This is a genomic window from Phenylobacterium sp. RIFCSPHIGHO2_01_FULL_69_31 (assembly GCF_001824475.1).
Taxonomy (GTDB): Bacteria; Pseudomonadota; Alphaproteobacteria; order Caulobacterales; family Caulobacteraceae; genus Phenylobacterium.
Map to the genome: position 1 here is coordinate 75,227 of NZ_MHXN01000031.1, position 55,263 is coordinate 130,489.

Annotated in this window: 58 protein-coding genes and 1 pseudogene (1 of these 59 running past the window's edge); 38 read left to right on the top strand and 21 right to left on the bottom strand. The window is 69.0% G+C overall.

Annotation, left to right across the window (positions count from 1 at the left end; translation table 11 throughout):
• From A2790_RS15755 to A2790_RS15765, 3 genes and pseudogenes are all read right to left on the bottom strand, one after another.
• Positions 1–247 (bottom strand): annotated as a pseudogene (locus tag A2790_RS15755) (indole-3-glycerol-phosphate synthase TrpC); the annotation flags it as partial.
• Complete coding sequence (trpD, locus tag A2790_RS15760; RefSeq protein ID WP_293393490.1) at positions 244–1,257, bottom strand: anthranilate phosphoribosyltransferase; 1,014 nt, start codon at positions 1,255–1,257, stop codon at positions 244–246. The gene trpD and the pseudogene A2790_RS15755, both read right to left, overlap by 4 nt.
• Positions 1,258–1,267: 10 nt before the next feature.
• Entirely contained in the window at positions 1,268–1,858 is a 591-nt protein-coding gene (locus A2790_RS15765) for an aminodeoxychorismate/anthranilate synthase component II (RefSeq protein WP_293393492.1), read from the bottom strand.
• A gap of 51 nt (positions 1,859–1,909) precedes the next feature.
• On the opposite strand from A2790_RS15765, the gene A2790_RS15770 reads away from it, so the two are divergent.
• Entirely contained in the window at positions 1,910–2,113 is a 204-nt protein-coding gene (locus A2790_RS15770; RefSeq protein ID WP_293393494.1) for a hypothetical protein, read from the top strand.
• A 90-nt stretch (positions 2,114–2,203) separates the two neighbouring features.
• On the opposite strand, the gene trpE is transcribed toward A2790_RS15770, so the two are convergent.
• Positions 2,204–3,736: an anthranilate synthase component I gene (gene trpE, locus A2790_RS15775; RefSeq protein WP_293393496.1), complete on the bottom strand. Its 1,533-nt coding sequence runs from the start codon at positions 3,734–3,736 to the stop codon at positions 2,204–2,206.
• A complete protein-coding gene (locus A2790_RS15780) occupies positions 3,733–5,646 on the bottom strand; it encodes a peptidylprolyl isomerase (protein ID WP_293393498.1) in 1,914 nt (637 codons plus the stop codon). The genes trpE and A2790_RS15780 overlap by 4 nt, the downstream gene beginning before the upstream one ends.
• Positions 5,647–5,770: 124 nt before the next feature.
• Here A2790_RS15780 and tpiA point away from each other — a divergent pair, with 124 nt between their 5' ends.
• The gene (gene tpiA, locus A2790_RS15785; RefSeq protein WP_293393500.1) at positions 5,771–6,514 is read left to right on the top strand and encodes a triose-phosphate isomerase; all 744 of its coding nucleotides are present in this window, start codon (positions 5,771–5,773) and stop codon (positions 6,512–6,514) included.
• Here tpiA and A2790_RS15790 read toward each other — a convergent pair.
• Together A2790_RS15790 and A2790_RS15795 are read right to left on the bottom strand one after the other, a co-directional pair.
• A complete protein-coding gene (locus tag A2790_RS15790) occupies positions 6,511–6,924 on the bottom strand; it encodes a VOC family protein (protein WP_293393502.1) in 414 nt (137 codons plus the stop codon). The genes tpiA and A2790_RS15790 overlap by 4 nt on opposite strands.
• A 24-nt stretch (positions 6,925–6,948) precedes the next feature.
• Positions 6,949–7,488 (bottom strand): GNAT family N-acetyltransferase, encoded by a 540-nt coding sequence (locus A2790_RS15795; protein WP_293393504.1) that lies wholly within the window; start codon positions 7,486–7,488, stop codon positions 6,949–6,951.
• Between the two features lie 128 nt (positions 7,489–7,616).
• Between A2790_RS15795 and secG the strand changes: the two genes are divergently transcribed.
• Both secG and A2790_RS15805 read left to right on the top strand, forming a co-directional pair.
• Complete coding sequence (gene secG / locus A2790_RS15800; RefSeq protein WP_293393506.1) at positions 7,617–8,063, top strand: preprotein translocase subunit SecG; 447 nt, start codon at positions 7,617–7,619, stop codon at positions 8,061–8,063.
• Between the two features lie 61 nt (positions 8,064–8,124).
• The gene (locus tag A2790_RS15805; protein ID WP_293393508.1) at positions 8,125–9,765 is read left to right on the top strand and encodes a CTP synthase; all 1,641 of its coding nucleotides are present in this window, start codon (positions 8,125–8,127) and stop codon (positions 9,763–9,765) included.
• Positions 9,766–9,771: 6 nt separating this feature from the next.
• Here A2790_RS15805 and A2790_RS15810 read toward each other — a convergent pair whose 3' ends face one another.
• The gene (locus A2790_RS15810) at positions 9,772–10,179 is read right to left on the bottom strand and encodes an MAPEG family protein (RefSeq protein ID WP_293393510.1); all 408 of its coding nucleotides are present in this window, start codon (positions 10,177–10,179) and stop codon (positions 9,772–9,774) included.
• 151 nt (positions 10,180–10,330) lie between these two features.
• Between A2790_RS15810 and rpmF the strand changes: the two genes are divergently transcribed.
• Together rpmF and A2790_RS15820 are read left to right on the top strand one after the other, a co-directional pair.
• Positions 10,331–10,513: a 50S ribosomal protein L32 gene (rpmF, locus tag A2790_RS15815; RefSeq protein WP_068875442.1), complete on the top strand. Its 183-nt coding sequence runs from the start codon at positions 10,331–10,333 to the stop codon at positions 10,511–10,513.
• Positions 10,514–10,647: 134 nt separating this feature from the next.
• On the top strand, positions 10,648–12,081 hold the full coding sequence (locus A2790_RS15820; RefSeq protein ID WP_293393512.1) for an alkaline phosphatase PhoX: 1,434 nt from the start codon (positions 10,648–10,650) through the stop codon (positions 12,079–12,081).
• 3 nt (positions 12,082–12,084) lie between these two features.
• Here A2790_RS15820 and A2790_RS15825 read toward each other — a convergent pair whose 3' ends face one another.
• Positions 12,085–12,858, bottom strand: a complete 774-nt coding sequence (locus A2790_RS15825) for an enoyl-CoA hydratase (protein ID WP_293393514.1) — start codon at positions 12,856–12,858, stop codon at positions 12,085–12,087.
• A gap of 119 nt (positions 12,859–12,977) precedes the next feature.
• Here A2790_RS15825 and eno point away from each other — a divergent pair, with 119 nt between their 5' ends.
• Entirely contained in the window at positions 12,978–14,258 is a 1,281-nt protein-coding gene (eno, locus tag A2790_RS15830) for a phosphopyruvate hydratase (protein WP_293393516.1), read from the top strand.
• Here eno and A2790_RS15835 read toward each other — a convergent pair.
• Positions 14,255–15,370: a helix-turn-helix transcriptional regulator gene (locus A2790_RS15835; protein WP_293393518.1), complete on the bottom strand. Its 1,116-nt coding sequence runs from the start codon at positions 15,368–15,370 to the stop codon at positions 14,255–14,257. The two genes, eno and A2790_RS15835, sit on opposite strands and share 4 nt — an antisense overlap.
• Before the next feature lie 116 nt (positions 15,371–15,486).
• Here A2790_RS15835 and A2790_RS15840 point away from each other — a divergent pair, with 116 nt between their 5' ends.
• The 8 genes from A2790_RS15840 (at position 15,487) to lpdA (ending at position 23,165) form a co-directional block, all read left to right on the top strand.
• Positions 15,487–16,671 carry a hypothetical protein gene (locus A2790_RS15840; RefSeq protein ID WP_293393520.1) on the top strand — a complete coding sequence of 395 codons (1,185 nt, stop codon included), beginning with the start codon at positions 15,487–15,489 and terminating at the stop codon, positions 16,669–16,671.
• Positions 16,672–16,778: 107 nt separating this feature from the next.
• Entirely contained in the window at positions 16,779–17,075 is a 297-nt protein-coding gene (locus tag A2790_RS15845; protein ID WP_068875448.1) for a septum formation initiator family protein, read from the top strand.
• A 49-nt stretch (positions 17,076–17,124) separates the two neighbouring features.
• Positions 17,125–18,189 carry a pyruvate dehydrogenase (acetyl-transferring) E1 component subunit alpha gene (gene pdhA / locus A2790_RS15850; protein WP_293393524.1) on the top strand — a complete coding sequence of 355 codons (1,065 nt, stop codon included), beginning with the start codon at positions 17,125–17,127 and terminating at the stop codon, positions 18,187–18,189.
• On the top strand, positions 18,186–19,589 hold the full coding sequence (locus tag A2790_RS15855) for a pyruvate dehydrogenase complex E1 component subunit beta (protein ID WP_293393526.1): 1,404 nt from the start codon (positions 18,186–18,188) through the stop codon (positions 19,587–19,589). Before pdhA ends, A2790_RS15855 begins: the two co-directional genes overlap by 4 nt.
• On the top strand, positions 19,586–19,990 hold the full coding sequence (locus A2790_RS15860; protein WP_293393528.1) for a GFA family protein: 405 nt from the start codon (positions 19,586–19,588) through the stop codon (positions 19,988–19,990). The genes A2790_RS15855 and A2790_RS15860 overlap by 4 nt, the downstream gene beginning before the upstream one ends.
• Positions 19,987–21,285 (top strand): pyruvate dehydrogenase complex dihydrolipoamide acetyltransferase, encoded by a 1,299-nt coding sequence (locus tag A2790_RS15865; protein WP_293393530.1) that lies wholly within the window; start codon positions 19,987–19,989, stop codon positions 21,283–21,285. The genes A2790_RS15860 and A2790_RS15865 overlap by 4 nt, the downstream gene beginning before the upstream one ends.
• A gap of 9 nt (positions 21,286–21,294) precedes the next feature.
• Positions 21,295–21,774 (top strand): glutathione peroxidase, encoded by a 480-nt coding sequence (locus A2790_RS15870; RefSeq protein ID WP_363081078.1) that lies wholly within the window; start codon positions 21,295–21,297, stop codon positions 21,772–21,774.
• Positions 21,774–23,165 (top strand): dihydrolipoyl dehydrogenase, encoded by a 1,392-nt coding sequence (gene lpdA, locus A2790_RS15875; protein WP_293393532.1) that lies wholly within the window; start codon positions 21,774–21,776, stop codon positions 23,163–23,165. Before A2790_RS15870 ends, lpdA begins: the two co-directional genes overlap by 1 nt.
• A 4-nt stretch (positions 23,166–23,169) precedes the next feature.
• Here the strand turns inward: lpdA and A2790_RS15880 are convergent, their stop codons facing one another.
• A complete protein-coding gene (locus A2790_RS15880; RefSeq protein WP_293393534.1) occupies positions 23,170–23,568 on the bottom strand; it encodes a DoxX family protein in 399 nt (132 codons plus the stop codon).
• 17 nt (positions 23,569–23,585) lie between these two features.
• A complete protein-coding gene (locus A2790_RS15885; RefSeq protein ID WP_293393536.1) occupies positions 23,586–25,139 on the bottom strand; it encodes an AMP-binding protein in 1,554 nt (517 codons plus the stop codon).
• A gap of 151 nt (positions 25,140–25,290) precedes the next feature.
• Here A2790_RS15885 and lipA point away from each other — a divergent pair, with 151 nt between their 5' ends.
• Both lipA and A2790_RS15895 read left to right on the top strand, forming a co-directional pair.
• Complete coding sequence (lipA, locus tag A2790_RS15890) at positions 25,291–26,253, top strand: lipoyl synthase (protein ID WP_293393538.1); 963 nt, start codon at positions 25,291–25,293, stop codon at positions 26,251–26,253.
• Position 26,254: 1 nt separating this feature from the next.
• The gene (locus A2790_RS15895) at positions 26,255–26,698 is read left to right on the top strand and encodes an SRPBCC family protein (protein WP_293393540.1); all 444 of its coding nucleotides are present in this window, start codon (positions 26,255–26,257) and stop codon (positions 26,696–26,698) included.
• Here the strand turns inward: A2790_RS15895 and A2790_RS15900 are convergent.
• Complete coding sequence (locus A2790_RS15900) at positions 26,655–27,959, bottom strand: APC family permease (protein WP_363081122.1); 1,305 nt, start codon at positions 27,957–27,959, stop codon at positions 26,655–26,657. The two genes, A2790_RS15895 and A2790_RS15900, sit on opposite strands and share 44 nt — an antisense overlap.
• Positions 27,956–28,447: a CinA family protein gene (locus A2790_RS15905; RefSeq protein ID WP_068875460.1), complete on the bottom strand. Its 492-nt coding sequence runs from the start codon at positions 28,445–28,447 to the stop codon at positions 27,956–27,958. The genes A2790_RS15900 and A2790_RS15905 overlap by 4 nt, the downstream gene beginning before the upstream one ends.
• 73 nt (positions 28,448–28,520) lie before the next feature.
• Between A2790_RS15905 and A2790_RS15910 the strand changes: the two genes are divergently transcribed.
• Complete coding sequence (locus A2790_RS15910) at positions 28,521–30,806, top strand: fused MFS/spermidine synthase (protein WP_293393542.1); 2,286 nt, start codon at positions 28,521–28,523, stop codon at positions 30,804–30,806.
• Between the two features lies 1 nt (position 30,807).
• Here the strand turns inward: A2790_RS15910 and A2790_RS15915 are convergent, their stop codons facing one another.
• A complete protein-coding gene (locus A2790_RS15915) occupies positions 30,808–31,953 on the bottom strand; it encodes a bifunctional 2-C-methyl-D-erythritol 4-phosphate cytidylyltransferase/2-C-methyl-D-erythritol 2,4-cyclodiphosphate synthase (RefSeq protein WP_293393543.1) in 1,146 nt (381 codons plus the stop codon).
• A 99-nt stretch (positions 31,954–32,052) separates the two neighbouring features.
• On the opposite strand from A2790_RS15915, the gene dusB reads away from it, so the two are divergent.
• The 10 genes from dusB (at position 32,053) to A2790_RS15965 (ending at position 43,789) form a co-directional block, all read left to right on the top strand.
• The gene (gene dusB / locus A2790_RS15920; RefSeq protein WP_293393544.1) at positions 32,053–33,060 is read left to right on the top strand and encodes a tRNA dihydrouridine synthase DusB; all 1,008 of its coding nucleotides are present in this window, start codon (positions 32,053–32,055) and stop codon (positions 33,058–33,060) included.
• A 35-nt stretch (positions 33,061–33,095) separates the two neighbouring features.
• The gene (locus tag A2790_RS15925) at positions 33,096–34,172 is read left to right on the top strand and encodes an ATP-binding protein (protein ID WP_293393775.1); all 1,077 of its coding nucleotides are present in this window, start codon (positions 33,096–33,098) and stop codon (positions 34,170–34,172) included.
• Positions 34,173–35,594, top strand: coding sequence for a nitrogen regulation protein NR(I) (ntrC, locus tag A2790_RS15930; protein ID WP_068875465.1), 1,422 nt, complete (start codon positions 34,173–34,175; stop codon positions 35,592–35,594).
• A gap of 127 nt (positions 35,595–35,721) precedes the next feature.
• Positions 35,722–37,935: a PAS domain-containing sensor histidine kinase gene (locus A2790_RS15935; RefSeq protein WP_293393545.1), complete on the top strand. Its 2,214-nt coding sequence runs from the start codon at positions 35,722–35,724 to the stop codon at positions 37,933–37,935.
• A 10-nt stretch (positions 37,936–37,945) separates the two neighbouring features.
• The gene (locus A2790_RS15940; protein WP_293393546.1) at positions 37,946–39,337 is read left to right on the top strand and encodes a sigma-54 dependent transcriptional regulator; all 1,392 of its coding nucleotides are present in this window, start codon (positions 37,946–37,948) and stop codon (positions 39,335–39,337) included.
• A 2-nt stretch (positions 39,338–39,339) separates the two neighbouring features.
• A complete protein-coding gene (locus A2790_RS15945; protein ID WP_293393547.1) occupies positions 39,340–40,203 on the top strand; it encodes a D-amino-acid transaminase in 864 nt (287 codons plus the stop codon).
• Between the two features lie 97 nt (positions 40,204–40,300).
• A complete protein-coding gene (gene hfq / locus A2790_RS15950) occupies positions 40,301–40,546 on the top strand; it encodes an RNA chaperone Hfq (RefSeq protein WP_068875468.1) in 246 nt (81 codons plus the stop codon).
• Positions 40,543–41,862 carry a GTPase HflX gene (gene hflX, locus A2790_RS15955; protein WP_293393548.1) on the top strand — a complete coding sequence of 440 codons (1,320 nt, stop codon included), beginning with the start codon at positions 40,543–40,545 and terminating at the stop codon, positions 41,860–41,862. Before hfq ends, hflX begins: the two co-directional genes overlap by 4 nt.
• Before the next feature lie 98 nt (positions 41,863–41,960).
• Complete coding sequence (locus A2790_RS15960; protein WP_293393549.1) at positions 41,961–43,046, top strand: histidine kinase; 1,086 nt, start codon at positions 41,961–41,963, stop codon at positions 43,044–43,046.
• Positions 43,046–43,789 (top strand): LytTR family DNA-binding domain-containing protein, encoded by a 744-nt coding sequence (locus A2790_RS15965; protein WP_293393550.1) that lies wholly within the window; start codon positions 43,046–43,048, stop codon positions 43,787–43,789. Before A2790_RS15960 ends, A2790_RS15965 begins: the two co-directional genes overlap by 1 nt.
• Positions 43,790–43,841: 52 nt before the next feature.
• On the opposite strand, the gene mazG is transcribed toward A2790_RS15965, so the two are convergent.
• Both mazG and A2790_RS15975 read right to left on the bottom strand, forming a co-directional pair.
• A complete protein-coding gene (gene mazG / locus A2790_RS15970; RefSeq protein WP_293393551.1) occupies positions 43,842–44,660 on the bottom strand; it encodes a nucleoside triphosphate pyrophosphohydrolase in 819 nt (272 codons plus the stop codon).
• A 78-nt stretch (positions 44,661–44,738) separates the two neighbouring features.
• Positions 44,739–45,227 (bottom strand): hypothetical protein, encoded by a 489-nt coding sequence (locus A2790_RS15975; RefSeq protein ID WP_293393552.1) that lies wholly within the window; start codon positions 45,225–45,227, stop codon positions 44,739–44,741.
• A 155-nt stretch (positions 45,228–45,382) separates the two neighbouring features.
• Here A2790_RS15975 and A2790_RS15980 point away from each other — a divergent pair, with 155 nt between their 5' ends.
• Positions 45,383–45,547, top strand: a complete 165-nt coding sequence (locus A2790_RS15980) for a hypothetical protein (protein ID WP_293393553.1) — start codon at positions 45,383–45,385, stop codon at positions 45,545–45,547.
• Positions 45,548–45,550: 3 nt separating this feature from the next.
• Here A2790_RS15980 and A2790_RS15985 read toward each other — a convergent pair whose 3' ends face one another.
• Positions 45,551–46,036, bottom strand: coding sequence for a hypothetical protein (locus A2790_RS15985; RefSeq protein WP_293393554.1), 486 nt, complete (start codon positions 46,034–46,036; stop codon positions 45,551–45,553).
• 178 nt (positions 46,037–46,214) lie between these two features.
• Between A2790_RS15985 and A2790_RS15990 the strand changes: the two genes are divergently transcribed.
• The 4 genes from A2790_RS15990 to A2790_RS16005 all read left to right on the top strand — a co-directional run bounded on the left by A2790_RS15990 (position 46,215) and on the right by A2790_RS16005 (position 48,789).
• Positions 46,215–46,919 carry a ParA family protein gene (locus A2790_RS15990; protein ID WP_293393555.1) on the top strand — a complete coding sequence of 235 codons (705 nt, stop codon included), beginning with the start codon at positions 46,215–46,217 and terminating at the stop codon, positions 46,917–46,919.
• Between the two features lie 454 nt (positions 46,920–47,373).
• The gene (locus A2790_RS15995; protein ID WP_293393556.1) at positions 47,374–48,039 is read left to right on the top strand and encodes a hypothetical protein; all 666 of its coding nucleotides are present in this window, start codon (positions 47,374–47,376) and stop codon (positions 48,037–48,039) included.
• Positions 48,036–48,614: a DUF4304 domain-containing protein gene (locus A2790_RS16000; RefSeq protein WP_293393557.1), complete on the top strand. Its 579-nt coding sequence runs from the start codon at positions 48,036–48,038 to the stop codon at positions 48,612–48,614. The genes A2790_RS15995 and A2790_RS16000 overlap by 4 nt, the downstream gene beginning before the upstream one ends.
• A gap of 10 nt (positions 48,615–48,624) precedes the next feature.
• Positions 48,625–48,789, top strand: coding sequence for a helix-turn-helix domain-containing protein (locus A2790_RS16005; protein WP_293393558.1), 165 nt, complete (start codon positions 48,625–48,627; stop codon positions 48,787–48,789).
• A 570-nt stretch (positions 48,790–49,359) separates the two neighbouring features.
• Here the strand turns inward: A2790_RS16005 and A2790_RS16010 are convergent.
• Positions 49,360–49,758 carry an MAPEG family protein gene (locus A2790_RS16010; RefSeq protein WP_293393559.1) on the bottom strand — a complete coding sequence of 133 codons (399 nt, stop codon included), beginning with the start codon at positions 49,756–49,758 and terminating at the stop codon, positions 49,360–49,362.
• 128 nt (positions 49,759–49,886) lie between these two features.
• Between A2790_RS16010 and A2790_RS16015 the strand changes: the two genes are divergently transcribed.
• Entirely contained in the window at positions 49,887–51,095 is a 1,209-nt protein-coding gene (locus A2790_RS16015; RefSeq protein ID WP_293393560.1) for an acetyl-CoA C-acyltransferase, read from the top strand.
• Positions 51,096–51,099: 4 nt separating this feature from the next.
• On the opposite strand, the gene A2790_RS16020 is transcribed toward A2790_RS16015, so the two are convergent.
• Positions 51,100–51,552: a limonene-1,2-epoxide hydrolase family protein gene (locus A2790_RS16020; protein ID WP_293393562.1), complete on the bottom strand. Its 453-nt coding sequence runs from the start codon at positions 51,550–51,552 to the stop codon at positions 51,100–51,102.
• Between the two features lie 139 nt (positions 51,553–51,691).
• Here A2790_RS16020 and A2790_RS16025 point away from each other — a divergent pair, with 139 nt between their 5' ends.
• From A2790_RS16025 to A2790_RS16035, 3 genes are read left to right on the top strand one after another with little or no spacing between them, the layout of a single operon-like run.
• Complete coding sequence (locus A2790_RS16025) at positions 51,692–53,170, top strand: carotenoid oxygenase family protein (RefSeq protein WP_293393564.1); 1,479 nt, start codon at positions 51,692–51,694, stop codon at positions 53,168–53,170.
• An 18-nt stretch (positions 53,171–53,188) separates the two neighbouring features.
• Positions 53,189–53,947 (top strand): SDR family oxidoreductase, encoded by a 759-nt coding sequence (locus tag A2790_RS16030; protein WP_293393566.1) that lies wholly within the window; start codon positions 53,189–53,191, stop codon positions 53,945–53,947.
• Positions 53,948–53,960: 13 nt separating this feature from the next.
• Positions 53,961–54,347 (top strand): nuclear transport factor 2 family protein, encoded by a 387-nt coding sequence (locus tag A2790_RS16035; protein WP_293393568.1) that lies wholly within the window; start codon positions 53,961–53,963, stop codon positions 54,345–54,347.
• Positions 54,348–54,354: 7 nt separating this feature from the next.
• Here the strand turns inward: A2790_RS16035 and A2790_RS16040 are convergent, their stop codons facing one another.
• The gene (locus tag A2790_RS16040) at positions 54,355–54,771 is read right to left on the bottom strand and encodes a nuclear transport factor 2 family protein (protein ID WP_293393570.1); all 417 of its coding nucleotides are present in this window, start codon (positions 54,769–54,771) and stop codon (positions 54,355–54,357) included.
• Positions 54,772–55,158: 387 nt separating this feature from the next.
• Here A2790_RS16040 and A2790_RS16045 point away from each other — a divergent pair, with 387 nt between their 5' ends.
• Positions 55,159–55,263 carry the start of a TonB-dependent receptor gene (locus tag A2790_RS16045; protein WP_293393572.1) on the top strand. Its footprint extends 2,166 nt past the window's final position, so 105 of the gene's 2,271 nt are visible here — the first part of the coding sequence; its start codon is at positions 55,159–55,161; its stop codon lies off the right edge, out of view.

Sequence of the window (55,263 nt, forward strand, 5' to 3'; positions counted from 1 at the left end):
CGCCGCTCTCGTAGGCGCGGGCCAGGGCCGGCGGGTCGAAGTCGGCCCGGATCAGGCCCTTGGACGGCGAGGCTTTCTTGATCTCCGCGATCAGCGCCAGCCGGCCGGGGCCGTGCGCCCGTTCGAGCGCGGCGCGGAAGCCCCGGGGCGGGGATGCGCCCGCAGGGTCCACGACGGGCCGGGCGGCCTTGCGGGCGGCCACGTCCTCGCGCTTGTAGGCGGCGATCTTCGCCAGGATGTCGCTCATGCGCCGGCGATCTCGACCAGCTTGTCCAACGCGGCCTGGGCGCGGCCATCGTCGATGACCCGACCCGCCAGTTCCACGCCCTCGCGCAGGGTCTCGACCTTCTCGCCCACCAGGAAGGCGGCGGCGGCGTTGAGCAGGACGATGTCGCGGTAAGCGCCCTGTTCGCTCTGCAGCAGGCGGCGCAGGGCCTCGGCGTTCTGGGCGGGCGTGCCGCCGGTGAGGTCGGCCAGGGCGGCGCGTTTCAGGCCCACGGCCTCGGGGGTGACGGTGAAGAGGCGCACCTGGCCCTCGCGGAACTCGGCCACGCTGGTCTCGCCCGTGGTCGACATCTCGTCCATGCCGCCGCCGTGGACCACCCAGGCCCGTTCCGAACCCAGGGCGCCCAGAACCTGGGCCAGCGGGGCCACCCAGCGTTCGGCGAAGACGCCGACGACCTGGCGCTTGGCCCCCGCCGGATTGGTCAGGGGGCCCAGGAGGTTGAAGATGGTGCGGAAACCCAGTTCCTGGCGGATCGGTGAGACGTGGCGCATCGCCCCGTGGTGGGCCGGCGCGTAGAGGAAGCAGATGCCCGCCTCGTCCAGGGCGCGCAGCTGGCGTTCCGGCCCCGCGTCGATCGCCACGCCCAGCTCCGACAGCACATCGGCGCCGCCCGACTTGGAGGAGAGCGCCCGGTTGCCGTGCTTGGCGACCTTCAGCCCGCCGCCGGCCGCCACGAAACCTACGGCGGTGGAAATGTTGAACGTGTGCAGCCCATCGCCGCCGGTGCCGCAGACGTCGATCGTCGGGTAGGGCGGGTCGAGATGGATCGCGGCCTTCCGCATGGCGCGGGCGCAGGCGGTGATCTCGCCCAGCGTCTCGCCGCGCATCCGCATGGCGGTCAGGGCCGCCCCGACCTGGGCGGGGGTCGGCTCACCCCGCAGGCAGGCAGCGAAGAACTCGCCCGCGTCGTCCTCGGAGAGCGTGCCGCCGTCGGCGAGGCGCGAGAGCAGCGGCTTGAAAGCGTCGGACATGCAGGGCGGCTCAGATCTCGGCCAGGCGCTTGACGCCCGCAAGGTCGAGGAAGTTGCCCAGCAGCTGGTGGCCGCATTCGGTCGCGATGGATTCCGGGTGGAACTGAACGCCGTGGATCGGCCGCGTCTTGTGCTGGACGCCCATGATCTCGCCGTCCTCGGTCCGAGCCGTGACCTCCAGAACCTGCGGCAGATGGTCCGTTTCGACGGAAAGGCTGTGGTAGCGGGTGGCCGTGAAAGGGTTTTTCAACCCCGCGAAGACACCCGTGTTCGTGTGATGGATGAGACTGGTTTTCCCATGCATGAGGGCGCGGGCGCGAATGACTTCGCCGCCAAACGCCTGGCCGATCGCCTGATGGCCGAGGCAGACGCCGAGGATTGGCAGGGATTCCGGCGCATGGCCGATGAGAGCGAGGCAGATGCCGGCTTCATTTGGCGTACACGGCCCGGGCGACAGCAGGACGGCCTCCGGCCTCAGGCCCAGCGCCTCATCGACGGTGATCGCATCATTGCGATGGACAACCGTCTCCGCCCCCAGCTCGTTGAGATAGTGGACGAGGTTGTAGGTGAAGCTGTCGTAGTTATCGATCACCAGGATCATGACGGTTCCATAGGCTTTGCCGCAACGCGCGCCAAGCGGGATGCTGGGGGTATGTCGCGGACCGATTCGGCTCTGGATGCTTCGCAAGTGGCCCGCGCGCGGGCGCTCCTCAAGACGCCCGAGCGCCACGACCCGATGTGGCCGGCGCTGGTGGCGGCGACGGCGCTGGCCGTGACCTCTGTGGTGTTCGCCACGGTGATGGTGCTGGCCCCGCCGCTGCAGACCCAGCACGTGGTCGAGAGCGCCCCGGGCTGATCCGGGGCGGTCTCGGTCCTGGCGAAGGCGGGGCGGGTGGTGGGCATTCTCTGACTCTGGCTTGGCGTCCTTGCGGGACGGGCGGAGGGGTCAGATGAATCGCCAGCTCTCCTCGGCGGCGCGGCGCAGGGCGCGGGCCTTGTGCAGGGTCTCGTCGTACTCGGCGTCGGGGTCGCTGTCGGCCACCACGCCGCCGCCGGCCTGGACGTACATGACGCCGTCCTTGAACAGCGCCGTGCGCAGCACGATGCAGGTGTCGACCGAGCCGTCCGAGCCGAAATAGCCGGCGGCGCCGGCATAGCCGATCCCGCGCTTCTCGATCTCCAGTTCGTCGATGATCTCCATGGCCCGCACCTTGGGCGCGCCCGAGAGCGTGCCGGCGGGCAGGGCGGCCATGACCACGTCCACGGGATCCAGACCCTCGGGGGCGTCGCCCTCGACGTTGGACACTAGGTGCATCACGTGGCTGTAGCGTTCGACGAAGAAGCTGTCGGTGACGCGGACGCGCGGGGTCCGCGACGGCTTGGCCGGTTCGTTGGCGCCTGCCTGCTTGAGCATGGCCACCCGACCCACGTCGTTGCGGCCCAGGTCAAGCAGCATCAGGTGCTCGGCCCGCTCCTTGGGATCGGCGATCAGCTCTTCCTCGAGGCGCCGGTCCTCTTCCGGCGTGGCGCCGCGCGGCCGGGTGCCCGCGATCGGACGGATGGTGATCTTGCCGTCCCGCAGCCGAACCAGGATCTCGGGGCTGGAGCCGGCCATGTGGAAGTCGCCGAAATCCAGGAAGAACAGGAACGGGGACGGGTTGGTCCGCCGCAGCGAGCGGTACAGCGAGAAGGGATCCTGCTCGAAAGGCGCCCGGAACCGGTGGCTGGGCACCACCTGGAAGATGTCGCCCGCGCGGATGTACGCCTTCGCCTTCTCGACGATGGCCCGGTAGTCCTCGCGGCTGACGGGCGTGGTGAACCGGTCCGGCTGCGGCTGTGCGGCATGGGTCAGGGGCGGCGCAGGCTTGCGCAGATCGTCGGCCACGGTCTGGAGCCGCGCCTGCGCCGCTGCATAGGCGTCCTGAGCCGATGCATCGCCTGGACGCACAGGGGTGACGAGCACGATCTCCTGCGCGATCGCGTCGAAGATCGCGACGATGGAGGGGCGCGCGAGCACGCCGTCCGGCAGGCCGAGGGGGTCCGGATTGACGTTGGGCAGGTCCTCGACGAGCCGGACGGTGTCGTAGCCCAGGGCGCCGAAGACGCCCGCGGCCATGGGCGGAAGGCCGGGCGGCAGTTCGATGCGGGATTTGGCCAACAGGTCGCGCAGGCTGTCCAACGCGCCGCCGGCCTGCGGCGTGAACCGCTCGGCCGCGATGTCGGCGCCGGTGGCGATCTCGGCCTGGTCGCCGCGGCAGCGCCAGACGAGGTCGGGGTTCAGGGTGATGATCGAATAGCGCGCGCGGAAGGCGCCGCCCTCCACGGACTCGAACAGGAAGGCGTACGGCTTCCCGTGGCCGATCTTCAGGAAGGCGGAGACCGGGGTTTCCAGGTCGTCGACCAAGCGCGTCCAGACGACCTGGGGGGCGCCGCCGTCGTAGGTCGATCGAAAGGCCTCGAACGGCGGCTCGGACGTCACTTCTTCTTCTCCGCTGCGCCCTTCTCGTCGGTCACCGGCTCGAAGCCGACGGCGTTGCGCGCGCGCGCCGCATCGACCTTGGTCTTCAGCTTGGTGCGGGCATAGGCCTGGGCGGCTTCGCCCATCTCGCGGAACAGCACCTGGGTGAGCGCGCCGCGGTTCTCCTCCGCCAGGCGCGCGGCGGTCGGACCGGAGTCGGTGCGGACCGTCTCGACGCGGCCGACGACGATGCCGTTCGGCGCCCGGGCGACCCAGACGTCGCCTTGCTTGGAGGCGAAGGTGCGGCCCAGGACCTCGCCGCCGAGCGCCTGCTGCTGGTTGGCGGTCTGACGGGTCAGGCCGGGCAGGCGCGACACCGTCATGCCCGAGGCGGCGTCCAGGGATTCCCCCTTGGCGACGCGGGCGCGGATCGCTTCGGCCTTGGCCTCCAGCGCCTTCACGATTTCGCGCTGCATGTAGGCGCGGGTCACCATCGGCCGGATTTCGGCCAGCGGCGGAACGTGGGCGGGGAGGATCCGCTCGACGCGGACGGCGAAATAGGCGCCGTCGCCCAGTTCGGTCACTTCGCTCTCGCCGCCCGAGGGCAGGGCGAAGGCTGTCTCCAGGATCTTGGGCGGGAACCCCTGCAGTTGGGCGCCCTGCTCGTTGACGCCCTGGGCCGTGATGGGGCCGACCGTCGTGGCGGCGACGCCCGCCTTCTGCGCCGCGTCGGCCAGGCTGGCGCCGCCCTGTTGGGCGTCGTCGTAGGCCTGGGTCTGGGCGTAGACCTTTTCGGTGACCAGGTCCTTGCGGATCTCGGCCTCGAGCATCGGGCGGGCTTCCTCGAGGGTGACCACGCGGCCCGGGACCACGCTGACGACCTTCACGACCGCCGTGCCGAGGTCGCCCTGCACGGTCGCGACCTCGCCCGCCTGCATCTTGAACGCCGCCTGGCCGACCTTGCGATCGGAAATGGCGCTGAGGGGCCGGTCTGCGAAGGTGACGGCGTCGACGCCGACCGACTTGGCCACCGCCTCGGGCGCCTGGCCGGCCCGGAGGGCGGCGGCGACCTTCTGCGCCGTGGCGGCGTCCTTGGCCGGGATCTGCACGACCGTACGCACCTCGGGCTTCGACAGCGTGTCCTTGCGGAACTCATAGCGCTTCTGCAGTTCGGCCGGATCGATCGGGGCGTTGCCCGCGCCGGCGCCCTGCGGCGTGAACGGGACGACCGTCAGGACCCGCATCTCCGGCAGGGTGAGTTGGGCCTTGTTCTCGTTGATGAAGGCCTGAAGCTGCGCATCGGTGGGCGCGGCCGGCTGCGGCACGGCGTTCACGCCGAGCGTCACATAGGCCAGGTCGCGGGACTCCAGCGCGAACACCGAGGCGAGGGCTCCGTAAGCGCGCGGCACGGTCAGGCCGTTCTGGACGGCCACGGCCCAGTGCTGGCTGGCCATCTCGTCGCGGAGCACGGCGTCGAACCGCTCCGGCGTCATGCCGTTTTCGCCCAGGCGCTGCTGGAACGTCTTCTTGTCGAAGCGGCCCGAGATGGGATCGAAGAAGGCCGGGATCTTCTGGATCTGCTCCAGGATCAGCTTGTCGCCGGGCTTGATCCCCACGCGCGAGAGCATCTCCGAGAACGCCTCGCGGGTGGCGACACCGTTCAGGACCACGGCGTCCAGATTGCCGGCCTGCGCCTGTTCGGTGGTGATCGGCTGGCCCTGCTGTTGCTCCAGGCGCTTCCTGTAGTTGTCGTACTCGCTGCGGAACTCGAGCGAGGTGATCGTCCGGGACCCGACCTTGATGACCTGGTCGCCGCCGACGAGGGACGTGCCGCCCTGGTTCACGCCCCAGCCGATGAAGCTGATCGCCAGGACGGCCATCAGGATCTTGGCGGGCCATGACTTGGCGAAGTTGCGTACCGCAGCGAGCATTCGGGTCCTTTCCCGGGAAGGGCGTGGGCGCCGGTATAGTGGAGGGGTGTTCCGTCCGGCAAGCGCGTGACAGTCCGGGCGGCATGGCTTAACCGCCGTGCCCTTCACTTCAACCGGAGGACCGATGACCGCCCCGCAGCCCCTGATCGCCGGAAACTGGAAGATGAATGGCCTGGGAGCGTCCGTCGAGGAGGCCAGGGCCGTCGCCGCGGGGATCGGCGAGAGCAGGGCCCGGGTGGCGATCTGTCCTCCGGCCATCCTGATCCACCGCCTGGCGCAGGCCCTGGCGGGCACGGCGGTGCTGGTGGGTGGTCAGGACCACCACTGGGACGACGCGGGCGCGTTCACTGGCGACGTCTCGGCCGAGATGCTGGCCGACGCCGGCGCCAGCCTGGCGATCCTCGGTCACTCGGAGCGGCGCGCCGGCTACCGCGAGACGGACGCCGACGTGAGCGCGAAAGTTGGCGCGGCCCTGCGAGCGGGGCTGGAGCCGATCGTGTGCGTAGGCGAGACCCTGGAGCAGCGCAAGGCGGGCGAAGCGCTGGCGGTCGTGACCGGACAGGTGCGTGGCTCGCTGCCGGCCGACCTCGCCGGAAAGGCGTTCTCGGTGGCCTACGAGCCCGTGTGGGCCATCGGCACCGGCCTGACGCCGACGACGCCGGAGATCGAGGAAGTTCACCGGGCCATCCGCGCCACGCTGGTCGAGATGTTCGGCGAGGCGGGAAAGTCCGCGCCGATCCTCTATGGCGGGTCAGTGAAGCCGTCGAACGCCGCCGAAATCCTGCACGCGGACGAGGTCGGGGGCGCCCTGGTCGGCGGCGCGTCCCTGAAGGCCGAGGATTTCCTGGCGATCATCCGGGCTGTCTAGGCGCTGGGGCCCTTAAGCTCGACCACATTGCCCTCGGGGTCGCGGACGTACAGCGAGAAGCCGTCGCCGTCGGCCCCGTAACGGGGGCCCTCTTCGATCACCTCGACGCCATGCGCCGCGAGGTGGGCGCGGATGGCCGGCTCGTCGAAGGGACGCACCTGCAGGGCGAAGTGGTCGAGGTTGCGGCCGGTCTGCCCCGGCCCGTCGCCGCCCTTGCGGCCCAGCGGTCCGTCGAGGGTGACCAGGTCGATCATCTGCGGGCCGGCGCGCACATGAGTCAGGCCGAGTTCGGGCCGGTCGCGGTCGAGTGAAAGACCCAGCACGCCCACGTAGAAGCCCAGCATGCGGTCCTTGTCGCGGATCCGCAGCACGATGTGGTCGAAGCCGGTGACGGCGATCGGGTTGCTCATGGGCCTGAGATAGTGGCCGCGCGGCTAGAGCAGAAGTCCGAAGACGCGGCAGTCGCGCCGTTCGCCATCCTTGAGGATATGACCGCGGAGCAGGCCCTCCTCGTTGAAGCCCAGTTTCTCCAGCAGCGACTCCGAGCGCCGGTTGCCGAGATGGGTGCGCGCGGTGAGCTTGCGCAGGCCGCTGGTGGCGGCGAAGGCCACCACCGTCCGCATGGCTTCCAGGGCGTACCCCTGGCCCCAGGCCTCGCGGCCGAGCACGAAGCCCACCTCCGCGCGCCGGTTCCAGCGGTCGATCTCCGACAGGTCGCAGGATCCTAGGAAGTCCCGGCCGTGAAGGGTGCGCATGGCCCAGTGGACCGCGCGGCCGGACTTCATCCCTTCGACCTGGCCGTTGACGATCTCGGCGACGACGTCCGGGTCGTCGATCTCGGGCACGTCCCAGTAGGCCATCACCTCCGGGTCGCCCATGATGGGGTAGAGATGGGCGGCGTCGCCGGCCGTCAGGGGTTCCAGCCGCAACCGCTCGGTCTCCAGGATCGGAAGACGCTTCAGGTCCAGAATCATCGATCAGCCCCCGCACCCTTTGTTGGACGGGTGCGACGCACTAGCTATGGCTTTGGGACGGGCGCGGTGATAGAGCGCGCGCTTCATTTCGGCCGGGTGTGGCCCGTGCGCACCGGAAAGATGCAACCATGCTGCTGAACCTCCTGCTGGTGATCGAAGTCATCGTCGCCTTCTTCCTCGTCGTCGTGGTGCTGCTGCAGCGCTCCGAGGGCGGCGGGCTGGTGAGCGGCGGCACGAACTCACTGGTGTCGGTGCGCGGCGCGGGCGACCTGCTGACGCGGATCACCTGGATCCTGGGCAGCATCTTCTTCATCCTGGGCCTGTTGCTGACCATCGTGGCCGGCCGCGAGCGCGGCGCCGCATCGGTCGTCGACCGGATGAAGGTCAACGCCGTCAATCCCGCCGACCTGAACCGCGAGCCGCCGCAACCGCCTGCCGGCACGGCCCAGCCCGGGCCCGCCGGTTCGGCCCCGGCGCCGCTGCAAGCGCCCACGCCCACCATCAACAACCCCTTCGGCACGCCGGCTGCGACGCCTGCGGCTCCCGCGCCCGCGCCGGCGCCGGCCCAAAAGTAGTCGTGGATAGACGCGAAACCCGCGGGGAACCGTGACCGAATCAGAGCTACGCTGAACGCCCATGGCCCGGTACATTTTCATCACCGGCGGCGTGGTCTCCTCCCTGGGTAAAGGTCTCGCGTCCGCCGCGCTTGGCGCCCTTTTGCAGGCGCGGGGCTACAAGGTCCGCCTTCGTAAGCTCGACCCGTATCTCAACGTGGATCCGGGCACGATGAGCCCGACCCAGCACGGCGAGGTGTTCGTCACCGACGACGGCGCCGAGACCGACCTGGATCTTGGGCACTACGAGCGCTTTACCGGGGTCAACGCGACGCGCGCCGACAACATCACCACCGGCCAGATCTACAAGAAGATCATCGAGAAGGAGCGGCGAGGGGACTATCTCGGCGCGACCGTCCAGGTCATCCCGCACGTGACCGGCGAGATCAAAGACTTCGTGCTCTCCGATCCCGGCGAGGGCGTGGACTTCGTGCTGGTGGAGGTGGGCGGCACCGTCGGCGACATCGAGGGCCTGCCGTTCTTCGAGGCGATCCGCCAACTGGGCCAGGAGCTGCCCCGGGGCCACGCCTGCTTCATCCACCTGACGCTGCTGCCCTACATCAAGACCGCCGGCGAGATGAAGACCAAGCCGACCCAGCACTCGGTGAAGGAGCTGCGGTCGATCGGTATCCAGCCCGACATCCTGCTGTGCCGCTGCGAGATGCCGATTCCCGAGAGCGAGCGGAAGAAGCTGGGCCTCTTCTGCAACGTGCGCCCGAGCGCCGTGATCCAGGCGATGGACTCGGAGAACATCTACGCCGTGCCGCTGGACTACCACCGCCAGGGGCTGGACACCGAGGTGCTGGACGTCTTCGGCCTGGCCGACACGGCGCCCAAGCCCGACCTGTCGCGCTGGGAGGACATCTCCCATCGGCTGAGCCATCCCGACGGCGAGGTGAACATCGCCATCGTCGGCAAGTACACGGCGCTGACCGACGCCTACAAATCCCTGATCGAGGCGCTGGTGCACGGCGGGGTCGCCAACAACGTGCGGGTCCGGTTCGACTGGATCGAGGGCGAGGTCTTCGAGAAGGAGGAGGCGCTGATCAGCGAGCGGCTGAACAGCGTGCACGGCGTGCTGGTCCCCGGCGCCTTCGGCGAGCGCGGGTCGGAGGGCATGATCCGCTCGGTGCAGTTCGCCCGCGAACACCAGGTGCCGTACTTCGGCATCTGCTTCGGCATGCAGATGGCGATGATCGAGGCGGCGCGTAACCTGGCGGGCATCCACCAGGCCTCGTCCACCGAGTTCGGGCCCACCTCCGAACCCATCGTCGGCCTGATGACCGAGTGGGTGCGCGGCAACGAGAAGGAATTCCGCGCGGCGGGCGGCGAACTGGGCGGCACCATGCGCTGCGGCGCCTACGAGGCGGTGCTGACGCCGGGTAGCCGCGTGGCGGAGATCTATGGCGCGGCCAACATCTCAGAGCGCCACCGGCACCGCTACGAGGTGAACATCGCCTACCGCGAGGCCATCGAGAAGACGGGCCTGAAGTTCACGGGCCTCTCGCCCGACGGCGTCCTGCCCGAGCTGTGCGAGCGCCAGGACCACCCGTGGTTCGTGGGCGTGCAGTTCCACCCCGAACTGAAGAGCCGCCCGTTCGATCCGCACCCGCTGTTCGCCAGCTTCATCGGCGCGGCGAAGGAGCGGAGCCGGCTGGTCTAGCCGCGCTCAGACGAAGAACATCACCCAGAAGGCCATGAGCACCGCGTTCGAGAGGGTGTAGGCGCTCAGCCGGTGGATGACGTTATTGTAGGTGAGATGGATGGCCGAATGGACGGCGCGCAGGCCAACGTAGCTCCAGGCCAGCGCCAGAGCCGTCTGATCGACCCGTCCGGCCACGTAGTACATGAGCCCCGCCACGTAGAAGAGCATCGGCAGCTCGAGCAAGTTCATGAAGTTGCGGTTGGTGACCGCCACCTGCGGCGGGACGCGGGCCGATTCGCCCAGCTTGAAGTCCTCCGCCGTCACCTGCCGGGCGGAAACGGCGCGGAACCGGCTCGCCGGGATGAAGCCGAGCACGATGAACGTCAGGAGCGCCATGGCGCCCATGGGCGTAAAGACGAGTTCCTGCGGCATGATGGCCCCCTCGCAATCCGCTGACGCCAGAAGCTAGCTCAGGCGGCTTGATCGCGCGCGGGGTTTCATGCATAAGCCGCCGCTCACGCAGGCGGCCCTGGATTCCCGATCCTGGCCGCCGCAATCATTTCCACGCCGGCGAGATACTCCGATGGCTGTTCCTAAACGCAAAACTTCGCCGTCGCGGCGGAACATGCGCCGTTCGCACCACGCGCTCGGCCCCAACTCCTTCCACGAAGACAAGGAAACGGGCGAGCTGAAGCGTCCGCACCATGTCGACCTGAAGACCGGCATGTACAAGGGCCGCCAGGTCCTGACGCCGAAGGAAGACTAAGCCTCTTCCTTTCGCATCAGCGTGCGAAATCAGACGCCGGCCGAAAGGCCGGCGTTTTGCGTTCCGCGACCGCTCACATTTGTCATGACGCGGTCACGCCGGTCCGGAATAAGGTCGCCCGCCACGGGGACCCCATGACGATTTCACGACGCCATCTGATCTCGGCCGCCGCGACCGGCGCCGCCTTCGTGGGCCTGTCCCGCTTCGCCGTCGCGCAGGACCAGTCCACGGGCGATGGCTATGTGAACGAGGCCCCTGGCTACGGGCCGCTGAAGGCCGACCCCGCGGCGGTCTTCGATCTCCCGGAAGGCTTCTCCTACCAGGCCTTTTCGAAGGCGGGCGAGACCATGAGCGATGGCCTAGTGACGCCGCACAAGGCGGACGGCATGGGCTGTTTTCCACTGGACCGCGACCGAGTGATCCTGGTCCGCAACCACGAGCTGAAGCCGAGCGACCTGGCCTACGGCGCCTTCGGCAAGGATCACGCCCTGGCGGATCGGATCGATCGAACCCGCGTCTACGACCTGAACCAGGACGGCAAGCCGCTGTGCGGCGGGACCACGACCCTGGTCTATGACCTGAAGAAGAAGCGGCTGGAAAGCAGCCACCTCAGCCTTGCCGGCACGGCCGTGAATTGCGCCGGGGGCGTGACGCCGTGGGGATCATGGCTGACCTGCGAAGAGACCGTCGTGAACCCCGGCCCGAACGCCGGCGGCCAGACGCTGCAGAAGTCGCACGGCTGGGTGTTCGAGGTTCCAAGCCGTGCCAAGGGCCTCGTCCAGGCCACGCCGCTCACGGGGCTGGGCCGTTTCAAGCACGAGGCCACGGCCATCGATCCGCGCACGGGCGTAGTCTACCTCACCGAGGACGAGGGCGACGGACGCGGCCTGTTTTATCGCTTCCTGCCCAACGACCGCCGCGCCCTGGCGAAGGGCGGCCGGCTCCAGGCCCTGGCGTTCAGGGACGGCGGCGACAGCCGCAACTGGAGCGGCGCCGAGTGGACCCCGGGCCAGTGGCGGGACACCGTCTGGATTGACCTCGACGGTGTGGACAACCCCAACGATGACCTGCGCCACCGCGGCCATGCCAAGGGCGCGGCCTGGTTCGCGCGCGGAGAGGGGATTTTCTTCGGCGAGGGCGAGCTCTACTTCACCTGCACCAGCGGCGGCCCCAAGCGCCTGGGCCAGGTGCTGCGCTATCGGCCGAGCCGGTTCGAGGGCGATCCGCGTGAGAAGGACGAGCCGGGCCGCGTGCAGCTCTTCGTCGAGCCCACCGACCCGAAGGTCATGAACATGTGCGACAACCTCGCCATCGCGCCGAACGGCCACCTGATGGTGTGCGAGGACAAGGTCGAGCTGCGCGGCGTGAACTACCTCAAGGGGATTACGCCGGAGGGCAAGGTCTATGCGATGGGCCGGCTCGTGCGGGGACCGTCGGACGGCGCCTTGCCGACGACGGAGCTGGCCGGCGTCTGCTTCTCGCCCGACGGCTCGACCCTCTTCGTCAATGCCTACTGGCCCGGCATGACCCTGGCGATCACCGGCCCTTGGGAGCGGTTGAAGGCCTGACCTCTACTGGTTGCGCCCGCGCGCCTGGACGGCGGCCCGGCGCGCGGCGACCATTTCCGGCGTCACCGCGCGGTTGTGGACCACCGAGCGCTCGTGCTCCAGGTCCAGGCCCTGGCCCATTGTGAGGGCATAGCCGTCGTCGATCATGGCCTTGTAGGTGACCAGCATGTCGGCCTCGATGTCGGCCATCTGGGCGGCGAGTTGCAGGGCGGCGGGCATCAGCTCGTCGGGCGCCACCACGCGGTTCACGAGCCCCCATTCGTAGGCCTTGGCGGCGTCCAGGAAGTTGCCGGTCAGGGACAGCTCCTTGGCGCGGTAGGGACCGATGCAGCGGCTGAGCTTCTGCGACAAGCCCCAGCCCGGGGTGATGCCCACGCGCGCATGGGTGTCGGCGAAGCGGGCATTGGTGGAACAGATCAGGACGTCGCAGGCCAGCGCCACCTCGAAGCCGCCGGTGATCGCAACCCCATTGATCGCGCCGATGATCGGCTTCGAGCAGGCCAGGACCGCGCGCGCCGGATTCTCGGACGGATCGGTGGCGTTCGCCGCCCCCATGCCCAGCGGGTCGCTGGACAGCTCCTTCAGGTCGAGTCCCGCGGTGAAGGCGCGCTCGCCGGCGCCGGTCAGGACGATCACCTTGACCTCGGGGTCGGCCTCCAACTCAAGGATCGCCTGCTGCAACGCGGCCCGCAGCGCCTTCGAGAGCGCATTCATGGCTTCGGGGCGGTTCAAGGTGACGACGGCGACGCCATCGAGGGGCTTTTCGACCAGCAGCATGGGGGACTCCTCTTCGCGCCCGGGATGGGCCGCTGCCGCCACGGAGGTCAAGGCGGCGTTGCCCCGAAGGGAGAAGCTGGCTAAGCACCAGCCGCTCCCAGACGCCGCCAGAGGACCCCATGACCGAGATCGTCGACATCACCGCCCGCGAGATCCTGGACAGCCGGGGCAACCCGACGGTCGAGGTGGACGTGATCCTCGAGGACGGGTCGATGGGCCGTGCGGCCGTCCCCTCCGGCGCCTCGACCGGCGCCCACGAGGCGGTGGAGAAGCGCGACGGCGAGAAGGGCCGCTACCTGGGCAAGGGCGTCCAGAAGGCCGTCGAGGCGGTCAACGGCGAGATCTACGACGCCCTGTCCGGCTCCGACGCCGAGGACCAGCGCCGCATCGACAGCCTGCTGATCGAGCTGGACGGCACGAAGAACAAGGCCCGCCTGGGCGCCAACGCCATCCTGGGCGTCAGCCTCGCCACGGCCAAGGCGGCGGCCAGCTCGGCCGCCCTGCCGCTTTACAAGTACGTCGGCGGGGTCTCCGCGCGCGTCCTGCCGGTGCCGATGATGAACATCATCAACGGCGGCGCCCACGCGGACAACCCGATCGACATCCAGGAGTTCATGATCCTGCCGACCGGCGCGGAGACCTTCGCGGAAGGCCTGCGGATGGGCGCCGAGATCTTCCACGCCCTGAAGGCACAGCTGAAGGCCGCCGGCCACAACACCAACGTCGGCGACGAGGGCGGCTTCGCCCCCAACATCGGCTCGGCCGAGGCGGCGCTGGAGTTCATCGTCAAGGCGGGCGAGAGCGCCGGCTACAAGGCGGCAAGGGACTTCCACCTGGGCCTGGACGTGGCCTCCACCGAGTTCTTCAAGGGCGGGAAGTACGTCATGGAGGGCGAGGGCAAGACGGTCGACCCGGCCGGTATGGTCGACTATCTGGCCGGGCTGGTGGCCAAGTTCCCGATCGTCACCATCGAGGACGGCTGCGCCGAGGACGACTTCGACGGCTGGAAGCTGCTGACCGACAAGCTGGGGGCCAAGGTGCAGCTGGTGGGCGACGACCTGTTCGTCACCAACCCCGAGCGCCTGGGCATGGGCATCGGCAAGGGCCTCGCCAACTCCATCCTGGTGAAGGTCAACCAGATCGGCACGCTGAGCGAGACCCTGGACGCCGTCGATCTGGCCCACCGCAACGCCTACACCGCGGTGATGAGCCACCGGTCGGGCGAGACCGAGGACTCCACCATCGCCGACCTGGCGGTCGCCACGAATTGCGGTCAGATCAAGACGGGCTCGCTGGCGCGGTCCGACCGGACGGCGAAGTACAACCAGCTCCTGCGGATCGAGGAAGAGCTGGGCGACCAGGCCGTCTACGCCGGCAAGGGCGCCCTGCGGAACCTCTAGCGGCTCAGCCCCCCGATCAGGCTGATCAGCTCGGCCGTTCGGTGGGCCCCCGCCTTGTCCAGGATCCGCTTCAGGTGGGTCTTGGCCGTGCCTTCCGACATGCAGAGCTCGAACGCCACCTGCTTGGGCGCGCCGCCGCGGGCCAGGGCGGTGGCCAGGGCCGCCTCGCGGGGGGTCAGGCCGAAGGCCTCGCTGAGGACAGCCGCGTCGACGGCGAGCGTCACGCCCGGATCGTCGATGAAGATTCCCACATTCGCCCCGGCGGCCCGTAGCCCCGGGGTCTCCAGCCGCTCGACCTGCAGCAGGAGCGGGAAGGGCGAGCCGTCGCGCGGGACGGCCAGGCGCAGGGCCTGCTCCGGTGGGGCCACGTCGGCGGACGCTGCCGCCAGCATCGCCTGGAAGTGGCGCGCATATCCGCCAGCCCGCAGGCGCAGGCCGAAGCCGTCCAGCACCAGGACATCCGACGCCGCGGCGAGGTCCTGGGCCGCGCGGTTGGCGAACAGCAGCTGCAGGCGGCGGTCCAGCAGGACGACGGCCGTGCGCATCCGGTCCAGCATGCCGAACCCCGCACAGGCGCCCGACTGGGCTGCGGTCAGTTGCCGGCGCAGGCGGAAGGCGCGGGCCAGATGCGGCCGCACCGCCTCCAGCAGCCCCATCGCCTCAGGCTCGTAGTCGCCCAGTTCCTCCGGACGGAACACCGACAGGAAGCTGCGCGTCTCGCCCACGTCGAGCGCCGTTAGCGCCGCGTGGTGGCCGCCGAGCGGCTTGACGAAATCCGCGTAGAACTGGCTGTCGTACAGGGCCCGGCTCAGCGGCGTGTCGACCGGCACCATGTGGCACATGCGGTCCCACCCCGAGCGGGGGAAGCGGCCGAGCCAGATGCGCACGGATTCGTCGCCGAGCGTACCCAGCATGCGCTGGCTGAGGGCTGGATCGACATTCCCGGCCGCTGCGCCCCAGACGCCGTCCGCCTGCCGCTGCTCAGCGGTCACGGCATGGTGGCCGCCGGTGCTGAGCGCGAGGCGCGTCAGGGCTTCCGGCATGGCCGCGGGATCCTCGGCCGCCTCGTAGAAGCGGTCCGCGAGGTCGAACACCAGATCGGCTGCACCCAACCCCCGGCCCTCCACATCCCCCGATTGGGGTACTCGCAACCTTAACTAGAAATCTAAATCGATCCATCGGCGCGTGGCGAAATCGCGCAAACGTGTAGAGCAATGGAGACGATGATATGCCCGACGAAACAATGGAACGGACAAGCGTTGCTGTCGTCAGCCGCAAGTCGCCGATCGTCACGATCGATCCGCAAGCGCCCTCTTCGCCGGAGGTTCGCGCGTTGCTCAAGGACGTGGAGAACAAGCTCAAGCTGTCGTTCACGATGGCCGCCGCCGGCGTCGCCGCGCCGGAGGCCACCGAGATCGACCAGCTGTTCCAGGCCATGGTCGCGGCCCGGCCGGCGGCCGCGCGCAGCCGCGTGCAGGCCAGGGCCCAGAGCATGCTGGGCGCTCCGGCCGGCGTGCGCGAAACCTTCTTCGGCCGGTATGGCGCGGTCGAGAAGGCGAGCTATCGCGGGTCCGACAAGGCCGAGGCAGGCCTGGGCCGGCTGAACGTGTCCGGGCAGAAGCTGCACGCCAGCCTGCTGGCGTTCGGCCAGAACGACGCCGTCCTCACCGACGCGCCGCCCAACGTATTCCACGCCAAGAAGCTGACGGGCATCGACCTGACCAAGCTGCGGGACCTGCCGAAGCTGAATCCGGACGTGGTGGCGGGCGCCAAGTACAAGAAGCTGGGGCTCTTCCTCAACAGCGTTCACTGCATTGAGGAGACCAGCGAGCTCTCGGATTCCGACGAGATCGCCATGGGCGGCGTCGCGACCGATCCGGACGGCGACACCCACAAGATTCCGGAGTTCATGGTCTCGAACGACTTCGACGCGGGCGAGAAGAAGAAGTACCCCGGCCGGGGCAAGCTGCTGCACGAATGGAGCCTCGTGCGGGGACCGGACTGGCCCTACCTCTACCATGCCGTGCTGTGCATGGCGGAGAAGGACGGCGGCGGCTTCGCCGACTTCATCACCAAGCTCTGGAAGAAGATCGGCGACGAGGTCCAGAAGGCGATCGCCGGGGCCGTGGGCTCGGCTATCGGGGCGGCGCTCGGCTCCTACTTTGGACCGCTGGGCACGGCCCTGGGCGCGGCCGTCGGCTGGCTGCTGGGCATGTTGGTCGACTGGATCATCAGCTGGTTCGAGGACGACATCATCCGCTGCCGGACGATCCTGCTGGGCCTCGGGGCAGCCACCAAGTCGTACTACGACTGGGCCGGCCTGACCGCCGATCCGCCCAACCAGTTCAGCATGAACTTCAACGGCGACGGCGGCCGCTACCGCGTGTGGTGCAGTCTTTCGGTCTATCCATGACCTGAACGTCGGGCGCGCAGGCCGCAGCGGTCTGCGCGCCATGTTCGCGCCGCAACGCAAAATTAAGCATGGCGGCGCGATCTGGAGGGGCTGTTCTGGGAATCACCGTGCTGGCTCGTCTCCGCCCCTACCTGTCCACCGCCGCCCTGGCGCTGCTGATCTTCTACTTCGGCGTGCATGCGTTCACGGGCGAGGGCGGCCTGCTGAGGTCGAACCAGCGCGACGCCACCCTGACCGCCAAGACCCGCGAGCTGGCGGCCCTGACCGCCCAACGCCATGACCTGGAAGTCCGCGCCCAACTGCTGCGCGACACCAGCCTTTCCGCCGACCTGCTGGAGGAAAGGGCGCGCTCCCTGCTAGGCTTCGCGGACCCGAGGGATTATGTGATCCGCTTGAAACCTTGAGGCCGGTTCGTCGGTCTTGGGAGCCATCAAGAAGATCACGGAGTGACGCATGGCGCGCGGTCAGACCGGTGCTGCCGGTCGGCGGAAAACCAACGGCGCGGCGAAGGAGGCCCCGAAGGGCCCGGCCGGCGTCACCAGGGAAGAGCTTCTCGGGTACTACCGGGAGATGCTGCTGATCCGCCGATTCGAGGAGCGGGCCGGCCAGCTCTACGGCATGGGCCTGATCGGCGGCTTCTGCCACCTCTACATCGGGCAGGAAGCCATCGCGGTGGGCGTCGAGGCGGCCAAGAAGCCGGGCGACGAGGTGATCACCGGCTACCGTGACCACGGCCACATGCTCACCAGCGGCATGGACCCCAAGGAGGTCATGGCCGAGCTCACCGGCCGGATCGGGGGCTCGTCCAAGGGCAAGGGCGGCTCCATGCACATGTTCTCGACCGAGGCGGCCTTCTACGGCGGCCACGGGATCGTGGGCGCGCAGGTGCCGCTGGGCACGGGCCTTGGGCTCGCCAACTGGTACCGCGAGGACGGCAAGGTCAGCTTCGCCTTCTTCGGCGACGGCGCGGCCAACCAGGGCCAGGTCTACGAGGCCTTCAACATGGCCGAGCTGTGGAAGCTGCCGGTCGTCTATGTGATCGAGAACAACCAGTACGCCATGGGCACGGCGATCCAGCGCTCGTCGGCCGAGACGCGGTTGCACAAGCGCGGCGTGTCGTTCGGCATTCCGGGCGAGGAAGTCGACGGCATGGACGTGCTGGCCGTGAAGGCCGCCGCCGAGAAGGCGGCCGAGCACGCCCGGTCCGGCCAGGGGCCCTACATCCTCGAGATGAAGACCTACCGCTATCGCGGCCACTCCATGAGCGATCCGGCCAAGTACCGGACGCGGGAGGAGGTGGACGAGGTCCGCAAGACCCGCGATCCCATCGACCACGTCGAGGAACTGCTGGAGAAGAACGGCTGGGCTGACGAGGCGACCCTCAAGGGGATCGACGCCGAGGTGAAGAAGATCGTCGCCGACGCCGCCGAGTTCGCCCGCACAAGTCCCGAGCCCGATCCCTCCGAACTCTACACCGACGTCTATACGGAAGCTGCTGTCCAAGGGGGGCGCGCGTGACCGACATCCTGATGCCGGCGCTCTCGCCCACGATGGAAGAGGGCACCCTCGCTAAGTGGCACGTGAAGGTGGGGGACAATGTGCGCTCCGGCGACGTGATCGCCGAGATCGAGACCGACAAGGCCACCATGGAGGTCGAGGCGGTCGACGAGGGCGTGATCTCCGAGATCCTCGTGCCGGAAGGCTCCGAGGAGGTGAAGGTCAACACGCCGATCGCCCGCCTGGGCGGCGAGGGCGGGGCGGCCACCAAGGCCCCGGAGTCGAAGGCGGAGGCGCCTGCGCCTGCCGCGCAGGCGGCGGCCGGCGATCCCGAGAAACAGCCGCCGGAGACGGCCAAGCCGCAGCCGGAGGGTGAGGGCGCAGCGCCCGTCACGCCCAAGCCGGCGCTGAGGGACCCGGAATTGCCCGAGGGCGTGAACCTGGTGAAGGTGACCGTCCGCGACGCCCTGCGCGACGCCATGGCCGAGGAGATGCGCCGCGACGGCGACGTCTTCCTGATGGGCGAGGAGGTCGCGCAATACCAGGGCGCCTACAAGGTCAGCCGCGGCCTGCTGGACGAGTTCGGGCCCAAGCGGGTCATCGACACCCCGATCACGGAGTACGGCTTCGCCGGCCTCGGCGTCGGGGCGGCCATGGCCGGCCTGAAACCGATCGTCGAGTTCATGACGTTCAACTTCGCCATGCAGGCCATTGATCATATTATCAATTCGGCCGCAAAGACGCTGTACATGTCCGGCGGCCAGATCAAGACCAGCATCGTCTTCCGCGGCCCGAACGGCGCGGCGGCCCGCGTGGCGGCGCAGCACAGCCAGGACTACGCCGCCTGGTACGGTCACGTGCCCGGCCTGAAGGTGATCGCGCCCTACGACGCGGCCGACGCCAAGGGCCTCCTGAAAGCGGCCATCCGCGATCCGAACCCCGTGGTCTTCCTGGAGCACGAGATGCTCTACGGCCAGGAGTTCGACGTGCCGGAGGGCGTCGACTGGGTCGTGCCGATCGGCAAGGCCAAGGTCCGCCGCGAAGGGACGGGCGTCACCCTGGTGGCCTACTCCCGGATGGTCGGCTTCTGCCTGCAGGCCGCGGAGGAACTGGCCAAGGACGGTATCGAGGCCGAGGTCGTCGACCTGCGCACGATCCGGCCCATGGACATCGAGACCGTAGTCGAGAGCGTGAAGAAGACCAACCGCCTGGTCACCGTCGAGGAAGGCTGGGGCCCCATGGGCGTCGGCGCCGAGGTGGCGGCCAAGGTGACGGAGCTGGCCTTCGATTACCTCGACGCCCCGCCGATGCGGGTCCACCAGGAGGACGTGCCGCTGCCCTACGCCGCCAACCTCGAGGCGCTGTCCATGCCCTCGGTGGAGCGGATCGTGAAGGCGGCCAAGGCCGTCAGCTACAAGTGAGCGAGCCCTTCGCCTGGCGGGCAGGCGGGTGCCACTGCGGCGGGGTCCGCTTCGAGGCGGCCCTGCCGTCGCGCGTCGAGGCGCAGACCTGCAACTGCTCCATGTGCGCCAAGACCGGGTTCGTGCACGTGATCGTGCCGGAGAGCCGCTTCCGCCTGACCAAGGGCGCGGACCGGCTGGCCGAGTACACGTTCAACACCCGCGTGGCGAAGCACCTGTTTTGCGCGGACTGCGGCGTGAAGAGCTTCTACCGCCCGCGGTCGAACCCCGACGGTTGGAGCGTCAACGGCCGCTGCCTGGACACCGTGGACGGGCTGGAGCTCGTCATCGAGGCCTTCGACGGCCAGAACTGGGAGGCCAATGCGGCGTCCCTCAGTCATCTCTCCAAGGAACACGCATGACGGACATCCTCATGCCCGCCCTCTCGCCCACCATGGAAGAGGGCACGCTGGCCAAGTGGCACGTGAAGAAGGGCGACACCGTGAAGTCCGGCGACGTGATCGCCGAGATCGAGACCGACAAGGCGACCATGGAGGTCGAGGCGGTCGACGAAGGCGTCGTCGACGAGATCCTGATCGCCGAAGGCTCCGAGGGCGTGAAGGTCAACACCCCGATCGCCCGGCTGGCCGGTGAGGGCGAGGCGCCCGCGCCCAAGGCCGAAGCGCCGAAAGCCGAAGCTCCCAAGGCCGAGGCTGCGCCCGCCAAGGCGCCTGAACCCGCCAAGGCCGAGGCGCCGAAGCCGGCTCCCGCTGCAGCGCCCGCGCCTGCCAAGGCGGCGGACGGCGGCCGCATCTTCGCTTCGCCGCTGGCGCGCCGGCTGGCCGAACAGAAGGGTCTCGATCTCTCCGCCATGACCGGCTCGGGCCCGCACGGCCGCATCGTCAAGGTGGACGTAGACAAGGCTGGGCCCGGCCAAGCGAAGGCGCCGCCGGCCGCGCCGGCCGGCGCTCCGGCCGCCCAGGCGCCGCGCCAGGCCCAGACCCTCGAGCAGATGGGCATCGCGGCCGGCAGCTATGAGCTGATCCCGCTGGACGGCATGCGCAAGACGGTCGCGCGCCGGATGACCGACAGCTTCCGGGACGTCCCGCACTTCCCGCTGAACATGGATCTGGAGATCGACGAGCTCCTGGCCGCCCGCGCGAAGATCAACGCCATGCTGGAGAAGCAGGGCGTGAAGGTCAGCGTCAACGACATGGTGATCAAGGCCGCCGCCATCGCCCTGATGCGCGTGCCCGAGGCCAATGCGTCCTACACGCCGGAAGGCATCGCGCTGCACAAGCACGCCGACATTGCCATGGCGGTGGCCGTCCCCGGCGGGCTGATCACCCCCATCATACGCGCTGCCGAGACCAAGGGCCTGGCCCAGATCGCCACCGAGGCCAAGGACCTGGCCGAGCGGGCGCGGACGAAGAAGCTGAAGCCCGAGGAGTTCCAGGGCGGCACCTTCTCGATCTCCAACCTCGGGATGTTCGGGATCAAGTCGTTCGCCTCGATCATCAACGAGCCGCAGGGCGCCATCATTTCGGTCGGCGCCGGCGAGAAGCGGCCCGTGGTGCGCGGCGACCAACTGGTGATTGCGACGGTTATGTCTGTCACCCTCACTTGCGATCACCGGGTGGTCGATGGCGCGACGGGCGCCAAGTGGCTGGCGGCCTTCAAGCCGCTGATCGAAGACCCGCTCAACATGATCGTCTAAGGACGCGCCTTGACCAGCATCTACGACTTCAGCGCCGAGACGCTCGACGGCCGGCCCGCGCCGTTGGCGGACTATCGGGGCAAGGTCGTCCTGATCGTCAACACCGCCAGCAAGTGCGGCTTCACCCGTCAGTACGAGGGGCTGGAAAAACTCTACAGGCGCTTCCGCGACCGCGGGCTGGTGGTCCTCGGTTTTCCCTGCAACCAGTTCGGGGCCCAGGAGCCGGGGGACGCGGAGGAGATCGCGAACTTCTGCTCGCTGACCTACGACGTCCAGTTCCCGATGATGCGCAAGATCGACGTCAACGGCCCGCAGGCCCACCCCCTCTACGCCTATCTCAAGAAGGCCAAGAAAGGCGTGCTGGGCACCGAAGGGATCAAGTGGAACTTCACCAAGTTCCTCGTCGACCGGAACGGCCAGGTGACCGGCCGCTACGCCCCTAATGTTGAACCCAAGGCGCTGGAAGGCGCGATCGAGGCTTTGCTCTGATGGCTGATGCGTTCGACGTCGTCGTGATCGGGTCGGGCCCTGGCGGCTACGTCACCGCCATCCGGGCCTCGCAGCTGGGGATGAAGACCGCCATCGTCGAGCGGGCGGAGCTGGGCGGCATCTGCCTGAACTGGGGCTGCATCCCCACCAAGGCGTTGCTGAAGTCCGGCGAGGTGTACGAACAGCTCGACCACCTGAAGGACTACGGCCTGTCGGTGGAGAAGCGCGGCTTCGACTTCGGCGCCGTCGTGCAGCGCTCGCGCAAGGTGGCCGCCACCCTGAACGCCGGCGTCACCTTCCTGATGAAGAAGAACAAGATCGAGGTCGTCACCGGGACGGCGCGGCTGGAGAAGGGGCAGGGCGCCCCGACGGTCGTCGTGGGTGACCGCAAGCTGACCGCCAAACACGTGATCCTGGCCACCGGCGCCCGCGCCCGGACGATCCCCGCCATCGGCCTGGAGCCGGACGGCGAGCGGGTCTGGACCTATCGCGAGGCCCTGGTCCCCAAGTCCGCGCCGAAGACCCTGGTGGTCATCGGCTCGGGCGCCATCGGCATGGAGTTCGCCAGCTTCTACCGGGCCCTGGGCTCGGACGTGACGGTCGTCGAGATGATGCCGCGCATCCTGCCGGTCGAGGACGAGGAGGTCTCCAAGGCGGCGCACAAGGCGTTCGAGAAGCGGGGCATCAAGTTCCGCGTCCCGGCCAATGTGAAGAAGCTGACCAAGACCAAGTCGGGCGTGAGCCTCGAGATCGAGGCCGGCGGGAAGGCCGAGACCCTGGAGGCCGAGGTGGCCATCGTGGCGGTGGGGATCGTCGGCAACGTCGAGGACATGGGTCTGGAGGCCCTGGGCGTGAAGATCGAGAAGACCCACGTGGTCACCGACGCCCATGGCGCCACCGGCGTGCCCGGCCTCTATGCGATCGGCGACGTGGCGGGCCCGCCCTGGCTGGCCCACAAGGCGAGCCACGAGGGCGTCCACTGCATCGAGCATATCGCCGGCCTGAAGCCCACGAACTTGACCTCGCCGATCCCGGGGTGCACCTACACCACCCCGCAGGTGGCGTCGGTGGGCCTTACCGAGGCGCAGGCGAAGGAGAAGGGGCTGGAGCCGAAGGTCGGCCGCTTCCCGTTCCGGGTAAACGGCAAGGCGATCGCCGCGGGCGAGCTGGACGGCTTCGTGAAGACGGTGTTCGACGGCAAGACCGGCGCCCTGATCGGCGCGCACATGATCGGGCACGAGGTCACCGAGATGATCCAGGGGTTCACCCTGGCCATGACCCTGGAGGCGACCGAGGCCGAGCTGCAGGCCACCGTCTTCCCGCATCCGACCATGAGCGAAGCGATGCACGAGGCCTCGCTCGACGCCTACGGGATGGTCCTGCACCTCTAGGCGGTCAGTCGGTCCGCTTCCTCACCGCCCCGTCCAGGCTCCAGGCCCCCGGGCCGGCGCAGGCGAGGTAGAGGAAGATGAAGCAGAACAGGATCGCCGCCTCGCCGCCGTTGAGGGCCGGCCAGAAGCCCTGGCTGCCATGGGCCATGAAATAGGCCACCGCCATCTGGCCCGAGCAGACGAAGGCCGCGATCCGCGTGAACAGGCCCAGCGCAATCAGGCCGCCGCCCACGACCTCGATCACCGCCGCCGCCATCAGCAGGGGCGGCAGGGGATCGGGCGCGCCGGGCTGCGGGGCGGGAAAGCCGACCAGCTTCATCAGGCCGTGCTCCATGAACAGCAGCGCGGCGACGATCCGCAGCAGGCCGAGCGCCCGCGGCGCCCAGACGGCGAGATTCGGCATGATCGGTTCCTTCGTGGTCAGGCGGCGCGTCGCATCTCCGCGTCCACGATACGCTGCAGCGCGACGTAGTCGGTCTTGCCCGTGCCCAGGACCGGGATCTCCTGCACGCGGATGATCTTTCGGGGCACCGCCAGTTCCGGGGCGCCGATCTGCTGGGCATGCAGAATCAGCGGAGCCGGGTCGGCGTCGCGCCGATCGGTGACCAGGATCAGGCGCTCGCCCTTCTTGGGATCGGGCAGGGCGACCACGGCATGACGGCAGTCGGGCCAGACGGCCGCCGCCAGGTCCTCCGCAGCCGTCAGGGAGACCATCTCGCCGCCCACCTTGGCGAAGCGCTTCACGCGACCCAGGATCTTGATCCAGTGGTCATCGGACAGCGAGACCACGTCGCCAGTGTCGTGCCAGCCGTCCGTCGGCGGATCGATGCCGCCGTCCGGGCGCAGGTAGCCGGACATAACGTTCGGGCCCCGGACCAGCAGCTTGCCGCCGCCGGGGATGCCGTCCACCCGCTCGAGGCGGGTCTCCATGCCCGGGAGCAGCCCGCCGACCGTGCCGCGCCGGTTGTCGGTCGGCTTGTTCACCGCGATCACGGGGGAGCATTCGGTGGCGCCATAGCCTTCCAGCAGCGGGATCGGACCGAACTTCTCGGTGATCAGGTTGTGGGTCTCCTCGCGCACCTTCTCCGCGCCGCAGACGACGAAAGTCAGGCCGCTGAGTTCGCCGGGCGCGGCCGAGCGGGCGTACTGGTTGATGAAGGTGTCGGTGGCGAAGAGCACGTTCGCCTTGCTGTCCTTCACCAGCGGCGGGATCTGCTTGATGTGCAGGGGCGAGGGATACTGGAAGGTCTTCAGGCCGGTCAGCAGCGGCAGCAGCGCCCCGCCCGTCAGGCCGAAGACGTGGAAGATCGGCAGCGGGTTGAAGAACACCCAGTTGGTGTCGAGCGGGATATGCTGGTTGATCTGCCGGCAGTTGGAGACGAGGTTCGCGTTGCTGAGCACCACGCCGCGCGGCGCGCCGAAGCTGCCGGAGGTGAACAGGATGACGCCGGGGTCGGAGGGGGCGACGGGCGTCCGGAACCTCTTCGGCATCGCGCCTGCCGCGGCGGCGAACAGCTTGTCGGCCAAGCCCACGGTCTGGCGCACCTCCTCGAGATAGACCACCCGGGCCTTGTCCTCGAGGGCGTCGATCAGGTCGTGCAGCTTGCCCTGTTCGACGAAGCGATGGGAGGTGAGCACGGTCTTGATACCGGCCAGGTCGCAGGCCGCTTTCAGGTTCCGGATCCCGGCCGTGAAGTTCAGCATCGTCGGCACGCGGCCGAAGGCGTGCAAGGCGAAGAACGTGACGATTCCGCCCGAGCTGGACGGCAGCATCACGCCCACGCGCTCGCCCTTACGGGTGAAGGCGGCGATCTTCCGGCCGAGGGCAAAGGACGCCCGGATCAGGTCGAGATAGGTGAGAGGGTTGCGTTCCTGGTCCTCCAGGATCGGCTTCTTCAGCCCATGTTTCCGCGCTGCGGAGAGCAGCGCATCGAAGATCGAAGACTGCGCCTCGGCGCTGTCGAACGGAGTCAAAGGCGCTCGCCTCCCAGTGTTCTCGTTGCGGGGAACCTATCGCCCATGGCGCCGGCTGAAAAGATCGGTAACGAGGCGTGAAGCCCGCCTGGCGACAGGCGCGACCGTACGCGCGCTTGATCCGAAGGCCCGGACGGACGATCTAGGGGCCATGGCCGTGGTCATCGACACCCTGAACCAGCGCCGTCCGCGGCATCCCGAAAAGCAGAACCGGCCGGATTCGCCGATCCTGCGAAAGCCGGAGTGGCTGCGGGTCCGCGCGCCGGGCTCCACTGGCTACAACGCCACCCGGGACATCGTGAAGGGACACGGCCTCGTCACGGTCTGCGAAGAGGCCGCCTGTCCGAACATCGGCGAGTGCTGGTCCAAGAACCACGCGACGATGATGATCATGGGCGAGATCTGCACGCGGGCCTGCTCGTTCTGCAACGTCGCCACCGGCAAGCCGAACGCCCTGGACCCCACCGAGCCCGCGCGCGTCGCCGACGCCGTGGCCAAGATGGGGCTGAAGCACGTGGTGATCACCTCGGTGGACCGCGACGACCTGGCCGACGGCGGCGCGGCCCACTTCGCGGCCGTGGTCCTGGCCATCCGCGAGGCCTCGCCCGCCACCACAGTCGAGATCCTGACGCCGGATTTCCTGCGCAAGCCGATCGAGGCGGTCCACGAGGTCATCGACGCCCGCCCTGACGTCTTCAACCACAACCTCGAGACGGTTCCGCGGCTCTATCTCTCGATCCGCCCGGGCGCCCGGTACTACAACTCGCTGCGCCTGCTGGAACGCGTGAAGGAGCGCGATCCGACGCAGTTCACCAAGTCCGGCATCATGGTCGGCCTGGGCGAGGCGAAGGAGGAGGTCATGCAGGTGATGGACGACATGCGCTCGGCCGGCGTCGACTTCATCACCATCGGCCAGTACCTGCAGCCCACGCGCAAGCATGCGCCGATCGACCGGTTCGTGCATCCGGACGAGTTCCGGGCCTATGAGGAGATCGCCCGGGCCAAGGGGTTCCTGATGGTTTCGGCCAGCCCGCTCACCCGCTCGTCGCACCACGCCGGCGAGGACTTCGCCCGCCTGCAGGAGGCGCGGCGGGCGAAAGAGGCGGCCGCCTAGCTTGCACCACCACGTCTCACGGCTGCTGCCCTATACGCCGGACCAGCTGTTCGCCCTGGTGGGCGACGTCGACCGCTATCCCGAATTCGTGCCCTGGATCAGCTCGATGCGGACCTGGAACGCGCGCGACCTGGGCGAGGGCGCCAACAGCCTGGATGCCGAGGCGGGCGTCGGGTTCTCGTTCCTCAAGGAGCGGTTCGCTACGCGCGTGCGGCGCGACAGTGTCGAGCGCCGGATCGACGTCAGCCTGCTGTCCGGACCCTTCCGGCGGCTGACGAATACCTGGCGGTTCCTGGAGGACGAGGCCGGGACCCGGATCGAGTTCGACATCGACTTCCAGTTCAAGTCGCGCCTGTTGGAGGGCCTGCTGACGGCCAACTTCCATCACGCGGTGGAGCGGCTCATGGGCTGTTTCGAGGACCGGGCGAAGGCGCTTTACGGCTGAAGACCCAGAGCACCAGGCCGGCAACGAGCACAACCAGGAGCGCCGGCAGCTCCTTCGTCGCCCCCAGCAGCAGCACGCCGGTGAACAGCGCCGCGGTGAACAGGGCGATAGGCCCCCGGTACGGCAGGGAGAACCGGGGCTCGGGCGCGTCGGCGCGCCGCGACATGCGCCACAGGGAAATGCAGCACAGGATGTAGCCGGTCAGGCGCGCCGCGGTGGCGATCGTGAGGGCGGTGAGCAGGTCACTGGCCATCGCGAACCCGAAGCCCAGGATGCTGGAGATCACGATCGCCACGTGCGGCGTGCGCCATCGGGGATGGACGTGGCCCAGCCAGCGCGGGAGCTGATCCTGCTCGGACAGCGCCAGCAGCATGCGCGGCATGGAAATCGTGATGACCAGGATCGTGCCGACGATGACGGCGAGAGCCCCGGCTGAGACGGCTATGGCTCCGGCGTCGCCGAAAAGCTGCCGGCCCACCTCGGCGAGCGGCCGGTCGTTCGCCGCCGGGCTGTCCAGGACGCCCACGCAAACCAGCAGGACCGCGGCGTAGGCGAAGGTGACCGCGGCGACCCCTCCGATCAGCGCGGCGGGCACGTCCCGCTGCGGGTCACGCGCCTCGCCGGCCACGACCGAGCCGCGCTCGAAGCCGGAATAGGCGAAGAGGTAGATCAGCAGCGCCTGGGCGAACGGGACGGCGGTGGGCAGGGACGTATCGATCGCCAGCCGGTCCGCCTGGACGAACCCGACGCCGGCCGCGGCGAAGGCGAGGACGAAACCCAACTTGAGTACGATCAGGACATTGCTGGCCCGTGCGGACTGGCGGATCCCCACCAGGACGATGCTGGTCAGGATCACGCCCAGTAAGCCGATGGTCAGATAGCGCGGCGCGCCCGACTCCAGCGCCGGGACGAAGCCGGCGAGATAGGTGACGAACAGCGCCGACAGCGTGGCGACCGACATCGCCTGGCTGAACCACATCAGCCAGCCGACCGCGAAGGCAGGCAGGGCGGGTAGGGCCGCCCGGGCGTAGAGATAGGGCCCGCCCGTGCCGGAGAACCGGCTTGAAAGGTCGGCGAAGCAGAGGATCAGCGGTGTAAGGGCCAGCGCCGCGGCGGCCAGGACCACGAAACTCCAGCCGCCGGCGAGGGCATAGACCTTCGCCGGGGCGGCCAGCATTCCGGCCCCGATCATGGCGTTCAGCACGATGCCCGTGAGGTCGCGGCGGCGCAGGGCGCGGACGAGGTGCGGCGCTTCGCTCAGGTGAGCCGGTCCCGCATCATCTGGAGCGCCGCTTGAACGGCGGCGAGTTGGACCCCTTCGCGGGTGTCCTGCTCGAAGAAGTGTTCTTCATGCACGAGCCGCTGGTTGGTCCGGGCGGTGGCGATATGGACCGTCCCTACGGGCTTCAGAGGTGTGCCGCCGCCTGGGCCCGCAACCCCGGTAATGGCCACGGCGAGGTGGGCGTTAGACGCCTCCAAGGCGCCTTCAGCCATCATTCGCGCCACGGGCTCCGACACGGCGCCGAGGTCGGCGATCAGGTCGCCGGGCACGCCCAGCAGCTCCTGCTTGGCGCGGTTGGAATAGGTGACGAAGCCGCGCTCGAACACGTCGGACGATCCCGCGATCGAGCAGATGGCGCCGGCCACCAGGCCGCCGGTGCAGCTTTCGGCGGTGACGATGCGCAGGGATCGTTCCCGCGCCTCGTCGATCAGGAGGCGCGCCAGGGTCACGATCTCCAGGTTGAACATCAGCTTGAAGGTCCCTCTACTCCGGGCGAACTGAGCATTGCCCGCCCCCATCGACAAGGCGATTCGAGACCCAATGACCACGCTTGCCGACGGGGCCCAGGCCCGCACCGCGCCGCCGGCGCTCTTCGCCATCACCGTCTTCACCAGCGCGGCGCTGGTGTTCCTGGTGCAGCCGATGGTGGCCAAGCTGGTCCTGCCGCTGCTGGGCGGAAGCCCGTCGGTCTGGAACACCTCGATGGCGTTCTTCCAGCTCGCGCTGCTGGCCGGCTACTTCTACGCCCACCTATTGCAGCGAATTCCCTCGGTGCGCGGCCAGGCGATCGCCCACATCGCGGCGCTGCTCGTGGCGGCGGTGGCCCTGCCCCTGCGGGTGAACGAACTAGTGGGGCCGCCATCGTCCGACCATCCGAACCTGTGGCTGCTGGCCGTCCTGACGCTCTCCATCGGCGCGCCGTTTGCGATCCTGTCGGCGACCGCCCCACTCGTGCAGGCATGGCATGCGCGAACCATCGGCGCAGCCGAGGGCAAGGAGCCTTACGTCCTCTACGCCGCCAGCAACCTCGGCAGCCTGATCGCGCTCCTGGCCTATCCCATCGTGGTGGAGCCGCTGACGTCACTGGCCGAGCAGCGCTATGGCTGGAGCGCAGGGTACGGGCTCTTCGTCCTGATCATCGGCGCCCTGGCGCTCGCCGTCATGCGCGTCCGCTCGGCGGCTGTCGTACGGGTGGAAGCGACGGCGCCGGCGCCTTCCTGGGCCAGGCGGGCAGGGTGGGTGGCGCTGGCGGCCATTCCGTCCAGCCTGATGCTGGGGGTGACGACGCACATCACCACCGACGTGGCCTCGGCGCCCTTCCTTTGGGTGGCGCCGCTGGCCCTGTACCTGGTGACCTTCATCATCGCCTTCCAGGAGCGGCCGGCCATCCCGCCGGCGCTGACGCTGACCCTGCAGGCGGCGGCGGCGGCGGCCTGCGTCGCCTTGCTGCCGTTCAAGGCCACGAACCTGCCGCTTCAGCTCTTCGTCCACCTGGCGGCGTTCTTCCTCACCGCCCTGATGTGTCACCAGCGGCTGGTGGCCCACCGGCCGGACCCGGCGCACCTGACCGAGTTCTACCTCTGCCTGTCGCTCGGCGGCGTCGTTGGCGGGGCATTCAACGCCTTCGTCGCCCCGGTGATCTTCAACGACGTGTGGGAGTACCCCATCGTGCTGGCGCTCTCGTGCCTCGCGCGGCCGTGGGGCGACCTCAACCGCATTCCCCGCTGGAGCTGGGCGATGCTGATCGTGGGGGTCGGCGCGGCCATCGCCACGCCCATCGCCGTGACCTTCGCGGGCGGCCGGATGACCACAGAATCCGTCGTCGGCGCCTTCGATCAGTCCGAGCTGTTCGACATGGGCATGAAGACGCTGCTGGTCCTGGCCATGCTGGCGGCGTTCATGGTGCGGCGACACGCCCTGCTGTTCTTCGCTGTCCTGGCCGTGCTGACTTATGCGGCGGAGGCGGCGGCCGACCGGACCGACACGCGGCAGAGCTGGCGCAGCTTCTTCGGCGTGCTGAAGCTGTCGCAGACCTATGTGCCCAGCATCGGGCAGGTGAAGATGCTGGCCCACGGCACGACCCTACACGGCGCCCAGGCGCAGGACCCCCGCTATCGTTGCCGGCCGATGGTCTACTACACGCCGAACACCCCGATCGGTCAGGTGTTCGTGGCCAAGCAGAAGGCTTCGCCGGCCTTGCGGATCGGGGCGGTCGGCCTCGGCACGGGGTCGGTCGCCGGCTACGTGCGGGCCACCGACCACCTCAGCTTCTACGAGATCGACCCGCTGGTGGTGCGGATCGCGAGCGATCCGGTGAACTTCAGCTATACTACCCTGTGCGCCAAGAGCCTGGTCGACTACGTGATCGGCGACGCACGCCTCACGGTGGCCAAGGAGCCGCCGGGCAGTTTCGACATCCTGCTGATCGACGCCTTCTCCTCCGACGCCGTGCCGGCCCACCTGCTCACCGTGGAGGCGGTGCGCGGCTACCTCACCAAGCTGAAGCCGGACGGCATCCTGATCCTGCACCTGTCGAACCGAAACCTGGACCTGATGCACCCCGCCCAGGCCGTGGCCCGCGCCGCCGGGGGCTGGTCGCTGGCCCAGAACTATGTCGCGCCCGAGCAGGACCCAGACGGCACTTGGGAATCGTCGGAGGACGCCGTGATCATCGCCAAGAACAAGGCGGCGCTGGACGCCTTCATGGCCTCCGGCAAGTGGCGCTGGGGCGATCCCTTCAAGGCCAAGCCCTGGACCGACGACTACACCAACCTCGCCGGTTCGCTGTACGCCCACCTCAAGAGCCGGTGGACGTGGCTGCCGTGAGCTAGAGCGGGGTCTCGACCGCCACGACGGCCTGCGCCATCAGGCCTTCTTCGCGGCCGGTGAAGCCCATCCCCTCCGTCGTCGTCGCCTTGACGCTGACGCGGTCGATGGGAAGGCCCAGAAGCTCGGCGATCCGGGCCCGCATGGCGTCCCGGTGCGGCCGGATCTTGGGCCGCTCGCAGACGAGGGTCAGGTCCGCATTCAGGATCCGGCCGCCGAGGGCCGCCACCCGGCTCACCGCGTGCAGCAGGAAGCGGTCGGAGGAAGCTCCCTTCCACTGGGGATCCGATGGCGGGAAGTGCTCGCCGATGTCGCCGTCGGCGATGGCGCCCAGCACCGCGTCGGTCAGGGCGTGCAGGGCGCAGTCCGCGTCGGAGTGGCCCACGAGGCCCAGGTCGTGCTGGATGCGGATGCCGCCGAGCCAGACCACATCGCCCGGCCCGAACCGGTGCGCGTCGATCCCCTGGCCCATGCGCACGATCCGCCGCCCGGCGCAGAGTTGCTCGGCCAGCATGAAGTCTTCCGGGTAGGTCAGCTTCATCAGCATCGGGTCGCCCGGGACCATGGCGACGTGGCCGCCGGCGCGCTCCATCACCGAGGCATCGTCCGTTGGCTCCTCGCCCGCCGGCCAGCGGCGGTAGGCGGCCTTGAGCTTGCCAAACCGGAAGGCCTGCGGCGTCTGGGCCCGCCACAGGCCGTCGCGGGAGACCGTCTCGTCGACGAGGCCGTCGCCGCGCTTCAGGGTGTCGGGGACGGGCAGGGTGGGGATGGCGCCGTCGGCCAGGTCCAGCGCGGCCAGCAGTCGATCCACATGGCTGCGACCGACAAACGGTCGGGCGGCGTCGTGTATCAATACAGGCTGAGCCGATTTCGCCGTGAGGGCCGCAAGGCCGGCCTGGACGGATTCGGCGCGGGTCTTGCCGCCCGTCACCGCCTTCCAGCCTTCGAGGCCGGCGAGGGCGACTTCGGCCTGCGACAACCGGTCGCGCGCGACCACGACCACGACCTCGGCGGCGCCGGCGGCCAGCAGGCCTTCGACAGACCAGCGCACGATCGGCCGTCCGCCCAGTTCGCGCCAGGCCTTCGGCTCGCCCGGCCCAGCCCGCAGCCCTTCACCGGCCGCCACGATCACCGCGGAGAAACTCATACAGGCGCTCATACGAAACTGGCGGGGCGTGTCCAGCTTTCCGGCTTTACGTTAGCGGTGACATCTGCCTAAAAAGATAGCGATGGGCCTGTCTATAAAATGAGCAGCGTACTCGACATCGGCGGGGTGAAGGTCGGCGGCCGCGTCTGGATCGCGCCGATGACCGGCGTCTCGGACCTGCCGTTCCGCCGCGCCGCCAGCCGGCTGGGCGCGGCCTATGTGGCGACCGAGATGGTCGCCTGCGCCGAATTCTCCAAGGGCCGTCCCGACGTGGTGCGCCGCGCGGCGGTGGGCGAAGGCTTGCCGCTGATGGTGGTGCAGTTGGTGGGCCGCGATCCGGTCGCCATGGCCGAGGGCGCGCGGCTGGCCGCCGCGGCGGGCGCCGAGATCATCGACCTTAACTTCGGTTGTCCGGCGCGCGAGGTCACCGGCGGCCACGGCGGCTCGGCCCTGATGCGCGAGCCCGATCTGGCCGCCGAGCTGATGACCGCCGCCGTCGAGGCCGTGGATGTCCCGGTGACGGTGAAGATGCGGCTGGGCTGGGACAACGATTGCCGCAATGCGCCGGACCTGGCCGCCCGCGCCGAGGCGCTCGGGGTGAAGGCTGTGACGGTCCACGGGCGCACTCGCTGCCAGTTCTACAAGGGCGCCGCCGACTGGGCCGCCATCCGGCCGGTGAAGGACGCGGTCTCGATCCCGGTCATCGCCAACGGGGACATCGTCGATGGGCGCAGCGCCCGCGCCGCCCTGGACGCCAGCGGCGCCGACGCCGTGATGGTCGGGCGCGGGGTCTACGGCAAGCCGTGGATCGCCGCCCAACTGGAGGCGGAGCTGGATGGCCGGCCCTTCGAGGAGCCGGCCGCGGAAGAGCGCCTCGCCATCGCGATCTCGCACCTGCGCGAGAGCCTTGCATTCTATGGCGAACGCCTGGGCCTGCGGATCTTCCGCAAGCACCTGGCCGCCTACATCGAAAACGCCCCCTGGCCCGCCGACGCGCAGGCCCGGAGAGAAGCGCGCGCGGCCCTGTGCCGTCTGGAGGACGCCCGATCGGTCGAGAGGGGGCTGCAAGCCCTCTGGGGACCTCCAGATCACAGGCTCGCCGCATGAGTGGGAAGACGAAGTTCCAGGACAAGAGCGTGGGCATGGACGCCTTGAAGGCCGCGGCCTTCGAGCTCAGTCCGGATCCGTCGCTGGTGGTCGACGCCGACGGCGCCCTTGTGGCCGTGAATGAGGCCGCAGAGTCGCTGTTCGGGCAGGGGCTGGGCCTGCTGGCCCGAGGCCGGTTCCGCGCCGCCCTGCCGCCCGGCTCCGCCCTGGTCTCGCTGCTGAACCGGGCCATCGAGGAGGACGCCCGGGTCCGCGAGCGGGGCGTCCACATCAGCCTGTTCGGCCTGCCGCCGTTCGAGGCCGACGGCGCGGCCGCGCCACTGGGCGACGGCTCGGTCCTGCTGACGCTCACGGTGAAGAACGGCCTGGGCAACGAGCGCAGCGCCCACGAGGCCGCGGGCCTGCGCTCCCTGGTCGGCCTGGGCCGCATGCTGGCGCACGAGATCAAGAACCCGCTCGCCGGCATCCGCGGCGCCGCACAGTTGCTGAAGTCGGGCGCCAAGGCCGAGGACGCCCCGCTGGCCCAGCTCATCGTCGACGAGACCGACCGGGTGCGGCGGCTGGTGGACCGGATGGAGGCCTTCTCCGACGACGCCCTACCCACCCTGACGCCGATCAACATCCACCAGATCCTCGACCGCGTGCGGGCGCTGGCCACGAACGGCTTCGCCGAGGGCCTGGGCCTGAAGGAGAGTTACGACCCGTCGCTGCCGCCGGTGCCGGGCGACGAGGACCAACTGATCCAGATCTTCCTGAACCTGGTGAAGAACGCCGCCGAGGCCGCCCATGCGCGCGGCGACGGCCGCGGCGAAGTGTCGATCCACACCGCCTATCGCCACGGGGTCCGGGTGCGGTCGGCCAAGGGGCAGGCGCTGCGTGGCGCGCCGCTGGAGGTCCGCGTCGTCGACAACGGCCCCGGCGTGCCCGAGCACATCCGCGAGAGCCTCTTCCAGCCCTTCGTCACCTCGAAGAACAACGGCGCGGGCCTCGGCCTGGCGCTGGTCGCCAAGCTGGTCGCCGGTCACGGCGGCCTGATCGATTTCGAGTCCGAGCCCGGCCGCACCGTCTTCCGCGTGTTGCTGCCGATCGCGGCGCATGAGGACGCCATCTAGATGAACGCCGCATCCAAGAAGATCCTGATCGCCGACGACGACAGCTCGATCCGGCTGGTCCTGTCCCAGGCTTTCACCCGCCTGGGCTACCAGGTCCGGGCCACCGGCAACGCCACGACCCTGCTCAAGTGGGTGACGGACGGCGAGGGCGACCTCGTGGTCACCGACGTGGTCATGCCCGACGAGAACGTCTTCGACGTCCTCCCGCGCATCAAGAAGCAGCGGCCCAAGCTGCCGGTCATCGTGATGAGCGCCCAGAACAACCTGATCACGGCGGTCAATGCCGCCGAGGTGGGGGCGTTCGAATATGTGCCCAAGCCCTTCGACCTGGACGACATGACCTCGGCCGCGCGCCGGGCCCTGTCGCGGCCGGCCGATGCGGAGGCGTCGAAGGCGCAGGCGCGAGCGGTGCGCGACGACCGCCTGCCCCTGATCGGCCGCTCCGCGCCGATGCAGGAAGTCTACCGCACCATCGCCCGGCTGGTGGGCGCGGACCTGACGGTGCTGATCACCGGCGAGAGCGGCACCGGCAAGGAGCTGGTCGCCCGGGCGCTGCACGACATGGGCCGCCGCCGCGACGGCAAGTTCGTGGTCATCAACCTCGCCGCAACGCCGCGCGAACGCGTCGAGAGCGAGCTCTTCGGCAAGGAGGAGGGCGACGCCGGCAAGCTGATCGACGCCGACGGCGGCACCCTGTTCCTGGACGAGATCGGCGACATGCCGCTGGACGCCCAGACGCGCCTGCTGCGGGTGATCGACGGCTCCGAGCCGGCGCTCAATCCCAAGACGGGCCGGCGTCCGAACGTGCGGATCATCGCCGCCACCAACCGCGACCTGCGGGCGCTGATCCAGCAGGGGCTGTTCCGCGAGGACCTGTTCTTCCGCCTCAACGTCGCGCCGCTGCGCATCCCGCCGCTGCGCGATCGCGCCGAGGACATTCCGGATCTCGCGCGGGCCTTCCTGCTGCGGGCCAATCGCGAGGGCCTGCCCGCCAAGACCATCGACGCCAACGCCCTGGAACGGCTGAAGCGGCACGCCTGGCCCGGCAACGTGCGGGAGCTCGAGAACCTGGTCCGCCGGGTCTGCGCGCTCTACGGCGAAGACCTGATCACCGCCCGGATCATCGAGAAGGAGCTGGCCGACCAACAGCCGACGGTGCAGGGGCAGGAAGGCCCGGCGACGCTGTCCCAGCTCGTGGAGCAGAAGCTTGCTGGCTACTTCGCCGACCAGCCGGATGGGATCCCGCCCGCGGGACTCTACGACCGGGTCCTGGAGGAGGTGGAGCGTCCGCTGATCCAGCTGACGCTCGCCGCGACTCGCGGGAATCAGGTCCGGGCCGCCGAGATCCTGGGCCTCAACCGCAACACGCTGCGGAAGAAGATTCACGATCTCGGCGTGGAAATGGCGCGCGGACGGCGGTAGCTCGCGGCGCCCGGCGGCGCCCAGGACACTTAATACGCGACGGCCGGTCCTCGGCCACAACCGCTGCCGTGCAACGCGGCAACATAGCTGTTGATTTTGGAGCACAGCTCCCTAGGCTCCGGGCGCAATGGCGTTGCTCACGCATCCGGCGTTTCGTCATCCGGCTCTGGGCCGGATCCGAGCCGCCCTTCAGTCCCGCGTCGTGCTCGGTGTCGGCTACAGCGTCGCGGCGGGCCTGACGGGCCTGGCGATCCTGCTCGCCGCCTCGCCGCCAGCCAAAGGGCCGCTTGGCCCGGCCAGCCAGCTGATCCTGACGGTCCTGGGCTTCAACCTGGTTCTGATCCTGGGCCTGATCGCGGCGGTTTCGCTGCGCATCCTGGAACTTCTGAGGGCGCGGTCGCACGACGCCGGCGCGCGGCTCCACGTGCGTTTCGTGCGCCTCTTCGCGCTGGCCGCCCTGGTGCCGGCCCTGGTGGTCTTCGTCTTCTCCGGAGTCCTGGTTAGCCAGGGCGTCGACAAGTGGTTCAGCGAGCGGGTCCAGACCGTCGTCGAGAACTCGGCCACCGTGTTCCGCTCGTACATCGAGGAGCAGACCCGCGACACGGCCGATCGCGTTACGTCCATGGCCCAGGACCTCAACCGAGAAGCGGCGGGACTGCAGGGCCAGGCCGGGGCCTTCGATCGGGCCCTTTCGGCCTTGGCCTCCTACCACGGCTTTCCGGCGCTCTACCTGGTGACGCGCGAGGGGCAGGTCATGGCGCGGGCGGAGGCGACAGCCGCGCCGACCTTCGAAGGCCTCCCGGCCTCCGCGTTCGCCGCCGCGGACCGGGGCGAGATCTTCGTCCGCGCCGACAATGTGATCCGGGCGCTCTATCGCCTGCCGGACTATGGCGATGTCTACCTCTACGCCGTCCGCCCGCTCGAACAGGGCGTGGTGGCGAACCTGCGCGACGCGGAGAGCGCGCTGGTCTCGTACCGGGAGATCGGGGAGAGCCGGGCGCGGGTGCAGACCATCTTCGCGCTGAGCTACGTCGAGACGGCGCTGCTGGTGCTGGTGGGCGCGGTGTGGCTGGGGCTGACCGCGGCCAACGCCATCTCGGCGCCGGTCGCGCGGCTGGTGCAGGCGGCTGGGCGCGTGGCCGGCGGCGACCTCAGCGCGCGTGTCGACGCCGACGGCGATCCCGATGAGATCGCGGTGTTGTCCCGCGCGTTCAACAGCATGACGCACGATCTTCAGGCGCAGCAGGAAGCCCTGCGCCGGGCCGGCGAAGAGGCCGAGGAGCGGCGGCAGTTCATCGAAACGGTGCTCGCCGAGGTGAGCGCGGGCGTGATCGGCCTGGATTCGGAGGGCCGGATATCCGTGGCCAACCGCCAGGCCGAAGTGCTGCTGGCGCTTCCGGGCGGGCAGGGGCGCGGCCGCAAGCTGTCCGAGGTCGTTCCGGAGTTCGCCGAGCTGGCCGCCGCCGGACGGAGCGGCGAGGCCGAGGAGGAGATCGACGTCGCCCGCGGGCGCGACAATCGCCGCCTGCGGGTCCGCGCCAGCCAGAGTGAAGGCGGCCTGGTGCTGACCTTCGACGACGTCACGCGGCTGGTGGCGGCGCAGCGGAACGCCGCCTGGCGCGACGTCGCCCGCCGCATCGCCCACGAGATCAAGAACCCGCTGACACCGATCCAGCTCTCGGCCGAGCGCCTGCGCCGCAAGTATCGCAAGGACATCGCCCCGTCCGAACTCGAGATCTTCGACCGCTGCACCGACACCATCGTGCGCCAGGTCGGCGACATCGGCCGCATGGTGGACGAGTTCTCGGCCTTCGCCCGGATGCCGGCGCCGAAGTTCGACAAGCTGGAGGCCGGCGAGCTGCTGCGCGCCGCCGTGTTCGCCCAGCGGGTCGCCAGCCCGGACTTCGTGGTGGAGCTCGAAGAGCCCAAGGCCGACGCCATCCTCTATGCGGATGGCCGGATGATCGGCCAGGCGCTCACCAATGTCCTGAAGAACGCGGCCGAGGCCGTCGAGGCTCGCCGCGCGAAATCGCCGCGCCTCAAAGGGCGGATCACCGCCCGGCTGGTCGTCGAGGACGCCTCGGTGGCCATCGAGGTCGAGGACAATGGCGTCGGACTGCCCGCCAAGGATCGCGACCGGCTGACCGAACCCTATGTGACCACCCGCGAAAAGGGCACGGGCCTCGGGCTCGCGATCGTGAAGCGGATCCTGGAAGACCACAGCGGCGAGCTGGAGCTGGCCGACGCGCGGAGCGGGCAGGGGGCCTTGGCGATTCTTCGCCTGCCGGCCGCCCCGGCGCCGCGCGCTGCGAAACCCACCGCGGCCGTTACGGCCAAATGAGGATGGACTGATGGCGGCTGACGTTCTGGTGGTCGACGACGAGGCGGATATCCGCGAGCTGGTCGCGGGAATCCTGACCGACGAAGGCTATGACGTTCGCACGGCGACCGACTCCGAGAGCGCGCTCGCCGAGGTGCGGGCGCGCAAGCCGGCGCTGCTGATCCTGGATATCTGGATGCAGGGCGGCGGCATGGACGGCCTGGAGTTGCTCGACATGGTCAAGGCGCTGGACCCCGACCTGCCGGTGATCATGATCTCGGGCCACGGGAACATCGAGACCGCGGTCAGTTCGATCAAGCGCGGCGCCTACGAGTTCCTGGAGAAGCCGTTCAAGTCGGACCGGTTGCTGCTGGTGGTCGAGCGCGCCTTGGAGACCACCAACCTGCGGCGGGAGAACCGCCGGCTGCGGGCCCAGACGATCCAGCCCGAGGGACTGCTGGGCAAGTCGATGGCCGCCCAGCAGCTGCGTCAGATGATCGCCAAGCTGGCCGGCGCCAACAGCCGCGTGCTGATCTCGGGCCCGCCCGGCTCCGGCAAGGAGACCGTGGCGCGGCTGATCCACGACGCCAGCCACCGCTCGCGCAACGAGTTCGTGCCGATCAGCGCCGCCGGGATGACGCCGGAACGCATGGACGTGGAGCTGTTCGGCGAAGAGGGGGCGAACGGACGCACCGCCAAGATCGGCGTCTTCGAGCGGGCCCACGGCGGCACGCTCTATCTGGACGAGGCGGCCGACATGCCGCGGGAGACCCAGGGCCGGATCCTGCGCGTGCTGGTCGAGCAGCGGTTCCGGCGGGTGGGCGGCGACGCCGACGTGCAGGTGGACGTGCGCGTGATCTCCTCGACCTCCAAGGACCTGCGCGAGGAGATCGCGGCCGGGCGCTTCCGCGAGGATCTGTTCCACCGGCTCAACGTGGTCCCGGTGAACGTCCCGGGCCTCAGCGAACGTCGCGAAGACATCCCCGACCTCGTGGAAGACTTCATCAACCGGATCTGCGAAGCCTCCGGCCTGGCCCGCCGCAAGCTATCGGACGACGCGCTGGCCATGCTCCAGGTTCGGGCCTGGCCGGGCAACCTGCGCCAGCTGCGCAACAATGTGGAGCGGATGCTGATCCTGGCCTCGGGGTCGCCCGCCGACCCGATCACCGCCGACATGCTGCCGGCCGAGGCCTCGGTGAACGACCAGACGACCTCGCTGGGCGCCGAGCGGATCATCGCCCTGCCGTTGCGCGAGGCCCGCGAGGTGTTCGAGCGCGAGTATCTGAACGCCCAGATGCTTCGGTTCTCGGGCAATATTTCACGTACTGCGGCCTTCATCGGCATGGAGCGTTCGGCGCTGCACCGTAAGCTGAAGTCCCTGGGCCTGTCGGGCGCCCGGTCGCTGGAAGCCGAGGAGGCCTAGAGTTGGGGCGCATTGCCTATGTGAACGGACGCTACGTCCATCAGGCGGAGGCCGTCGTCCATATCGAGGACCGAGGCTATCAGTTCGCCGACGCGGTCTATGAGGTCTGGGCCCTGTTCGGCGGCAAGCTGGCCGATCCCGAGGGGCATTTCGCGCGGCTGGAGCGCAGTCTGTCGGAGCTGCGCATCCCCATGCCGATGAGCCGCGCGGCCCTGACGACCGTGCTGCGGGAGACGGTGCGGCGCAATCGCGTCCGCGAGGGCCTGGTCTATCTCCAGGTCAGCCGGGGCGTCGCGCCGCGCGACCATGCCTTTCCGGCGGCGCACGTGGCCCCGGCCGTGGTGGTGACGGTGAGCCGGGTGGACCGGGACGCCACCGAGGCGCGCGCGGCCAAGGGCGTGTCCGTGGTCACCACGCCCGAGAACCGCTGGGGGCGTTGCGACATCAAGACGGTGGGCCTCTTGCCGAACGCCCTGGCCAAGCAGAAGGCCCGCGAGGTCGGCGCCGTTGAGGCCTGGTTCGTGGACGACCTGGGGCTGGTCACCGAAGGGGCCTCGTCCAATGCCTGGATCGTCGACGGCGATGGGATCCTGCGCACCCGCGACACCAACGCCAACATCCTGCGCGGCGTGACCCGCCTTTCGCTCATCGACGTGGCGCGCGAGGCGGGGCTGAAGGTCGAGGAGCGGCCCTTCACGCCTGACGAGGCGCGGGCCGCGAAGGAGGCGTTCATCACCGGCGCCGGCAGCCTGGTGCTGCCCGTGGTGGCGGTGGACGGCAAGCCTGTGGGCGACGGCGCGCCGGGACCTGTGGCGTTGAAGCTCCGACGCCTCTATATCGAGCGCGCGAAGGCTTCGGCGATCTGACGTCAGCCTGCGATTGCAACAGCCGCGTTTTGCGGCTTAGCGTGACCTTGTGTGTGGGCGGAGCTTCCGCCCGATCAAAACGAAAAGGCGGAAAGCCGTGAGCGACAAGAAACAGAACCTGCAGGACACCTTCCTCAACAGCGTGCGGAAGTCGAAGACCCCGCTCACCATCTTCCTGGTGAACGGCGTCAAGCTGCAGGGCGTGGTCAGCTGGTTCGACAACTTCTGCGTCCTGCTGCGCCGGGACGGCCAGTCCCAGCTGGTCTACAAGCACGCCATCTCCACCATCATGCCGGCTCAGCCCGTTCAGCTCTATGAACCGGCTGACGACGAGGGCGATTGAGCTCCACCACATCCGTAGACCGTGAGGCGCCCGTCCAGGGCGCCTTGGTGATCCATCCCGACCGGGAGGGCCGCGACGGCGCGCGCCATCCGCAGGCGCGGCTGGAGGAGGCCGCCGGCCTCGCCCTCGCCCTCGACCTCGAGGTCCGCGAGACCATGATCGTGGGCCTTCGCAAGCTCACGCCCGCCACCCTGTTCGGCAAGGGCAAGGTGGAGGAGATCCGGGTCCTGGTGGAGGTCGAGGAACTGGACGTCGTGGTCATCGACGACGCGCTGACGCCCGTCCAGCAGCGGAACCTGGAGAAGGCCTGGGGCGCCAAGGTCATCGACCGCACGGGACTGATCCTGGAAATCTTCGCCCGCCGCGCCCGCACGCGGGAAGGCCGCTTGCAGGTCGAGCTGGCGCGATTGACCTACGAGCGTTCGCGCCTGGTCCGCACCTGGACCCACCTGGAACGCCAGCGCGGCGGCTTCGGCGTGATGGGCGGCCCGGGCGAAACCCAGATCGAGACCGACCGGCGGCTGATCGCCGAGAAGATCGGCAAGCTCAAGCGCGAGCTGGAGGAGGTGCGCCGAACCCGTACCCTGCAGCGTTCGGCGCGCCGGCGCGTGCCGTTCCCGACCGTGGCCCTGGTGGGCTACACCAACGCCGGGAAGTCGACGCTGTTCAACCGGCTGACCAACGCCGAGGTGGTGGCGCAGGACATGCTGTTCGCCACCCTGGACCCGACCCTGCGTTCGCTGAAGCTGCCGGATGGGCGGCCCGCGATCCTGAGCGACACCGTGGGGTTCATCTCGGACCTGCCGCACGAGCTGGTGGAGGCCTTCCGCGCCACGCTGGAGGAGGTGCGCGAGGCCGACGTGGTGCTGCACGTCCGCGACATCGCCAGCGAAGAGACCAAGGCCCAGGCCGCGGATGTGCGTGCGGTCTTGAGCCGCCTGGGCGTCGACATGGACGAACGGCGCATCCTGGAGGTCTGGAACAAGGCCGACCTCCTGCCGGCCGACGAGCGGGACGAGGCGGTCAGTGACGCCCGGCGCGCCAGCCCGCCCGCCGTGCTGGTGTCCGCCGTGACGGGCGACGGCTGCGAGGCGCTTCTCGCCGCGGTGGCCGGCCTGGTCGACGAGGCGCCGCCGGTGGACGTCTACATGCCGGCCGGGGACGGCGCCGCCATCGCCTGGCTCTATCGCCATGGCCGGGTCATCGAGCGGAACGAGGGCAAGGACGGCTCGGTGCGCCTCTCCGTCAGCCTCACGCCCCAGGCCATGGGTCAGTTCGAACAGCTGTACCCCCAGGCCGAGATCCGCGGGGCCTGACGGCGGCCTCGTCGCACTTTTCCGCCCGTTCGTCGCACCGGAATGGCCACACGCGCCGGGCGGGCGATGAGGGAGCGCTGCGGCCCAGGGGAGGCGTGGTGACTTCGAATTCCAGGTGGAGCTTCGCCGCGCTGGCGGTCGTGTTCGCGCTCCTGCTGTGGTCGCTGGCCTTCGCCTGCTACATCGCGCCGGGGGTGGCGACCGGACAGCAGCGCGCGCAGGACACGGCCTATCTGCTCACGACGGTGGCGGTGGGATTTGCGCTGTCCTGCGGCTTCTGCGGCGTGGTGACGGGCCTGCTTCGGCGCGTTTCCGAGCGCTGGCGGATGGGGCTGGCCGCCGCCCTGCTGGTGGCCCTGATCCTCGTCCACGCCACGATCGACCTGATGATGATCGAGCAGTATCTGAAGGCGAAGGTGGTGCTGCCGGACGGGGCGCGGGTCAGCGGGCAGGGGCTGCTGTTCCTGAACAACCTGCTCATGCTGTCCCCGGTCTATCTGATGTACGCGGTGGGGCTGGGGTTCGGGCTGTCGATGCGCGCCGTGCACGAGCGGGAGCGCCGCCTGGCCGCGGCCCTGGCCGAGGCCCAGACGGCCCAGCTGGCGGCGCTGCGGCTGCAGATCAATCCGCACTTCCTGTTCAACAGCCTCAACGCGGTGATGTCGCTGGTGGGGTCGGGGCGGAATCGGGACGCCGAGGTCGTGGTCTCCCGTCTGGCCGAGTTCTTCCGGGCGACCCTGGCCAGCGAACCCAACGCCATGGCCAGCCTGGAGGATGAGTTGGACGTCGTGGGCGCCTACCTCGAGATCGAGGCGGCGCGGTTCGGCGAGCGGCTGCGGGTCGACATCGAGCTGCCCGATGGCCTGGCCGGGGCGAGCGTGCCGCACTTCCTGCTCCAGCCCCTGGTCGAGAACGCGATCAAGCACGGCGTCGCGCCGAGCAAGCGCCCCGTCACCCTGACGGTTTGCGCGGCGGCGCCGAACGGCCGTCTGCGGCTGGTGGTGGCGGATGACGGCGCCGGCGGCGCGCCCGGAACTGCGGGTGAGGGTGTCGGCCTGCGCAACGTCGCCGGGCGGCTGAAGGCGCACTACGGCGCGGGCGCCGCCGTGCGCGCCGAGCGCCTGCCGCGCGGCTTTCGGGTCGAGCTGGACTTGCCGCTGGCGTTCGTCTCGGAGGGGCGCTGATGCGGGTCTTCATCGTCGACGACGAACCCCTGGCCCTCGACTGGCTGCGATCCTGCCTGGCCCGGCTGACCGGGGTCGAGGTGGTCGGGGAGGCGGCCGACGGCGATGCGGCGCTGGCGGCCATCGCGGCGGCGGCGCCCGACGTCGTGCTCCTGGATATCCAGATGCCCGGGCGGTCCGGCGTCGAGGTGGCGCGCGTGCTCGCGGGCAGCGCGCGGCCCGAGGTCGTGTTCGTCACGGCCTTTTCGCACTGGGCCGCGGAGGCCTTCGAGCTGGACGCCGCCGACTACCTGCTAAAGCCGGTCCGCCCCGACCGACTCGAAGAGGCCATGAGCCGGGCCAGGCGGCGTCTTTCGGGCCCGTCCAACTGCGCGGCGCCCGCCGCCAGTTTCGAATCGGGGTTCTGGATCCGCCAACGCGAGGGGCTGGTCCGCGTGCAGACGGCCGACATCCGCCGGATCGAAGCAGACAAGGACTACGCCCTCATCCACACCCATCTGCGCACGCACATCTTGCGCACGACCATGCGGGAGCTGGAGGCCAAGCTGGACCCGCGGGAGATCGTCCGCGTCCATCGCAGCGCCTTCGTACGGCTCTCGGCCGTCGCGCGCGTGGAGCGTGGCCGGCGCAGCATGATGCGGCTCCACACCGAGGACGGCGCGGTCGTCGACGTGGGGGCGAGCTACACGCGCAAGGTCGCCGCCGCGCTCGGACTGCCCAACGTGGAGCTGGAGGACGAGTGACTCGCCTCCGACGCTAAGCCGTGCGGCGTGGCCGCAACCCCGGGCTGGCCTTCTAGCCGCGCTCCGCGGCCTTGGCCTCGTCCCAGAGGCTGTCCATCTCGGCGAGGTCGGACTGGTCGGGCGTCTTGCCTCGCTCGGCCAGTCGCGCCTCGACGTACTGGAAGCGCCGCACGAACTTGGCGTTGGTGTAGCGGATGGCGTCCTCGGGATCGATGTCGAGGGTGCGGGCGAGATTGGCCACCACGAAGAGGACGTCGCCGAGTTCCTCGCGCACCTTGTCGAGATCGCCGGCCTCGACCTCGGCGAGCATCTCGCCCACCTCCTCGTGCAGCTTGTGGACCACGTCCTGCACGGTCGGCCACACGAACCCCACCGTAGCGGCGCGTTTGGAAAGCTTCACGGCCCGGGTCAGTCCCGGCAGGCCGACCGGCACGTCGGTCAGTAGCCCGGCGGGCTGACCGTCGGCCTTTCCCTCGCGCTCGGCGGCCTTGAGCTGCTCCCAGCCCTGCTTCTGGTGGGCGAGGGATGCGTAGGTCTCGTCGCCGAACACATGGGGATGGCGGCGGATCATCTTGTCGTTGATCGCGCGGGCCACGTCATCAAAGGCGAAGTCGCCCTGTTCCTCGGCCATGCGCGAATGGAATACGACCTGCAGCAGGAGGTCGCCCAGCTCGTCCTTCAGGTCGCCGAGGTCGTTCCGCTCGATGGCGTCGGCGACTTCATAGGCCTCCTCCACCGTGTAGGGCGCGATGGTGGCGAAGGTCTGCTCCAGGTCCCAGGGGCAACCGTCCTCCGGATCGCGCAGACGGGCCATGATCGCCAGCAGCCGGTCGATCGGCGCCAGGTCGGCGGGCGGGGCAGGGCGGGTCATGGGGGACTCGGAAAAGGAAAGGCGCGCGGCGATCAGACCGCGCGCCGTCTTGTGACGCAACCTCGTCGGCGAGCGCGGTCAGCGGCGAGCCAACGCCTTGCCGCGCGCCAGCTTCCGCGCATAGCGGTCGAAGGTCCATTCGGCGTCGCTCCAGATCCAGTTGGCCCGGCTCTGGCGAATGTCGGTCTCGAACCACTTGTAATCGACCCGGGTCTCGGCGCCGTCCGCGCCGATCACCCGGCCCTCGATCGCCGCGCCGCCGACGCCGAAGCTCTCGAAGGATAGGCCGGGCGTATCGCTGAGCTGTTTGAAGGTGGGGCGATTGGGCTTCACATCAACGAGCGTCAGCTCGATGCGCGCGCCGTCATAGGCCGCCGCCTTGGCGAGCGCCTCTTCGACGGCTTCACGCAGGTCCGCGGTCAGGAACGCGGCCTCGCGCTGTCCATAGGTCTTGTCGAACTTCTTCTGCAGCTCGGGCGCCACGGCGACGGTCACCGAAGCGGGCGCGGCGGCCGCTGTGGTCGCACTGGCCAGCAAGAGGGCGGCGGTGATGGAAAGGAGGCGCATGGCAGGCTCCAGTATTTACTGGATGAAGGTAGGAGCTCGGGCAGGGGCACACAAGCCGATGCACGTCATCGTCAGAATTCGCCTATCAGGCGAATCTGCATAGCTTCACCTTGGAGGTCGGCCACGTCCCCGAGCGGCCGCTCCAGGAGGTCCGCATGAGCGAGACGATCTCCCCACGCTCCGGCGTTTTCGTCGCGGCTCCGGCGCGCGCCCATCGCAACCGACCGATCGCCCGCGGATACGGCCTGCTTCTGGGGGCGGCGGTTTCCGTGGGGCTCTGGGCAGGCCTGGCCATCGCCCTCATGGGCCTCTGGCCGTAGCCCTCAGTGGGGCCAGGTCTCGCTCAGGACCTTGGCGTCGCCGTTCCTGACCATCACCTCGAGCGCGGGTGTCGCCGGTCGCCCGGGCGCGAACAGCTCGTAGATCACCGCGCCGTCCGTCTGGCGGCTTTCGATGACGCGCACCGGCGGCGGGCCCTTCCAGGCCGTTTCCGCAGCGGTGCGTGCGGCGGCCGGGGCGGCGGCCCACGCGATGTCCCGCTGGACCTCGACGACAGTCCAGCCGTTCGGCGTCTCCAGCAGATCCAGCTCCATCTCCTGGCCGTCGGGGAGCACGCCCTCGACGTCGTAATAGCGCCGGCCGTCGCGGACCTTCAGCTGCGCCGCCTTGATGGTCAGGGCGGGCGCCGCCGCCTTGACCTGAGCCGTCACGTCCGCAGGAACGGCGCCTGGCGCCAAGGGCTGCGCCGAGCCAGCCGTCGCCGCGGAGAGCCCCGCGAGCATCGCGATCATCGCCGCACGAACCTGCATGCCAGCACCTCCCAGCTTGATTGACACCGGTATCAATGGCGGGGTGAGGGCGTATGTTCAAGCTGCGCAGCCCGGAGTTCAACAGGGAAGGGCGGTCGAGCGTCCACCCCAGGGCCATGGCTCAGCCGGGACACGAAAGCGCCCGACTCGCGGCCGACTGGTGCGCCGAGGAGCCCGGATGCCAAACGTCGTCTTCATCAGTCCCAAGGGTGGCGCGGGAAAGACCACTGCGGCGGTCGTCCTGGCGCTCGGCCTGGCGGCGCGAGGCCGGCGCGTGGCCCTGATCGACTCCGATCCAAACAAGCCGCTGGTCAACTGGGGCGCCCTGCCGGGCCGCGTCTCGACCATCAGCATTCATCCGGCGCCGACGGTCTCTGATATTCGCGATGCGGCCCGGGAGGCGTCTCGGCGAAACCCTGACTGGGTGATCCTGGACACCGAAGGCACCGAGCGCGGAACGGCCGTGCTCGCGGCCTTGCGCTTCGACATCGCGCTGACGCCCCTGGCCGGGTCGCAGCTCGACCTGCGCGAGGCCATCAAGGCCGCCGAGATCGTCGGGGCCTTCGGACGCCGCGGCGGTCGCCCGATCGCGCATCGCGCCCTGCTGACCCGCGTGCCCGCGGCAATCCGCCCGCGAATGCTGAAGAGCGTCGTGGCGCAGCTCCACGAAGCCGGGGTTCAGATCCTGCCCACGCCGCTCCTCGAGAAGGAGGCGTTTCGCGCCCTGTTCCACATCGGCGGCGGGTTCGACAGCCTTGAGCGCCACGGGGTGTGGGGCGCAGACGCCGCGCGACAGAATTCCGAGGCCTACATCGCCGACGTGGAGGACCTCGTGCGCGACGCGGCCCGCCCAACGGCCAGCCGGGAAGCCCGGATCGTCTAGCGGTCACTGCGGGAAGGGCGAACCTGCGGAAAATCGGCGGGAGTCGCGAGGTACTGAGTCGGCTGTCGCTGACTCCAAATGCCGCGATCCACGTCGCGGTCAGTCTGACTCCAAAAGGAGGCGGCAGACTCCAAGCCAGACGTCGCTGTTCGCAAATCTCGCGACTGGAAGTTTGAGGGCTTGTCCGGTCGCGGGCTCCAGGCCGTTTCAAGCGCCCGCTCGTGACGCAAACGCCCGCGCCGCTCGGTCGCCGACTCAAATGTTCCTTCTTTGTTCTTGCCATCCAAGCGTGACTATGAGACCTTACGGATGGCGGAGGTGCGGCCCGAGTGGCCAGCGTCCACGTCTCACTCATAGCGCCGACCGGGAGAGCACTTTGGCTGGAACTGGTTCGTACGCTCGTGGCGAGCAGTCGCGCAGCGTGCCTGACCCGCTTGCGGGTCCGTATGCGAAGATGGCCGCGCAGCAGAACGCTTACAATGCTCGGCAAGAAACGGAGCTGGCACAACGAAGGGGCGCCAAGGCCGGGGCCGTCTCAGAGCTCACGGGTGCGCGAGCGGCGGCGGCTCCGCTGGCGGACAGAATGTATCGTCCGCCAGCGGACGATGTCGCCGAGCTTCGGCGTCAACAGGTTGAGTTCAAGAAGACCGAGCGTGCGATCAGTCGCGATAACGCGTGGATGGCCATCCCGGCGTTGGCGCCAGCCGCGGCCGTTCTCGGGTTGGGAGCGGCGGGCATGATCGCCGCGCGCCTGGCTCCAGCCGCGATCCAGCGAGCGCCGCTGCAGTTGGTTCGGCGCGAGCCCTACCTGCGCGTGGGGGACAACTGGGCGACGCGCGCCGGACGCCGGGCACATGCTGCCTTGAAAGAACAGGTCGCACAGAAGCCGGGGTGGAGGTCCGAGCCAGAGGCGCCCATGAGAGATGGCAGGGTTGTGAGACCTGACGTTCAAACCCCGCCTCGGGTGCGAGCCGCGGGAAGAGAGCCACAACCGTTCCAGATGGAACTCAAGCCGAACACACCTTCGGGTCGGCGAGCCGCAGAGAAGGCGGTGAAGAAATATGAGGGCACGGGCGTGAAGACCCGGCCGATCTTCTACGATCCGAAGCCATTCATATGACCGGCCAGTCCTATACCAAGGCGTTGGATCGCGAGCTCCAGTCCTTCGGATTTGCGCGCGCCGGGAAGGACTGGACCCGCGTCCGCGGAGATACTTGGGACTGTGTCAGTCTCCAGAAGAGCCGGGTAGACGGCGGTGTGACGGTCAACCTGTATGCGAAGGACTTGGAAACCGAGAGGATCCTAAAGTCGATCGCATGCGACGCCGTGCTTGGGATCCGCTTGTTCGGCCCGCGCATCGGCGAGTTGATCGACGGACGCGATCGGTGGTGGAAGAATGATCCGAACGGCCCTGCCGAGGTCGCGGACGCGGTTCGGGTCTACGGAATTCCGTGGTTCGATAGGATCCAGTCGCTCGAGGACCAAGCCTCGCATTGGTATTTTCGGAGCGCCACCGCGCAGCCCTGGAGAAAGCCGAATCTAACGGCTTTGGCGGTCACGCTCTATAGGCTTGCCGCGATCGATGAAGCCCTGGCCCTCTTCGAGGCGCCCGTGCCCAAGACTGCCAATCCCACGTTGGTCGCCGAAGGCAGGTGCGTGCAGCGCTGGCTGAGAGATCAAAAGAGAGCCGGATAGCTCGGGCCACATGGACTTGGTCCACCTTGGACGACTTCCCCGCCTCAGCCCCGCACAGGTCGCCCACGCCAAACTCCTGGTCGAAGGCGGGGAAAGCCCCACCATGGTGGCCCGCTCGCTCAACGTTGCTCACTCGACGCTCTACCGCGCGCTGCGGGCAAGTTCGGGCCTGTAGGGCGCGTAGACGGAGACAGCTAGGCTGAGACGCGCTTTCTATTCAGCCGGTCAGCCAGACTCCCGCGTTTGATTGCACGACAGAATTTCGGCCCCCTTGCGCTCGAGCGACCAGGGGAGGGGCCTTGTCGCAATTGAGACCACCCAGTGCCAACGCTCCACGCCTCCGCCCATGGGAGACCGAGCCGAGACGCGCACTCGGGGCCGAAGTCGAAGACCTAAAGCGGCCTCGTTGCGGACCTTTGAGCTGGCGTAGATGCCGAAGCCACGATGAAGCCCGAGCCACTCATTTTCGACGACGCGGCCGATGATGTGGCCGAGGCCGAAGCCATCTGCGCCGACGCTGGACCTATGCCGCCGCAGCGGCTGCGATCGGCGGCTACGTTTCTTAGCGTTGAGCCGGCGGATTGAGTCGCGAGGTTTGGAGTCAGTGTCGGGCCTGATCGGCGAACGAGAGGGCTTCCGGAAAATCGGCGGGAGTCTCGCGATATTGAGTCAACGACAGGAGTCGGCGACGTCAGGTAGGAATATTGCGCCTAAGGAAGATTATGCGCAATTAGGAGATGGGCTGCTATGGCGCCCAGACGATCGCCGTCATCACCATCGCCAGCCCCGCCGTCGCGAAGTTCCAGCTCAGCGTGCGGAGCCACGGGACGCCCATGGCGTAAAGCGGCAGGAAAAGTGATCTGCCCAGGACATAAACGACCGCCCCCGACACACTCAGCCAACCGCCGCTCCGGCCGAGCGCGTCCAGCATCAGGACGGCGGCGGCGAAGACGGCGAAGGTTTCGAGGAAATTGCGCTGCGCGCGGTCGAGGCGCGCCGCTACGCCCTTGGGTCTCAGGTCCTCGTCCCGCGCCCCAACCGTATAGGCGTTGCCCACCTGCGCCTTGAAGCTGAACGAGCCTGCGGTCAGGTGGACCAACGCGAGGCCCATCGCCGCGTACAGACACCAGAACTCGATCGACATGGCCGTCCTCTCTCCGTCCGGCGGAACGGCTTCACTATAGCTGATCGTGCGCGCGGAGGCCCCGGTCTGGCTTGCCGCTCATATGACTTCGTTTACAAGACGGACTCGGGCGCGGCTGGAGCGGTTCCATGTCTGTCTACATCTTCGACGCCGTGCGCACGCCGCGTGGCAAGGGTCGGCCTGACGGATCCTTGGCGGGTGTCACACCGGCCCGACTGGTCGGTCAACTGGTCCAGGCCTTGGCCGAACGCAACGGCCGTGAATCCGTCGCGTCCGCGGCCCACCTGACGCTCGGATGCGTCACGCAGGTGGGCGCTCAGGGCGGGCATGTGGCGCTCTCGGCCCGCATCCAGGCCGGCCTTCCGGATGAAGTCGCGGCGCTAACAATCAATAATTTCTGCGTTTCGGGGTTGAGCGCAATTGCGGACGCCGCCCGCCGGGTCGCGTCGGGCCAAGCGGACCTGGCGCTGGCGGGCGGCGTGGAGAGCATGTCGCAGGCCCCCTTCCTGGCCGACGGCGCCGACTTCTACACGGACAAGGATCTGGCCGCGGCGATGGGTTGGGCGCCCGTGGGTCTTGCCGCGGATCTGCTGGCGACCGTGGAGGAGATTTCGAGCCAGGAGTTGGACGCCGCCGTCCTGCGTTCGCACCGGCGGGCCGCGGCGGCCTGGGCGGAGGGCCGCTACGCGGGCCGCGTGATTCCGGTCACCGGTGCCGAAGGCGCGGTGGCGCTGGACCGTGACGAGAACATCCGGGACTTCGGCGACGGCGCCAGCCTGGCGCGCCTGGGCTCGGTTTTCGCCGCCGCGGGCGCCCAGGGCTACGACGAGATCCTGCTGTCCCATCGTCCGGGCCTGACGCGCCTGGAGCATCTGCACACCGTCGCCCACTGCCCGCCGATCGCCGACGGCGCCGCCCTGCTGCTGCTGGGAACGCTGGAGGCGGGGCAGGCCCTGGGTCTTAGCCCCCTCGCCCGGATCCGCGCGGTCGGGGAAACCGCAGGCGATCGGGTGCTTCAGCTCACCGCGGGTTTCAGCGCCATGCAGCGTGCGCTGGACCGCGCCGGGCTCCGGCTGAGCGACGTGGGCGCCGTCGAGTTCATGGAGGCCTTCGCCGCCGTCCCGGTGCTGTTCGAGCGCCGGTTCGAGCCCGATATGGACCGGGTCAATCCCAACGGCGGACACCTGGCCATGGGCCACCCCATGGGCGCGACCGGCGCGATCCTCACCACCACCCTGCTCGACGACATGGTCCAGCTCGATGCGGAGACCGGCCTGGTGGTGGCGACCGGCGGCGTCGGGGTCGGCGCCGCCATGGTCCTGGAGCGGATGGGCTGAAGCGCTACTTCTCGCCCAGCGCCTTCAGCAACTCCGCGCGGTCGTAGTACTCGCGCCACTCCTGGACCTTGCCGTCGCGGATATCGAGCACGCCGACGACCGGCACCTCACCGGGCTTGCCGTTGTAGACGAAGCGGTCGACCCGCTCCATGAACACCAGACCGTCGATGACGCCCATGTGCGAAACGTCGAGGACCACGCCGCCCGGCGCGCCTTTGCCGAGGGCCGCGATGCGCTGGTAGATCGCCTCGCGTCCCACCACGGGCTCGATCATCATCGAGCGCAGGACGCCTTTCTCGGCGAACAGATCGCCCACCTTGCGCCAGTCGGCGGCCTTCCACGCGGCGATCATCTCCCGGGCGACGGCGATGCGGCTGGCGTCGGTATCCGCGGCCAATGCCGGCAGAGGCGCCGTCACGGCGAAGGCGAGCGCGGCCAGGCTGAGCAGGATCTTCATGCGTGTTTCCGTCCCTCGTTCCGGGCTGCCGACGCGATTGGTCCCGCGCGCCCATGTCACTTGCACAACAAGACCATGTTGCTAGACTTGGTTCAAGAGCGCGCCGCGACGGGCGCGCCGACACGCTCGGAGAGCCGTTATGAAGATGGAGCGACTGCCGCCGGTGCAGGTCTCGCTGCGGCCCAGCAACCATCCGTACCTCAACGGCGCGTGGACGCCGCTGCATGAGGAGGTGGACGCCACGGACCTGGACGTGATCGAGGGCGCCATCCCGCGCGACATCGACGGTGTCTATGTCCGCAACACCGAGAATCCCGTGCAGCAGCCGCTGGGCCGCCATCATCCGTTCGACGGCGACGGCATGGTGCACATGATCAGCTTCAAGGACGGCCGCGCCGACTATCGCAACCGCTTCGTCCGCACGCGCGGCTTCCAGGCCGAACAGGAAGCCGGCCAGGCCCTGTGGGGCGGGCTGATGGACGGCCCGGGCGTCTCGCTGCGGCCGGGCTTCGGCGCGCATGGCGGGCTGAAGGACTCATCGTCCACGGACGTGGTTGTCCACGGCGGCCGGATCGTCTCGACCTTCTACCAGTGTGGCGAGGCCTACTGGCTGGATCCGGAGACCCTGGAGCAGGGCGGCGTGGCCAGCTGGGGGCCGCTGGACGGCGTTTCGGCCCACACCAAGGTCGACGAGGCCACGGGCGAGCTCTTGTTCTTCAACTACTCCAAGCACGCGCCCTACATGCACTATGGCGTGGTCGACCGGCACGGGAAGCTGGCGCACTACGTGCCGGTCCCCCTGCCCGGCCCGCGCCTGCCGCACGACATGACGTTCACGGCCAACTACTCGATCCTCAACGACCTGCCGGTGTTCTGGGATGAAGAGCTTCTGAAGCGCGACATCCACGCCGTGCGGATGCACCCGGGCATCCCGTCTCGCTTCGCCATCATCCCGCGATATGGCCAGCCGTCGGAGGTCCGCTGGTTCGAGGCCGAGCCCACCTACATCCTGCACTTCCTCAACGCCTACGAGGACGGCGATGAGGTGGTCATGGACGGCTACTTCCAGGAGAACCCGACCCCGCGGCCGCTGCCCGACGCGCCCGATGGCTATGGGCACATGATGTCCTTCCTGGACGAGCACAGCTTTAAACCCAAGCTGCATCGCTGGCGGTTCAACCTGAAGACCGGCGAGACCCACGAGCGCCACTTGGACGACCGGATCCTCGAGTTCGGCATGTTCAACCAGCGCTATGCCGGCAAGCCTTACCGCTACGCCTATTCGACCACGTCGAAGCCCGGCTGGTTCCTGTTCACCGGGTTCGTGAAGCACGACCTGGAGACCGGCCAGTCGTGGGAGGTCACGCTGCCCGACAGCCGTTACGCCAGCGAGGCGCCCTTCGTGCCGCGCATCGACGCCAAGGACGAGGACGACGGTTATCTGGTCAGCTTCATCATCGACGAGACCAGCGGCACGTCTGAGTGCGTGCTGATCGACTGCAAGCGCTTCGACGAGGGTCCGGTCGTCCGCATCGCCCTGCCCCACAAGATCTGCAGCGGCACGCACAGCGTCTGGGCGGACCGGACGTTCATTCGCGACGGGTTCGTGGCGGCTTAAGACCAAAAGGCTCGAGGGATGGAAATCAAGGACAGCGTCGCCCTGGTCACGGGCGGCAATCGCGGGATCGGCGAGGCGTTCGTACGCGCCTTTCTCGCCGCCGGCGCACGGAAGGTCTATGTCGGCGCCCGCGATCCGGCCAACGCACGGCATCTCGTGGACGAGGATCCGGCTCGGGTGGTGGCGATCCCGCTCGACGTCAGCAAGCCCCACCAGATCGAGGCCGCCGCGGCGCAATGCCAGGACGTCAGCATCCTGGTGAACAACGCCGGCCAGTTCTCCATGCAGACGCTTCTGAAGGCGCCGGACCTGTCCGCCGCGCGGGCGGAGATGGAGACCAACTACTTCGGCCCCCTGGCCATGTGCCGGGCGTTCGCGCCGATCCTGGCCAGGCACAAGGAGAGCGCCATCGCTAACGTCCTGTCGGCTGGCGGGATCGTGGCCGTGCCCGGGATGGGCGGCTACAGCCCCTCCAAGTTCGCCGGCCGGGCCATGTCCACCTGCCTGCGGGCGGAACTTGCGCCGCAGAACACCTCGGTGACCGCCCTGATCGTCGGCTCCGTCGACACCCGCATGGCCAGCCACGTCGAGGGCTTCAAGGAGACGCCGGCGACGATCGCCGAGGCGGGCCTGAAGGCGATCCGCAAGGGCGCCGACGAGGTGGATACCGACTTCATGGCCGTGGACGTGCGCGCCAACCTGGCGCGCGATCCCAAGGGCTTCGAACTGCAGATGCGCCGCTCGCTGTCGGGCGAGCGCGTGACGACCGGCCGCTGAGGGAGCGCGCGACATGACCCCCCAGGACTACCTCGACTTCGCCGAGCGCTTCGTGGGCGCCATCCAGGCCGGCGACACGGCCGCCGTGCGCGCCTGCTACGCGCCGGACGCCAAGCTCTGGCACAACAGCGACGGGATCGAGCAGACGGTCGACCAGAACATGAAGGTGCTGGACTGGTTCATCCGCACCCTCCCCGACCGCAACTACCGCGTCATCCGGCGGGAGCCGCTGCCCGACGGCTTCCTGCAGCAGCACGTGCTGGAGGCCACCCTGCCCGACGGGAAGAAATGGGCGATGGACGCCTGTGTGGTGGTCAAGATGAAGGACGGGGTGATCACACGGCTCGACGAATATCTGGACTCCGCCCGCTCGGCCGAGCTGCGGCCTTACGGGCGCTAGGTCCCGGTCAGCGCGTCTTCTGGTCGAAATCCTCGACCAGCCCCATCGCCTTCAGGAGGTGGGCGCGGTCGTAGTATTCGCGCCAGATCCGGATCTGTGGACCGTCGAACTCCAGCACGCCCACCACCGGCGCCGAGCCGGCCTTGCCGCGGATCACGAACTCGTCCGTGCGCTCCATGTAGAGCACCCCGTCGATGACGCCCATGTGGTGGATGTTGAGGGTGATCTGCTCCAGCCCGTCGCCCAGACCCGACGCGCGCTTGTAGATCGCTTCACGCCCCACGATCGGCTCGACCATCATCGAATGCAGGATGCCGTCGGGCGTGAACATGTCGGCGACCTTGCGCCAGTCGAGCGCGCGCCACGCCTCGGCCATCTCGCGCCCGACCGCGATCTTCTGCTCGTCCGTCAGCGCTGTGGCCATCTCTCCGCTCTCCCTCGGGGTGGTTCCGAAAATCAACTTGCATAACGGTACGGACTATTGGCAAGCTCTTTTTCGAGAGTCGCCACCGGCCCAGGCGAGGGGGTGACTTGCTTGACGAGATGTAAGCGCTTCCCGGAGCGCTTGCCCAGATAGGAATAAGAGAAGTCGGGAGGGCTTGATCGGGGAGATCCAGGCGCGCTGACGTCGGCGACCCGCCTCCGGGCGGCCGCCTAGATGACGTTATGCAAGCCGGCCGCAGCCTCGGCGCCGTGGCCAGACGCTCTGCCCGCCTCGCCCCACCCTTCCAAACGGACGTCCTCCGCCTCGCGCGGACAACACAACGGGGGATCTCGGCGCTCGAACGCCGCGGCCCGGGGGAGAAATGCCATGAAGCTGCAGCACACCACATCCGTGATCGCCCTTCTGACGGGCCTGGGGCTCGCCGCCCCCGTTATGGCCGCGGAGCCGGGCAACCAGCTCGAAGAGCTGATT

Coding starts and splice junctions, on each gene's coding strand:
- trpD (WP_293393490.1), bottom strand. CDS start 1,257: ATGTCCGACGCTTTCAAGCCGCTGCTCTCGCGCCTCGCCGACGGCGGC.
- A2790_RS15765 (WP_293393492.1), bottom strand. CDS start 1,858: ATGATCCTGGTGATCGATAACTACGACAGCTTCACCTACAACCTCGTC.
- A2790_RS15770 (WP_293393494.1), top strand. CDS start 1,910: ATGTCGCGGACCGATTCGGCTCTGGATGCTTCGCAAGTGGCCCGCGCG.
- A2790_RS15780 (WP_293393498.1), bottom strand. CDS start 5,646: ATGCTCGCTGCGGTACGCAACTTCGCCAAGTCATGGCCCGCCAAGATC.
- tpiA (WP_293393500.1), top strand. CDS start 5,771: ATGACCGCCCCGCAGCCCCTGATCGCCGGAAACTGGAAGATGAATGGC.
- A2790_RS15790 (WP_293393502.1), bottom strand. CDS start 6,924: ATGAGCAACCCGATCGCCGTCACCGGCTTCGACCACATCGTGCTGCGG.
- A2790_RS15795 (WP_293393504.1), bottom strand. CDS start 7,488: ATGATTCTGGACCTGAAGCGTCTTCCGATCCTGGAGACCGAGCGGTTG.
- secG (WP_293393506.1), top strand. CDS start 7,617: ATGCTGCTGAACCTCCTGCTGGTGATCGAAGTCATCGTCGCCTTCTTC.
- A2790_RS15805 (WP_293393508.1), top strand. CDS start 8,125: ATGGCCCGGTACATTTTCATCACCGGCGGCGTGGTCTCCTCCCTGGGT.
- A2790_RS15810 (WP_293393510.1), bottom strand. CDS start 10,179: ATGCCGCAGGAACTCGTCTTTACGCCCATGGGCGCCATGGCGCTCCTG.
- rpmF (WP_068875442.1), top strand. CDS start 10,331: ATGGCTGTTCCTAAACGCAAAACTTCGCCGTCGCGGCGGAACATGCGC.
- A2790_RS15820 (WP_293393512.1), top strand. CDS start 10,648: ATGACGATTTCACGACGCCATCTGATCTCGGCCGCCGCGACCGGCGCC.
- A2790_RS15825 (WP_293393514.1), bottom strand. CDS start 12,858: ATGCTGCTGGTCGAAAAGCCCCTCGATGGCGTCGCCGTCGTCACCTTG.
- eno (WP_293393516.1), top strand. CDS start 12,978: ATGACCGAGATCGTCGACATCACCGCCCGCGAGATCCTGGACAGCCGG.
- A2790_RS15840 (WP_293393520.1), top strand. CDS start 15,487: ATGCCCGACGAAACAATGGAACGGACAAGCGTTGCTGTCGTCAGCCGC.
- pdhA (WP_293393524.1), top strand. CDS start 17,125: ATGGCGCGCGGTCAGACCGGTGCTGCCGGTCGGCGGAAAACCAACGGC.
- A2790_RS15865 (WP_293393530.1), top strand. CDS start 19,987: ATGACGGACATCCTCATGCCCGCCCTCTCGCCCACCATGGAAGAGGGC.
- lpdA (WP_293393532.1), top strand. CDS start 21,774: ATGGCTGATGCGTTCGACGTCGTCGTGATCGGGTCGGGCCCTGGCGGC.
- A2790_RS15880 (WP_293393534.1), bottom strand. CDS start 23,568: ATGCCGAATCTCGCCGTCTGGGCGCCGCGGGCGCTCGGCCTGCTGCGG.
- lipA (WP_293393538.1), top strand. CDS start 25,291: ATGGCCGTGGTCATCGACACCCTGAACCAGCGCCGTCCGCGGCATCCC.
- A2790_RS15905 (WP_068875460.1), bottom strand. CDS start 28,447: ATGTTCAACCTGGAGATCGTGACCCTGGCGCGCCTCCTGATCGACGAG.
- A2790_RS15910 (WP_293393542.1), top strand. CDS start 28,521: ATGACCACGCTTGCCGACGGGGCCCAGGCCCGCACCGCGCCGCCGGCG.
- A2790_RS15915 (WP_293393543.1), bottom strand. CDS start 31,953: ATGAGTTTCTCCGCGGTGATCGTGGCGGCCGGTGAAGGGCTGCGGGCT.
- dusB (WP_293393544.1), top strand. CDS start 32,053: ATGAGCAGCGTACTCGACATCGGCGGGGTGAAGGTCGGCGGCCGCGTC.
- A2790_RS15925 (WP_293393775.1), top strand. CDS start 33,096: ATGGACGCCTTGAAGGCCGCGGCCTTCGAGCTCAGTCCGGATCCGTCG.
- ntrC (WP_068875465.1), top strand. CDS start 34,173: ATGAACGCCGCATCCAAGAAGATCCTGATCGCCGACGACGACAGCTCG.
- A2790_RS15935 (WP_293393545.1), top strand. CDS start 35,722: ATGGCGTTGCTCACGCATCCGGCGTTTCGTCATCCGGCTCTGGGCCGG.
- A2790_RS15940 (WP_293393546.1), top strand. CDS start 37,946: ATGGCGGCTGACGTTCTGGTGGTCGACGACGAGGCGGATATCCGCGAG.
- A2790_RS15965 (WP_293393550.1), top strand. CDS start 43,046: ATGCGGGTCTTCATCGTCGACGACGAACCCCTGGCCCTCGACTGGCTG.
- mazG (WP_293393551.1), bottom strand. CDS start 44,660: ATGACCCGCCCTGCCCCGCCCGCCGACCTGGCGCCGATCGACCGGCTG.
- A2790_RS15975 (WP_293393552.1), bottom strand. CDS start 45,227: ATGCGCCTCCTTTCCATCACCGCCGCCCTCTTGCTGGCCAGTGCGACC.
- A2790_RS15980 (WP_293393553.1), top strand. CDS start 45,383: ATGAGCGAGACGATCTCCCCACGCTCCGGCGTTTTCGTCGCGGCTCCG.
- A2790_RS15985 (WP_293393554.1), bottom strand. CDS start 46,036: ATGCAGGTTCGTGCGGCGATGATCGCGATGCTCGCGGGGCTCTCCGCG.
- A2790_RS15990 (WP_293393555.1), top strand. CDS start 46,215: ATGCCAAACGTCGTCTTCATCAGTCCCAAGGGTGGCGCGGGAAAGACC.
- A2790_RS15995 (WP_293393556.1), top strand. CDS start 47,374: ATGGCCGCGCAGCAGAACGCTTACAATGCTCGGCAAGAAACGGAGCTG.
- A2790_RS16000 (WP_293393557.1), top strand. CDS start 48,036: ATGACCGGCCAGTCCTATACCAAGGCGTTGGATCGCGAGCTCCAGTCC.
- A2790_RS16005 (WP_293393558.1), top strand. CDS start 48,625: ATGGACTTGGTCCACCTTGGACGACTTCCCCGCCTCAGCCCCGCACAG.
- A2790_RS16010 (WP_293393559.1), bottom strand. CDS start 49,758: ATGTCGATCGAGTTCTGGTGTCTGTACGCGGCGATGGGCCTCGCGTTG.
- A2790_RS16015 (WP_293393560.1), top strand. CDS start 49,887: ATGTCTGTCTACATCTTCGACGCCGTGCGCACGCCGCGTGGCAAGGGT.
- A2790_RS16020 (WP_293393562.1), bottom strand. CDS start 51,552: ATGAAGATCCTGCTCAGCCTGGCCGCGCTCGCCTTCGCCGTGACGGCG.
- A2790_RS16025 (WP_293393564.1), top strand. CDS start 51,692: ATGAAGATGGAGCGACTGCCGCCGGTGCAGGTCTCGCTGCGGCCCAGC.
- A2790_RS16030 (WP_293393566.1), top strand. CDS start 53,189: ATGGAAATCAAGGACAGCGTCGCCCTGGTCACGGGCGGCAATCGCGGG.
- A2790_RS16035 (WP_293393568.1), top strand. CDS start 53,961: ATGACCCCCCAGGACTACCTCGACTTCGCCGAGCGCTTCGTGGGCGCC.
- A2790_RS16040 (WP_293393570.1), bottom strand. CDS start 54,771: ATGGCCACAGCGCTGACGGACGAGCAGAAGATCGCGGTCGGGCGCGAG.